Here is a 57,671-nt window from a genome sequence, read left to right on the forward strand (position 1 = left end):
CATGCCTTCAGGTCGAGGCGGCCGTCGCCCCGCGGGTTGCCGAGCTTGCTGACATCGTCCGCGTCCACCACCAGGACGATCTTGTGCATCCGCCGGTACAGGGCCTCCAGCAGGGTCTGGTACTCGCTGAAGTTGGAGCGGTCGCCGAGGACGACGATGATGCTGTAGGCCGGGCGCCGGATCGATTCGTCCAGTTCCCCGGGGGTCAGGCGCGATCGGACCGACGCAAGGCGGGACCGGATGTGCGCGTCGTACGGCGCCGCCTTCTGCCCGGCCTTCAGGATGCCGAGCGCCTCCCTGTCCTGCCCCATCAGGCAGAGCAGACGCCCCAGGTGACCGAGATGGAAGGCGTTCGTGGGAGCCCGATCGACCGCCTTGCGATGGGTCGCGATCGCCTCCTTGTAGCGATGCAGCCGTTCGTAGGAGACCGCCAGGTAGCGCAGGCCGCCGACCTTGTCCTGGTCGGCCGCGAGCTCCTCAAGAACCTCGATGGCCTTCTCGTCCTCGCCACGGAAATGGTAGGCGGTGCCGAGCGCGAGCAGCGCATCGTGCGCCTCGTTGCGGATCATGCCGGTGTAGTTCGGCGCCGTGCCCCGCATCTTCCGATAGATGTCGACCTGGACCTCGAGAAACCTGAGGCCGGCAGCGTCCGGCAGATCCTTCGGTCGAGCGAGCTTGTAGCGCATTGGAAGCCCCTTCCGTGCCGGCCTAGGCCGGAGCCCGGACGCGGATCTCTTCGTCCACGAACCGTTCCGCCATCAGGTGCTGCAACTGCTTGAGGCGAACGAAGAAGCGCGACTGGAAGTCGTGCTCCCGCAGATGGCCGGCCCGCAGCCACTCGATGATCTCGTCGCAGCCGCGGTCGAGCGTCCACTCCGCCTGGAATCCGGGCAGCGCGCTGGCCGCCTTGGCGAAGGACACCCGGTAGGAGCGCGGATCGGCACCGGCCTCGCCGGTGATCTCGAGGCGCACCGACGGCAGCTTGCCGACGACGGTCTCGGCGATCTCCCGGATCCGGAAGTTGTTGTCGTCCCGGCCGACGTTGAACGCCTGGCCCGCCACCGTCGCCGCCGGCGCCGTCACCGCCGCGACGCAGGCCCGCGCCATGTCGGCGATGTGGACGATCGGCCGCCACGGCGTGCCGTCGGACAGCACGCGGATCACCCCGGTCGTGAAGCCCCAGCCGATCAGGTTCTGGACCACCAGATCGAACCGCATCCTGGGGCTCACGCCGAACGCCGTGGCGTTGCGCATGAACACCGGCTCGAAGTCCCGGTCGGCCAGCGCCGCCAGCCCGGCCTCGGTATCGACCTTCGAGCGGGCGTAGGCCGACAGCGGGTCCATCGTCGCCTGTTCGTCGGCCGGGGCTCCCTTGTCCCCGACGCCGCCGTAGATCGAGCACGAGGACGCGAAGACGAACCGGCGAATGCCTGCGGATTTCGCCAGGCCCGCCAGCCGGAGCGACGCCTCGGTGTTGATCGCGTGCGTCAACGCCGGGTCGATGTGGCCGAGGGGGTCGTTGGACAGCGCCGCGAGATGCACGATCGCCTCGACATCCTCCAGGTCGGCCGCCGAGACGTCGCGGACGTCCCGCACCCGTTCGCGGTCCGGCGGCGTGAAGCCGTCCAGTTCCTCGACGCATTCCCTGAAATAGCCGACATCCAGGCCGGTGACGTGATGTCCGGCCTCCTTGAACGCCCGGATCATCCACGGACCGACATATCCAAGATGGCCGGTAATCAGGACTCGCATGCTGGGGTCTCTCCGCGGTTCCGTCCGCGCGCGCTCGGCGCACGAAGCTCAATTCAGGCCGAGGATGGTATCCATCGCCGCGTAGGCCTTCAGCCGCAGCGCCTCGTTCGGGTCGCCCTCGGGGAACGGTTCGAGACTCCGCTCCAGCGCCGCCTTGAACGACGCCGGTGACGACAGGTCGACCGGCAGGCAGTACGGATGGACCTCCACCGGGTGCCGGTCCAGAAGCGACTGCGGCATCAGCGTGTAGCAACCCGCCGATATCGCATCCAGGATCTTGGTCTTGAAACCGTACCCGAAGGTCGACAGCAGGGCCATCGACGTCGCCTCGCTCATCAACGCGATCGGGTTCTCCACCCGTCCGACGAAACGGCACCGGGTCGACCGCGTGGCATAGCGCTCGTCCAGATCGCCGGTCACCGGGAAATCCCAGTCGCCCGGATCGTCCAGCCCTTCGACCAGCCTGACGAAGTTGCGCAGCGCGTCGTAGATGACCGGTCCGGGGCTGGCCGAGGTCAGACACACGCAGGAATGCGCCTTCGAGGCCGAGAGCGGCCCGTCGTAGACCAGGTCCCGGGGCATGAAGTACGGGACGGTCGACACCTTCTGCCTCGGACCGAGCTTCGGCCAGTAGCGCTCGGTCTCCCACTGCGAAATGCTGAGGATGTGGTCGGCCAGCTTGATCGCGCCGACGTCGTATCGCCAGTGGTTGATGACGTTGCGTCCGCGCGTGTAGGCCTCGCGCGGATCCAGCCACGCCAGGCGGCTGCCCTTTTCCATCAGCAGCGCGGCCGTATGGGTGTCGATCCGGTGCGGGACCTCCGCGTTGTGCGACCGCACCAGGATCTTCGCGTTCGGGAACCGCTCCCGGAGGTAGCGCATCAGCGGGTGATGGAGCATCGCCTCCAGGATGATCACGTGCGGATCCGCGTGGCGCTCCGAGTCGAGGCGCTCGATCAGGTCGCCGAACCGCCAGTCGTAGACCGCCTCGGTGACGACCCTGAAGCCGCGATCCCGCAGGTACTGCTGCCGGGCGGCCTGATCCTTGTTGCTGCCGTGGTACTTCAGGTCCGACTGCAGGAACTGGTGGCGCGTCAGGTGCAGCGCCAGCGGCGCCACGGCCCGCAGGACGCTCGGCATGCCGGGAACCGAGAGCCGAAGCGCCGGCTTCGCCGCCAGGGCCGGCCCGACGGCCGCCTCCAGCTCGTTCACGGCCCACGCGGTCGCCTCGGCGGCGGCGTTGATCGAGCTGACCACGAGATCGGTGTCCTGCAGGGCATCGTTGGCCGCCGTCGGCGCGCCGGCGCCGGTGGACGAGCGCAGGAGATTGATGCCGGACGACAGGACGGTCGCGGCCCGAAGCTCCAGCCCCGGCCAGTTGGGCTGGACCTTGACGGAGTTGCCGTCCGACCGGCGCGCGGTCACGCTCACCCGTCCGGAGATACGGGTCGGCGGCAACGAGAGCGCCAGACGCTCGGAGCGTCCGCGCGCGATCCGCTCGCGGGTCTCCGGCTGTCCGACCAGGGACGCCACGATCTCGACCGACGGCTCCGGGAACGCCGTCGGCACGGCGATCTCCAGCACCAGCGAGCGCGCCGCCGCGCTCGGCGGCAGGGCGAACCAGAACGACCCGTGGATCCGGTTGCCCTCGCGCACTCCGAGCAGCACCTCCCGGGGCGGTCCCGGCGCTCGCCCGGTTCCCTCGATCCGATCGAAGTACGCCTGCAGCGGGCTGTCGATGTCCCCGGACGAAAGGCCCGCAAAGGTCTTGTCGACGAACGCGGCCGTCCGTTCGGCTGCGGTCGCCGGGTCGTCGAACGCGGCGCGGCACGCCAGACCGACGGACTCGATCCTGTGGACGTCGAAGCCGAACTCGAACTCGCCCGCCCCGCGCAGGCCCTTGGTCCGCTGCGAGCACACCAGCGGGCGTCGGAACGCGACGGCGTCCTCGAGCAGACCGGGGGCGATGCTGCTCCGCCCGGTCTCGAGCAGGGCAGTGCAGTTGTCGACCAGCCAGCGCCAGACCGCGGGCGCCGGATCCTCCACCAGGATCAGGTTGTCGGCCCCGCCCGCCGCGGCGGCCCGCGACCGCAGGTCGGCGACGGCGCCGGGCGCCACGACGGCGATCAGGCAGGGTTCGCCCGGCATGGTCGCGAGCTCCGCCGCCGCAGCCAGGGCGACCTCGCCGGTCGTATCGGTACCGGTCATGTCGGTGACCATGAACCGCCGACCCGCGATCGAGCGGAGCGCCATCGGCAGCTGCTGTTCGCCGGCGATCCGCGTCGACGGCGGAAGATGCAGCAGCTGGATCCTGTCCCGCTCCGCGTACCAGTTGTTGATGAGGTTCGCCCGGTCCGACAGGGTCAGGCACAGGACGACCTCGCTGATGCCGAGGGCGCGCTCCAGTTCGGCGGTGCGCTGGCTGTTCTCGCCGGCGCCCAGGGGCGGGACCGCCGGCAGGATCGTCACCGTCCGGTATGCCGGGCCGTAGAAGTCGGACGGGCCGAGCGGCGCCACGAACGCCTCGATCGGCAGCCCCTTCCAACGCTCCATCACGTCTCCGACGATCCGGTCGAGGCAGATCCGGGAGACGTTCACGCTGTCCAGCCGTGACAGCGCATCATGGTTCGTCTCGCTGGTCAGCAGCCAGAAGTCCCAGGTGCCGAGACTGCCGAAGAGCGAGACCAGCCCCGCCAGGATGCGCTCCTGAAGGGCGCTGGAGCCGTGGTAGCGGGTCAGGTCGACGAGAGCCCCGCGGGTCGCCGGGCGGAACCGCCGTCCCTCGGTCCGCCCGTGCTTGAGATAGTGCTCGAAGCCGCAGTTGAAGACGTTCTCGTCGATCGCCTTGGCAATGTCCGGATAGACGGTGCGGTAGTAGTCCTCCTGGAACTCCGGGTTCGGGCTCTTGCCTTCCCGGCAGCCGGCCATGAGGTAGTGGTGGAGCGGATCCAGGAACCAGCCGCGTTCTATCAGCGCCGGGACGTCGCCGTGCTCCTCGACGTACCATCCGGCATCGAAGCGGACCTCGCTCGCCGCCTCCGTCACGCCGTCCGAGATCGCCCGGGCATGCCAATTCATCATCGCCGAACCACCATGTGGCCGAGTTGTGCGAACGCGCCGACCGGCTCGGGATCCCCGCCGGCCTCCTTCAGTCCGGCCAGCCAGGCCGGCCAGTCCACCAAGTGCTCGTACTCGGCGGTCTCCAGATCGAACGTGTCCGCCAGCCGCTTCGCGGCGGTTCGCCGGTTCAGCACGGCGCACAGCCGGTCGCACCCGCTGGCCCCGAGCCGCTCCAGCACCCTGATCGGTTCGGCCAGATCGCGCGTTCCGACCACCGCGTCGAGCATCGCCACGTCGATCGGCGCCGCATCGAGGCCGTCGGCCAGGTAGAACGGCACCAGCAGCACGTCGAGCTCGGCAAGCCGGGGCAGGATCGACTTGAGCGACGACCGCGTCGCCGACGCCAGCTTCAGGCGCGGCGCCACGGACCGCAGGTAGGTCGCGGTACGAAGCAGTCCCTCGGGCTCGTCGAGAACGACGACCGTCGCGTTCGGAAAGCGCGACGCGAACGCCAGCGCGGTCCCTCCCCAACCGGCGCCGACGATCGCCAGGGTCCGCTTCTTGTCCTTCAGGAAGTCGCCCAGGAACCCGGCCCGAAGAAGCGTCAGCAGGGAGTAGCGGATCATCGCCCCGGACAGGTTCAGCAGGCCGGTATCGGCGGCATAGCCGTACTGGCCGAGGCCGGCCGGCTCGCCGACCCACAGCTCCCGCTCGTCCAGGTCCGCCAGCGTCGCATGCAGCCTGCGGATCGCGCTCTCGTGTCCCGGATCGCCGTCGGCGTAGTCCTCCGGGCGATCCCCCAGGGCGCCGCCGAGCACCGCCCGCAGCCGCGTTACCGTCAGAGCGCCGGCATCCATCCACGGCGACACCGCCGCAGGTGCGCTCCCGGCCTCGTCGAACATGACGCAGGCGACGTCGCGCGCATCCAGGTAATTGCGGAACGCCTCGTCGGCCCGCGCCTCCCAGATCCGGTCCGCCACCCATTGGGCGGACCCGCCGGCCGACGCGGGCAGCTCGCGCGCCGCCACCTTAGGCTTCACCATCCCGAAGATCCTTTCGGCCATGACATCCCCGGCGCTTCGATCGGTACCGCGCGGTCGCGCAAACCAGGCCTTGAAGCCACGGCGGCGATGGCGGGTCGCATCGATCCCGTCCAGGAGCTCGGTCAGGTTGCGCTCGATGTCGCGCCAGTCCTGGCAAACCGCCATGACGTCGCGATCGGCGAGCACCTTGAAATGATTTGCCAGGCGCTGGGTGCGATCGTACTCGCGCAGCAACGGCGTGAGGCACGGGCAGTCGGCCAGCAGCGAGTCCGACATCGCCGTGGTGTTGATCCCGATGGTCGCCGTCGCATGGGCGAGCATGCTGCGGAACTCGTGGTGCAGGTCGGCCGTCTGCGGCAACGCGCCGCCGCGCGGCCAGATCACCACGCCATCCAGCTTCAACCGCAGAAACACGTCGAAATTCGCCGGGTGCGGCCGGATGACGATGCTCATCCTTCGCAGGCGGGGATCGTTGGAGGCGCGCAACCGGGCGTGGATCCGCTCCACCACCCAGGCCTCGTCCTTCGCGATGTTCTTGCTGGACCCGAGATAGATCACATAGGGGTGCTGCTCGGCGATGCCCATGCGCCGGCACAGCTGCGCCCGGTCCTCGGGCTCGCCGTCGTCGAACCAGCGCTCCAGGAACGGCGATCCGGCGATGCAGCAGATCTCCTCCGGAAACCCGTGGAACTCGCGGATATCGTCGAAGTGGATCTCGTTCCACAGGAAGACCACGTCGGGAACCACATGGTGGACACCCTTGGTGCTGAGGTTGTCCCAGGTCATCGTGTGAAGGGCGACCGGGATCCCCAGACGCTTGGCCGCCTTCACGTACTCGACCTCCTCCGAGAACCGCATGTTCGAAGGAGACACGACGATCACGTCCGGCTTCTCCTCCCGGAGATGCCGCATCACCTCGGGCGCCGCCGGCGTGATCCGCTCGAACAGGCGCAGCGCCGCGTCGGTCGCCGACCAGGTCAGCAAGCGCTGGAAGCGCGGGTTCTTCCGCCGGCTGCGGACCCACTCCGGAACGTAGCCGAGCCAACGGTTGACGTAGAACTCCGTGGTCCGCGCGCCGCGGCGCACGTAGTTCGCGTAGGACCGGATCTCGCGCGCCGGAAAGATCCATTCCCGCCACCGGTCGGCACGCCGGACCGACCAGCCGATCTCGACCTGCGGGTATCGCATCCGAAAGGCGTTCAGCGCCTCGTCCTGGAACTGGATCGTCTTCTTCGAGGACCAGCCCTCGTCGAACAGGACCTTGACCCGGGCCCCGCGCCGCAGCAACGCGACGATGACCGTCTCGTGGTAGATGAAGTGCGCAATCGCCCGGCACACGTACAGCACGCGCGGACGCGACCGCGGGTCCGCCTGAACCGGCACCGCCGCCGGACGGGGACTGACGTCAGATATCCGGAGAACGGTCACGTCGACCCTCCTGCCAGCCGGCGTCGCGGAACCCGATGACCCGGTCGAGCGACCGGAATGCCTCGGCCCGCACGGCTTCCATGTCCATGGCTCCCGGGTCGCCGTCCAGTCGGTCCAGGGCCCCTAGCCCGGCGGCCGAGGCCGGCAGCGTCCCGAGCCAGCCGGCGTCGGCGCGCTGAACCGGAGCGTCGGTCAGCAGCCGCACGCCGATGATCCGCGTCGCGCTGACCAGCCCGCCGATCTGCCACGGCACGACCCCCGGCGCCATGACGAAGCGGGTCGAGTGCAGGATGTCGGGCAGATCGAGCGCCGGGTCGCACCACTCCGGTTCCGGGTGCAGGCCGCCCAGTCCGAGGTCCGCCTCGATACGGTTGCGCAGACGCGGCGACACGCTGATCACCACGCGCCAGCCGGCTTGCGTGAGGGCCTGGACGGCGCTCCTGGCGAACCGGTGCCGCCGGATGCGGTCCTCCAGGACAGCGAGGGTGTCGAGGTGCAGGACCGCCTGTCGGGGCCGGCCGTCGTACGGGCGGGCCAGCCGCCTGAAGATCGACGGCAGGAATTCCGGGGCATAGTCGATCCGGCCGGGGGGAACGCCGGCCGCACGGTAGTGCGCCGCGTCGGCCGGCCCCGCCACGACCACCCGGTCGGCCAGACGGGCGCACGCCAGATCGTCGGACCGCCGCCGGGGATCCACGGCCCGCCCTCCCGACACCGCGCCCCGGTACAGCCGAACCACGTGGCGCGCACGCTCCAGCCCGCCGTCGAGCAGATCCGACGCCCGCGGCCCGGTCAGGACGACGAACCGGTGATCGGCCAGATCCTGCTTGAGCAGACGACCGACGTCGCTCGCGGTTTCCGGCGGCAGCTCCAGCATGTCGATCGCAAAGCCGCGTGCCTCGAGGTATTCCCGCCAGGCCGCCACATCGAGGGTATCGCGCCCGGCCCACGACCGTTCGGCGTCGAATGTCGACACGATCAGACAACGCGGGATCGTGATCGAGGCAAGCGTCGGAACCGACGGCACGCCGAACTCGAACGCCGGGCGTTCACCGATCAGGGTGTCCGCCTTGGACAGGAAGCGGCCGAGCTCCCGCTTGACCCGCGCGAGGTCGGTGTTCAGGTCGATCTCCAGCAGCGCGTCGGACGCCGCCGCGGTCTCGATCGGCGGCGGCACCAGATCGACCGGCGCCCCCTCGATCCGCGCCAGCACCAGCCGGCTCACCGCCCGATACCCGGCCTTGCGGGGACGCAGCACGATTCGGGCCGGCTCCGCCCCGATCCGGACCGCGGAATGCGCCGGCCGGCCGACCGATGCTTCCAGGGCGACCGGGTCGCCGCCGCCCTCGAGCACCAGCAGCTCGGTGGTCCGGCCCGACGCCGACGGCAGGTCGACCACCACGGTCAGCACGCGCGGGCCGTCACCGGCCGGCACCGCGACCGTCAGGCCGCCGCCGATCGCGGCATCCGGGTCGCCGCCGACCACGCGGGTCCGGTCCCTGCCCGACTTGACCTGCGCCGCCGTCTCCACCGCCATGGCCAGCCGTTCGGCCGCCGCTGCCGGATCGGACCCGTCGCCGAAACCCGCCGGCACGACCGCGTCGGCGAGGTCCCAGCCGGCGTCCGCCTCCACCGTCTGCCGGTCGCCGAGCGCCACCACGGCGGCAGTCTCGGGCGGGGCGATCGTCGGCGCGCCAAGGCAGACGATATAGGCCGGCGCCTCGCCGGCCACCCGGGCATTCGCGTCGTCCGAGGACGACGACGCCTTGATCCACTGTACCCACGGATGGAGCGGCGAACCGGTGGGCAGCTTCCAGCCGGCCAGGACGACGACACGCCATCCCGGCCGACTGCGCTGGATGCCCGACGCGATTCCGGCGACCGTCAGCGCGTCCGACCGCGGCACGTTGCCGGCGTCGATCAGGCAGCACGGTCCGGGCGGCGCCCCTCGACGGCCCTCGGCCGCCCCGTTCTTCAGAAAGTGGTGATAGCCGCAGACGAACTCGGCCGCCCGGGTCGCGGCCGCGACATCGGGGTTGTTGGCGAGGTAGTACGCCTCGTCGAACGCTGCGGTGGGGCTGTAGCGCTCGCGTGAGCCGACCCACAGGTAGTCGAGCAGCGCGCTTCCCGCAAAGCGCTCGTCGACCCGCTCACGAACCGCTTCGCTTTGCCCCAGATAGTACGCTTCGTCAAAGTTGCTCAACGTCCCCGACCGGCCCCGTCCGCGTCCGACACCAACTTCCCTGCCGGCGAGATTCTCGCCTGCATGTCTCCCCCGCTCACTATCCGAAGCCCGGGCCACCGCATCAACCCGGAATATTCGCGGCGGCGAATATGGCAGCCCGCGCACCGGCGACGCATCCCCTATTCAGGGGAGGCGTCCCCGGCCTTCTCGGCCACCACGACGTCCTGGTAGGTCACACCGCCGGCGGCGCCCGACCAGCTGCCCCGCAGGAACGATCCGCAGGGCCGCAGGCCGTTGCCGGACAACAGGCGCTCGACGAACTCGCTGCGGAAGGCGGTTGCCGACCGGACCGGAAGCCCGTTCGCCTCGAACATGCTCCAGCCCTCCCGGATCTGGAAGGTGAGCCGCGAGCCGCCCCGGCCCATCGCCGCGACGGCTTCGTCGTCCAGCAGGAAGAAGGTTGCGAACAGCCGTCCGCCGGGACGCAGAACCTCGGCCAGTTGCCGGAAGTAGGACTTGACGTCCTGGCGCGAGAGATGGGTGAACACCGACGTGGCGATCACGAAATCGAAGCTCGCCGGTTCGAACGGCAAGGGGTGTTCCCACGGAAGCTTCTTGCCGGCCGGATTGTACAGCGGGTTCTGGTAGTCGAGGTGCCGGAAGACGAAGTTCGGATAGACCCGCGTGATCCGGCGCCGGCACCACGTGATCCCGGCCCGGTTGACGTCGACCCCGACATACCGCGCGGAAGCATCGAGGTACTGTGTGAGCGGGATGGCCATCCGGCCGATCCCGCAGCCGAGATCGAGCACGTCCCACTCCGGACGCAGACCGCCGTACCGGATGAACAGCTCGAGGAACTCCGCACCGATCGCCCGGAAGTCCCCGTCCCCGACGAAACTCTGCTCGGCCCTCGGGATCGGCAGGAACCGGTTTGCCTCGACCATCCGCCGGTAGAGAGCTGCCAGGTCGGGTGACGTCTCGTTCCGGTTGGCGGCCGCCGTTGCCATGGCGCAATTCGCTCTCGGGTTAGTCGACAAGGCCACGCGTCCCCATCAGCGGCGCCGCAATGCTATGAACATGAACGTATACTCCCGGTCGACCCGTTCCCAGTGAATCGCTTTCTCGTCGGTATCCAGTTCCAGCGGGGTGGTCAGCTTGAAGCCGCGTTCCTCGGCCAGCTTGGCGAACTCCCGTATACCCTCGGGATCGAACACCTTCATCTCGCCTCCCTCCGGTCCGTACGGGAAGATCCCGCTGCAATCCACGGGCTCGGACCAGTAGTCGGTCGATGTCAGCAGTAGCCCGCCGGGCCTCAGAAGCCGGGCCATCTCGTCGAGATAGGCGGCCAGGTCGATGTTGTGCTCGATCACCGAGATCGACGTGATGGTGTTGAAGAACTGGGAGTCGTAGCTGGTCTTGGTCAGGTCCTGGACCGAAAACTGGATACCGTAGGGCTCGAAGTACGAAGGATCCTTGGCGAGCAGGTCGCAGGCATACAGCTTGCTGAAGCCCATCATGGACATCCAGCGATTGATCACGCTCCGACTGGAGCCGACGTCGAGGATCGGCAGATCGAGCTTCTTGTGCGACAGCGCGTAGTGCAGGCATTTCAGGGTGTCCCAGTTCTTCTGCGGATCGTGGTGGGACGGCAGGCCGAGCCACTCGACCAGTTCGCATGCCGCAGCCACCTCGGCACGGCTCTGGAGCGCCCGGTTCCGGAAAACGTCCCGAAGGAAATCGAGCCTCGCCCGAGTCGGACCCTGCTCGCGCCCCTGCCCTTCGCTCACTGACACCCCCTCCAATTCGCCGCTCCGCGGCAATGCCGGCGCTGTCCACCAAGTGCCGCACCGCCACGAAGGCCCCACCCTCGGGTGGTGCACTGCACACTCGATTTTTGACTCATACTCCAGTGAAGGACATAGAGTATGTCAGACTTATTGCCCACCCCAAGGTCCGGGAGCCGCAATGCCTTCGACGCCGATGCAGTCATTGAGCGCAGTTGCACAAGCTGTCAGCGAGGACCGGGACCCGGCGGACAACCGTGACCCGCTTCAGCCGCCGGCGACCAACGACGTCCCGATGGCGGTGCGTCTCGACTTTGCGGTCCTGCTCACGGAGGAAGAGCGTCTGGCGCTGCGGGCACCCGACAGCCCGTTCGGAAGGCTGCCGGAACTTCCCGCCGCCCTGTACGCCGCCTGGCGTATCCGGATCGACCTGAACAGGGCCTTCGACCTGAATACCGCGGCCGGCTATGCCGGCCTCTGGGTCTGGGCGATCCGCGACGGGCGACGCGAGATCGACGTGCTGCGCGGCCCGGTCGCCGAAGCCAAGGACCGACTCGCCGAAACCGTTGCGCAGCCGATCGCCACCGGGCTGCCCGTCGGCCTCCCGTGGCTCGCGGCACTCCTGTGGTGCGTGCGCCCCGATCTGCAGGAGACCTTCAAGCCCACGCCGGAAGCCATAGCGGGCTACCTCGGCTGGTTCATCAGACAGGGCGTGTTCGATCTACGGTGCGGCGACCTGCTCCCGGCCGACCACGTGGAACTGCTGTCGGGCCCCGGTGAGGCGTCGACGCCCCCGCCGTTCACCCGGTATCTCGAGTTCACGCACGCCGCCCGCCCGGATCTCCAGGCCACGTTCGACACCGGCACGTTCGAGGGGCGGCGGGCTTTCCTCAAGTGGTTCTTCGACCACGGCACGCAGGAGTTCCCGACGCATCCGGGCATTCTGGAGCGTCAATCCCAGATCGTGCTCGAGTGGGGGGAGACGCTCAAGCGAGCCTCCGCCGAAGGAGCGGCGAGCGGCGGCGCTCCGGCCGCCCCCGACGGCCCGGGCAAGCCTTAGGCCTTTCCCCGGTCGCCGGCGGCTTTTCGCAGGTGCCAGATCGCCGGGCCAAGCCAACCCGCCGCCGCGAGGTCCGCACCGGCGCGGTGGCGTTCGCGTCTGCGCTCGGCCGAGTGGTCGCCCGGCTCCCGGTCCTGGCCGTCCAGGTCCTCGATCGCCGCCGCCCGCAACTGCGCGCGCGCATAGGCAACCAGCGAGTCGCGCGCCGTCACGGCCTCGTCCGACTCGGTCCAGGCTTCGCCGTCGGCCAGCAACGCCATCGCCTCGTCCCGGCGGTCCAGGGCCATCAGCTGGACCAGCAGACGCCCCCGAAGACGCGGATCGCCGCTCCGTTGCAGCGCGGACTGTAGAAGATCGGCGGCGACCTCGGGCCCGCATCCTCCGGGATCGCTCGTCGCCACCCGGAAATACGCCTTGGCGACCGGAATCCCGCTGCAGGTCGCCCAGCGGTACACCCCCCGGGCTTCCGTATGCGCGCGCCGCTCCCACAACTGGTCGCCGTAGCGCGTCAGCGCCTCCAGGTGCGCGGGGTCGACCGCCACGGCCTGCTTGAGGCCCAGCGCGTCGCCCTCGGCCAGCGCCATGTCCCGCCAGATCACGGTCAGCTTCTCGGCCCAGCCGTTATCGACCTTGCCGGGCCCTTCGATCAGCGGCCGCAACAGCTTGCGGGCCAGGGAGAACAGCCCGTCTCGCCACGCCGCGCGCACGGCCATCACCCGCATCTCGGGCTGGTCGGACCGGTTGTTCAGCGCCCAGATCGCGAGATCCAGAGCCAGAACCGGCGAGCCGTAGCGGAGCTCCAGCCGCACCAGCCGCCGGATCGTTCCTTCGTCCGGAACGTCCCGCTCCCAGAGATCCGCCAGATCGTCGGTCGAGGAAGGTGCGCATCGGGCGGCTTCCAGCCGCCCGACGAAGCCGCCCCAGTCGACCGATTGCTGAAGGTCCATGGGGCGCTCTAAACGTTGACCGAGAGGCGTCGTATCCACTCGCTTATCGTTCCTTCGTCAGACGGCAGCATCATGTTGTCGTACGACTCGGCGTCTCGCTGAACGCTGGCGGGGAAGAACGGTCCCGGCGGCACCGCGGCCCAGCCCTCCTCGTGGTCTCCGGCCCGCAGCCGGTCGAGCCGTGCCCGAACGCGCTCGATCTGCACGAGGTCCGGCTTGTTGTGGTGCTCGCGATGGGCGTAGGAGCTGAATTTGTACTGGATGAAGTGCTCGTCGCCGAGCGCATGGAAGTGCCAGCCCGCGTCGTCCAGCCAGATGCCGAGATCCTTGCGGCGCTGTCGTGCCAGATTGAAGCGCACCGCACTCGCCCCGTGCTCGCGGACCAGCCGGAAGCGGGCGATCGCCGCGGTGTCGCGGTTGGCCCGCCCGCTTCCGACCGACTGATAGTTCAGGAAGTTCTTGGCCATCCGCATCCGCATCGTCGCGACGTCGCCCTCGAACCGCCGCACGACGTCCCACCGCCACAGTTCGTCGGCGTCGGCGATGACCACGAAGTCGTTGTCGGCGGCCAGCCCGTCCAGCCCCCGCACCATCGCGTCGCGCTGATAGAAGTCCTTGGCCCAGGGATACTCGCAGCACGCCGGGAACGAATCCACGACGACGTGGATGATCTTGTCCCGAAACTCCTGGAACCTCTCGATGTTCTCCTCGAACATCAGCGGCTTCTTGTTGCCGGTAAACGTCTCGGCCGCCTCCACGACGACGAACTTGTCGACGTGATCCCACAGTTCCGCGAAGCGCATGCGGGCGAGGTCGACCTCGCCGTTGAACATGAAGCAGTCGAAATAGCGCGGCGGACCGTCGCGGCGCTCCCAGGGTTCCGCGACCAGGCGGCTCCGCCAGATCCGGCCGGTCGCCCGCGCCAGCTTCCGACGGACCCGGATGTCGTGGGTATTGCGGAAGCTGCAGTAGCCGAAGCACCTGACGGCGACGTGCGGATTGCCGTCCGCCAGATGGGCGTCCCCCAGCCGCTCGACCCACCGGATACCGGTCTCCCACCCGTCGGACGACAGCACGCGCCGATACGCCTGCGCCGCCATCCCGTGCTCGCCCATGGCCTGGTAGGCCTCGCCGACCAGGCCCCAGACCCGCCGGTCGCCCGCCGGTTCGTCCGCCAGCGCCCGACACGCGTCGAGAGCCTGTGCCGGTCGCCCGGCCCGGAGCAAGGCTTCGCCAAGATCGGCGCGGGGGTCCGACGCCGGTCCGGACGCCGCGGCATCTTCCGGTTCGCCCTGTGCGGCGACGCGCAGGAACACCGCCCGAGCCTCCCGAAAACGCGCGGCGGCGACCGCCGTCGCCGGGTGATCCGCGAAGTCCCGGTTCAGTTTGCGCAGATAGACCGCGGCAAGATCGAGCCGGGCACAGGCCAGGCTGAGCTGCACCGCCTCGCCATAGACCTGCGGCAGCCCGACCGGCCAATCCGTCAGCCGCTCGAGCGCCAGTTCCGCCATTCGACGGAAACCCGCCTGCAACGCGCTGTTCGCCAGCCTGGTCATCATCTTCCAGGATGGTTCCTCGGGGTCCTCGCAGTAGCGACCGAACGCACGGAGGACCTGGTCGACATCGGCCGGCGACATCCGACGGGCCTTGGCCAGCGCGGCGTCCGCCTCGGCGAAGTCGCCTTTCTCCAGCGCCCACATGAACTCGCCGACGCACTCCGATGCGTCAATCACGGGCGCGTTTCCTGTCGGGACGATCATCTGCTCCATAGTGGATTGTCGCAAGGAAACGCCCGGGTTTCCAGGCCGGCTCTCGATCGACAGTCGACGGCGCCGAACCCTCGCTCCCGAAATCGGATACCGTCTTCCCGGCGATGGCGCTAGCATACAACAATTCGGTAGGTTAGCACCCTAAGCCGTTCTCACTTAAACAGAGATCAACGGTCTTCATGACAACGGTCTCACCCGGCAACCGCCCGGCCCTGGCAGCCGCCGATCTCCGGGAGTTCGTCGTCCGGCTGCGGTCGCTGGCGTCGGTATCGGCCGACCGCGCCGAACGCGACCGGATCGCCGCCCAGTTCCTCGGCGCCTTCTCCCGGCGCTCGGCGTCGTTCGTGCTGACCGGCGAGGCGAAGGATGAACCGGACGTGTTCGACGCCGTCCTGTTCAACGGCGAATGGGACCTCTTGGCCTACCGGATCGACGCCCTGTCCGGCGTGACCTCCAGGACCCTGGTGGTCGAGGCGAACCGGACCTTCTCGGGAAAGCCGCGGGAGTACGCGCTGACCGAGGCGGAAATCGCGCGGCGGGGCTGGAGCGGCCGGGTGGCGGCGCTCCAGGTGGAACTACCGGGCTGGCTGGACGACGCCGGCATCGCGACAATGCTGCAGAGGGACCGCCTCGCCGACCTGGTGGCCCGTTTCGCCAGCGACGGCGACTTCGTCCTGCTGTGCGACATCGACGAAATCCCCTACGCGGACGCCGTCGGCGGCGGCCTTTCCGGCCTGCAGGTGCTGGGCATGCGTCAGACCCTGTTCTTCTCGAATCACGAGCGTCTCGCCGGCCCCTCCCGGCTGCATTTCGGACCCGCCCTGGTTCCGGCAACGGAGTTGTCGCGCCGTACGCCGTCGGAGATCCGGATCGACGCCTGCCGGCCCCCGGTCCACGGCTGGGAGGTGAAGCCGAACGCCGGCATCCACCTTCAGTACGTGGCGCCCGGCAGCACCCTCGACACCCACCTGCGGTCGCTTGGACACTCGTCGTCCGCGATCGAGGCGCTGTTGCGCGACCGCGACAGGGTCGGAGCGGGGAACCCGTTGTCCGGCTACGTCTGCCTGACCCCGGAACGCCCGTATCCCGGAGAGCTCGCTCCGATCGACGGAACCCGGCTGGCGGAAGCCCTCGAGTACGTCGTTGCCGCCAGCGACCGGAAGTCCGGCCGGCGCACGGCGCAGGTGCCGGAATACGTCGGGTCGGCCTCGTCCCGGTAGAGCGCCCCCTTCCTACACAGGCCGGAGCGACCGGTGTCGCGGGCTACCGGCCCAACACGCTTGCGCGGGTTGCCGGTCGCCGGTAACCACTGAGACGGGGCAAGCAGGAGACGGGTGGCGAATGACCAAGGTAGTCATCTTGGCAGGGGGGCGCGGCAGCCGGCTGTCGGAGGAGACCGACGTCCGGCCGAAGCCGATGGTCCGGGTCGGCGACGAGCCGATCCTCTGGCACATCATGAAGATCTACGCGTCGCACGGGTATACCGACTTCGTGATCTGCCTCGGCTATCTCGGCTACGTCATCAAGGAGCACTTCGCCAACTACCTGCTCCACCGAAGCGACGTCACCATCGACCTGTCGTCGGGCAGCCTGGACTTTCACACTCACCATAACGACCGCTGGCGCGTGACCCTGGTCAACACCGGCGACGTCACCAACACCGGTGGCCGGCTGAAACGGGTTCGCCACCACCTGCCAGCCGACGAGCCGTTCCTGATGACCTACGGCGACGGCGTCGCCGACGTCGACATCCGCGCGCTCGTCGCGTTTCACCGGCAGCACGGACGCAAGGCGACGGTCACCGCCGTCCGGCCACCGGGGCGGTTCGGCAACCTGGCGATCAAGAACAACGTCGTCGAGGCGTTCGCCGAAAAGCCGGACGGCGACGGCCAACTCATCAACGGCGGGTTCTTCGTGCTCGACCCGTCGGTCCTCGACTACATCGAGGGCGACGAGACGATCTGGGAGCGCGAGCCGATGGAAAGGCTGGCGCGCGAAGGCGACCTGCACGCCTATCGCCACCCCGGATTCTGGCAGTGCATGGACACGCTGCGCGACAAGCTCTGGCTCACGGAACTCTGGGAGAGCGGCCACGCCCCCTGGAAGACATGGTCGTGACCGTGACGCCCCCGTCCTTCGCCTGCCGCTTCTGCGGCTCGACCCGCCACTCGCTGGTCGCCGACCTCGGCGAGCAGGTTCCCGCCAACGCCTATGTCGCGCCGGAACGGGCCGACCAGCCGGAACAGCGCTACCCGCTGCGCGCAGTCGTCTGCCACGACTGCTGGCTGGTCGAGCTCGATCACGTCGTCCCGCCGGAATCGATCTTCAGCGACTATGCCTATCTGTCGTCGTTCTCGTCGTCCTGGGTCGCCCATGCCGGTCGGTTCGTCGAGGCGGCGGCCGACCGGTTCGCACTGGGAGCCGGCAACCTGGTTCTGGAGATCGCCAGCAACGACGGCTACCTGCTGAAGCACGTCGTCGCCCGCGGCATCCAGGCGCTGGGCGTCGAGCCGGCCGGCAACGTGGCCGAGCTGGCGAGGGCCGCGGGGGTGCCGACCGAGACGGCGTTCTTCAACCGCGAAACCGCCGAGGCCCTGCGGGCGCGCGGCGTATCGGCCGACCTGATCGTCGCGAACAACGTCCTGGCGCACGTTCCGTCCCCGACGTCGCTGGTCGCCGGCATGCCCGTCGTGCTGTCGCCGGAAGGCGTGATCTCGGTCGAGGTGCCGCACCTCCAGCGCCTGCTGGAGGGCGGCGAGTTCGACACCATCTACCACGAGCACTACTCGTATTTCTCGCTCGGCTTCCTGCGCCGGCTGTTCGCGGCCAGCGGCCTGCGGGTGTTCGACGTCGAGCATCTTCCGACCCATGGCGGCAGCCTGCGGGTGTTCGCCTGCCACGAGGGTGCCGGCCACCCGACCACCGGTGCCGTGCGGGAGACCGTCGAGGCCGAGCTCGCCGCCGGCCTGGAGAACGTCGACACCTACGACCGGTTCTATGCCCGGGTCCTGCGCATCCGCCAGGACCTGCTGGAGTTCCTGACCACCGCCCGGCGCGACGGCAAGTCGGTGGTCGGGTACGGTGCCGCCGCCAAGGGCAACACCCTGCTCAACTTCTGCGGCGTCGGGCCGGCCGAGCTCGCCTATGTCGTCGACATGAACCCGCTCAAGCAGAATCACCTGCTGCCACAGAGCCGGATTCCGGTGCTGGCGCCGGACCGGCTGTCGGTCACGAAACCCGACTACGTGCTCATTCTGCCCTGGAACCTGCGCGACGAGATCGTCCGCTCGATGGCGCAGGTGAGGGACTGGGGCGGCCGTTTCGTGGTCGCGGTTCCCCGGCTGGAGCTGCTCTGATGGAGTTCCGATCGACCCGGGTGGCCGGCGTCACGCTGGTCGAGGGCCACGCCCACCGGGACGATCGGGGCAGCTTCGAGCGCGCGTTCTGCCTGACGACCTTCGCCGCGGCCGGGATCGACCTGGCGGTCCGCCAGACCAGCATCTCGACCAATCTGGCCGCCGGCACCCTGCGCGGCATGCACTACCAGAAGGCCCCGCATCCGGAAGCCAAGCTGGTTCGCTGCATCGCCGGACGGGTGTTCGACGTGGTCGTCGACCTGCGCCCGGACTCCCCGACCTTCAAGGCCTGGTACGGGGTCGAGCTGTCGCCGGAGAACCACCGGTCGCTGCATATCCCCGCCGGTGTCGCGCACGGCTTCCTCAGCCTCGTCGACGGCAGCGTCCTCCACTACATGATGGATGCCGACCACGAGCCGTCGGCCGGCGCCGGCGTCCGCTGGAACGACCCGGCGTTCGCGATCGAGTGGCCGGCGGCCCCGGCCGTGATCTCGCCGCGCGACGCCGGCTATCCGGATTTCGGGTCATGAGCCGGGTCCTGCTGACCGGGGCCAGCGGTTTCGTCGGACGGGCCACGGCGGTCGGGCTGCTGGCCGCCGGCGAGACGGTGGCGGGTGTCGGCCGGAATCCCGCGGCCATGCCGGCCGGCGTGACCCCGGTGATCGCCGACATGCTCGGCGAGCCCGATGCCGTAGTCGGCTTTCTGCGGGAGGCCCGGCCCGAGACCCTGATCCACGCAGCGTGGTCGACCGAGCACGGGCGGTACTGGAGCGACCCGGCCAATCTGGACTGGACGGCGCGCACCCTCGGCCTCGTGAGAGCCTTCGTCGAAGCCGGCGGACGCCGGATCGTCACGATCGGCACCTGTGCCGAATACGACTGGACCGTGCTGGGCGGCGAGCCGTGCCGCGAGGCGACGACGCCGCTTCGGCCGCATACGCTCTACGGCGCCGCCAAGCATGCCATGGCGCTGCTGGTCGGGGCGTACTGCGGGACCACCGGGGTCGCGCACGCGCACGCCCGCCTGTTCCTGCTGTACGGCGACGGCGAGCAGCCGGCGCGCCTGGTCCCCTCGCTGGCCCGGTCGCTGCTGGCCGGGCAACCGGCCCGGACCACCTCCGGCCGCCAGGTCAGGGACTTCATGGACGTACGCGACGCCGGCGCCGCCATCGCCGCCATCGCCCGCAGCGACCGCACCGGTGCGGTCAACGTGGCGACCGGCACCCCCGTCCCGGTCCGCGCGGTCGCGGAGACCATCGGCGAGCTCACCGGCCGTTCGGACCTGCTGGAGTTCGGCGCCCTGCCCGACCGGCCCGACGACCCTGCCTATCTGGTCGCCGATGTCGGTATCCTGACCGGCGAGGTCGGCTTCCGGCCGACGATCTCCCTGCGGGACGGGCTTCGTCACGCGGTCGCGGCGTGGCGGTCCGGCCCCGGGGCGGCGGACCACGGACACTGAGGAAGGCGATGGAAGACCATCAGGAACTGGCGTTGCGCCTGGAGGAAGCGGCCCGACGGCTGCGCGAGATGGAAGCCCAGCCGAATCCCGCTTTCGAGCTGTCGAAGGCGCTGCCGGCCGAACTCGGGGCGCTGTGGAGCCGGTCGCCGCAGAGTCGGAACAAGGCGTTTCGCTCGGTTCTGATCGATCACTGGGTCAAGGGGCTGCAGTCGGTCCTGGACGGGCTGGACTGGCACGGCCGCGTCGTGGTCGCGCGGGACAGCGTGCTCGCCGAGCTAGACGGCGTCCGCATGCACGCCGACCGCGACATGCGCTTCTTCCGGAAGTCCGGCCGGGCCGCCGGCGCGTCGCTGCTCGGACGGCTGCAGCTGGTCACCGACAAGCCGGAACGGGTGATCGACATCGGCGCCAACATCGGCGAGATCTCGCTGTTCTTCTCCAGGAGCCTGCCGGACGCCCGCATCGTCGCGGTCGAGGCATCGAGCGAGAACATCGTCGAGTTCGAGCGCAACCGGACCCTGCAGACCTTTCCGACCGACAACCTTCAGCTGATCCACGCCGCCGTAGCCGACCGCGAGGGCACGATCGACATCACGGTCGGGGCCGGCGACATGAACACCGTTCTGGTCGAGGACGGCCTGGATCGCCTGCGCGACCGCGGCACGACCGGAACCGAGCAGGTTCGCGCGATCACCCTGGACACCGTCATCGAGGCCGCCGGCGGGGGCCCGGTCGACCTGATCAAGATCGACATCGAAGGGGCCGAGCCGCTGCTCGGCGAGGCGCTCGCGCGCCACGCCGGCAAGATCAAGATGATCTTCGTCGAGTTCTCGGTGTTCAACACGCTGGAGGCGTATGTCGGCCTGAACGACCGGCTGCTGGCGGCCGGCTACCGGGTCTTCGACGCCAAGATGCGGCCGATCGCCGAGATGGCCGACTGGCTGGCCGCCGCCCGCGCCAACGCCCCGAGCGTCAACATCTGGTACGTCCGATCGGACCTCGTTCCCGACGACCTCCAGCCGTGAGCCGCGACGAGGACGTTCGTCCGAACCGACCGGTCGGCGCCGCCTCTGCGGGCGCCGGCCGTTCCCGGGGCGAGCAGCCCCGGCGGCCTACAGCAGGTCGCCGAACGCCACCATGAAGCCGACGACGACTGCGGCCAGCAGCAGCAGGAACACGGCATCCATGCCGCGGAACCGGCCCGTCGGTTCCGGCGCCGCCGAACGCTGCGCCGAGTTGGTGTCCGCGATCTCGCGGAGGCTCTGACCGAAGGTGGCGACGTAGGTCTCGATCGACTTCAGGGTCGACGACTGGCGGTCCAGCGCCTCGGCCAGTTCGCCGTCCAGCACCGGACCGTTGCCGTTGCCGCTCGGGACCGGCAGGTTCTTGAACCGGTCGACCATGCCCCTGAGCAGGTTGCTCATGTCGTTGATGACCTGCTCCTGCATGGCGATACGCTCCTGCAGGGCGACAATGACCTCGGCCTCCAGCCTGGGAGGGCCGTCGGGGCGGGTCCGGCGCTGCGGACGCACCTGCATCCGGGGCAGCGGGACCTCGCTGCCGGCGAACCGGACTTCGATCTCGGAACTGTCGACCTGGCCGACCAGGTCGTCCGGCAGCACGTACTCGAACGCGTGCTGGCCGTCCCCGATCTCCAGGTCGACCAGGTCGTCGCGGAATCGGTCGGCGGTCACGGTTGCCAGCTGCGTGGCCCCGAGAAGGATCTCGACCTCGATCTTCTCCTCGGGCCGCTGCGGGTTCCAGGCCCAGCCGTAGACGATGCCGCGCTCGATCGCGTCGATGAACCCCTGCAGATTGACCGCAGCCAACCCGATCGATCGCACGGTTCCCCCGGATGCGGTGCTCATACCGTCAACCTCTCATGCTTGGACGCCAGCGGAACGACACGGTCGCGGACACCGGAATATCCGGCCGTATCGCTGGATTTTCAAAGGAAAACGGCTTAGAGATTCGAGGGGCGTGATCCCGATGGGGCAATTCCCCGACCGCTCCCGGGCGTGGACACGGACAGAGGCGGAGAGGCCTTGGTGGCGAACGGTGCGACATCTCATGACCCTCTGAAGGGGATAATTCGCCGCTGCATCCCTGCCCTCGCGATCGTCGGCGTGGTGACGCTGATCACCACTGTGTCATTCCTGGTCGTGCCGATCTACATGATGCAGGTGTACGACCGCGTCGTCGCAAGCGGCAGCTTCAGCACCCTATTCGCTCTCGGGGCGATCACCCTGTTCGCCCTGCTGGTGTCGACCGCCCTCGACTACGCCCGCTCCCGGCTGCTGCGCCGCATGGCGATCTGGTTCTCCCAGCGCACCGGCATCGACGCGATCGAGGCCGGCATCCGGCAGTCCGTCGCCTCGCGGAACCAGACCGCCCAGTCGCTGCGCGACATCGGCGAGATCCGCAACTTCATCCAGGGCAGCAGCATCGTCACCGGCTTCGAGCTGCTGTGGACGCCGGTGTTCTTCATCGTGCTGTTCGCCATCCATTTCTATCTCGGGGTACTCGGCCTGGTCTCGGCCGGCTGCATGATCATGCTCAGCTACCTGAGCGAGATCGTCAGCCGGCGTTCGCTGTTCGAGGCGGAGAAGCGCAGCCTGGTGGCCACCGCGACGATCGGCAACTCGCTGCGGAACGCCGAAGCGGTCGAGGCGATGGGCATGTCCGACCGGATCATCGGCCGCTGGCAGAAGGAAAACGACATCGCCCTCGATCTCGCCGAGCACGCCAACAGCCGCCTGGCGGTGATCGGCGCGTTCTCGCGGACCTTCCTGCTGTACGTGAAGGTCGTGGTGGTGACCGTCGCGGTCATCCTGGTCCTGAACAACGAGATGTCGGCCGGCGCGATCTTCGCCGCGTTCATCGTGACGGCCCTCATGCTGACGCCGTTCTCCAAGCTGATCGACACCTATCGCCAGGTGATCGGCGCCCGGGCCGCCTGGGGCCGGCTCCGGACCGACCTGACGATCGACAGCCGCGACGCGCGCCTGCCCTCGCCGATGCCGCGGCCCACCGGTGCGGTGACCGTCGACAGCCTGGTCTATGCCCCGCCGGGCTTCTCGCACGCGGTCATCCGGGGCATCTCGTTCGCCATGTCGCCGGGCGAGGTGGTCGGGATCGCAGGTCCGTCGGCCGCCGGAAAGTCCACGCTCGCCCGGTTGCTGATGGGCATCGTCAAGCCGACCTCGGGCTCGGTACGGATCGACGGCACCAGCGTGTTCCAGTGGGAACGCCGCAGCTTCGGATCCTTCACCGGCTACATTCCGCAGTCGGTCTCGCTGTTCGACGGCACGGTGCGCGAGAACATCTCCCGCTTCACGGACGTGCCGATCGAGGATGTGATCGCCGCCGCCAAGCGGGCCGGTGCCCACGAGATGATCGGCCACCTGCCGTTCGGCTACGACACCCGGATCGGCGACACCGGCTACACCCTGACCGGCGGGCAGCGCCAGCGCATCGCGCTGGCCCGGGCGTTGTTCGGCGAACCGCGCTACATCGTGCTCGACGAGCCGGATGCGAGCCTCGACCAGGAAGGCGAGCGCGCCCTGCTCAGCGCGATGCGGGCGGCCGCCGACAACGGGGCGACCGTCGTCGTGATCTCGCATCGCGCGTCGGTGCTGCAGGTGACCGACAAGATCCTGATCCTGAAGGAGGGTCGGATTCAGTTCTACGGCTGGCGCGACAAGGCGCTCGAAGAACTCGGACTGCTGCCGGCTCCGGGCCCGGAACGGCGTCTCGTCAAAGCGGTGGACAGCCATGCCGGCCGATAGGGCGCTCTCACTCGACACGGTGCCGCGCGGCTACACGGAAGTCGAGCGCGACCCGAACATCCTGGACATCCGTACCTTCATTCTGCTGACGGCGATCACGGCCGTCATCGGCGTCGCCGTCTGGATGTCTTTCGCCAAGCTTGACAGCGCCACCGCCGCGCCAGGCGAGCTTCGGGTGGAGAGCCACCGCAAGACGCTCAAGGTCCTGGAGTCGGGCATCGTCCACCGGCTGCTGGTATCGGAGGGCGACCGCGTCGTCGAAGGCCAGCCCTTGATCGAACTGGACCCGACGCGCGCCAACGCCAACGTCGAGATCTTCCAGCGGCGCTACTACGCGACCCAGGCGCAGTTGGCCCGCTTCCAGGCCGAGGCGGCCGGGCGCACCGCGGTCCGCTTCCCCGACAGCTTGCTGGAGCGGGCCGACGATCCGGACATCCGGGCCGCCATGATCACCGAAGCCGACCTGTTCGATGCGCGGACCAGCGCCTTGAAGGCCCGGACCGACGTGACCAAGGCCCGGATCGACCAGCTCCAGTCGCAGATCGGGTCGACCGACAACCAGATCTCGGCGACCCGCGAGCAGATCGCCATCAGCGTCGACGAACTGCAGTCCGTCGAATACCTGTACAACAAGAACCTGATCCAGAAGAGCCGCTTCCTCGCCGCCAAGCGCACCTATGTCGACCTGAAGGCCAAGCTGAGCGACCTGCAGAGCCGGCGCGCCCAGCTCGAGAGCGAGGTCGGCGCGACCCGGCTGGAGCTGCTGGACATCGAGGAGCAGGCGCGCAACGAGGCGCTGACGCAGGTCAGCACCCTGCAGGCCCAGATCCTCGAACTCGAGCAGCAGATCGGCATCTCGTCGAGCACCGCCGGCCTGCTCACCCTGAAGTCGCCGCTGACGGGGACCGTCGTCAAGCTCGAGGTGTTCAGCGAAGGGACCGTGGTCCTGGCGGGCGAGCCGCTCATGGATATCGTCCCGGCGAACGACCAGCTGATCGTCGAGACCCATGTCGGGCCGGACGACATCGACAACGTCGCGGTCGGCATGGTGGCGAAGGTCAGGCTCTCCGGTCTCAGCGCCCGGACGACGCCGCTCCTCGAAGGCAAGGTGACGATGGTGTCGGCCGACCTGGCCTCGCCGAAGGACGCCGAGATCAAGTACTACCTGGCCAACGTCGTCCTCCCGCCCGCCGAGTTGGAGAAGCTGAAGGACGTCGAGCTGGCCCCCGGCATGCAGGCCACCGTGATGATCGTGAAGGGCGAGCGCACCGTGCTCGACTACCTGCTGTCGCCGATCGTGCTCGCCGCGGAAACCGCCATGCGCGAGCCCTGAGCGGTTCCCGAGGAGCGATGCCGACACCATCCCGCATCCTGGTGGTTGCCCACAACCACCCGAGCTTCCATCCCGGCGGCACCGAGTTCGTTGCCCATGGCCTGTTCCGCCATTGGCGCGACACCGCCGGACGGGACGTCCACTTCGTCGCCGCCGCCTCGCCCGAGCAGCGCCACTCCAACCCGGGCACCGTCCTGCAGTCTCTGCCGGGCGCCCGGTCGGAGTACCTCGTCCGGGTCGGGCAGTACGACTGGTTCCACCATCTCCAGCGCGACAAGATCGCAGTGTTCACCGAGTTCGGCGAGCTGCTCCGCACCCTGCGGCCGGACGTCGTGCACTTCCACCACTTCCTGGGGTTCGGGACCGAGGTCCTGCCGTTCGTGCGCCGCTGCCTCCCGGACGCGGTGGTGGTGCTGACGGTGCACGACTACTACTTCGCCTGCCACCATGACGGCATCATGGTGAAGTACGGCAGCAACCGCCTGTGCTACCGCTCCGGCATCGATGCCTGCCACGCCTGCTTCCCGCAGATCCCGGGCGGCTCCTTCAAGCTTCGGGAGATCAACCTCAAGCACCATTTCGCGGCGGTCGATCACCTGGTCGCTCCGAGCGCCCTGATGCGCGACCGGCTGGTCGACTGGGGCATGGAACCCGACCGGGTCTCGGTGATCCGCAACGGCCGCGACCTCGGCGACCCGGTGCCCGCCCGGCCGCTTCGCGAGGGCGACCGCCGCAACCGTTTCGCCATCCTCGGCAACGTCAGCCCGGCGAAGGGCCAGAAGGTCGCGCTCCGGGCCGTTCAGCTCCTGCTCGCCGACGGGGTCCGGGACATCGAGCTGGCGATCCACGGCGCTCCGCATTTCCAGACCGACGACTTCAAGGGCGAGATCGACTCGCTGCTCGCCGACTGCAAGGGGCACGCCCGGCTGCTCGGCGGCTACGAGGAGCGGGAACTGCCGGAACGGCTGGCCGAGGCCGACTGGATCGTGGTGCCGTCGCTGTGGTGGGAGAACGCCCCGCTGGTCCTGGACGAGGCGTTCCACCACGGCCGCCCGCCGATCTGCGGCGCCATCGGCGGCATGGCGGAGCGCGTGCGCGACGGCGTCGACGGCCTGCACTTCGCCGTCGGCGACCCGCGGGCCCTCGCCGACCGGCTCCGCGCGGCCATCGAGAATCCGGCACTCTGGGAGACGTTGCGCGACCGGGCCCCGGCGACCCGGGACGCCGCCGCCTGTGCCGCCGAGTATCAGGCGCTGTTCGATGCCCTGGCCGCACGTCGGCCGGTCAAGACGGCGGTTCCCGCTTCTTCCGCTTCTCCGCGCGGCGCGCGCGCCACCGCTTCCAACGCTCGGCCATCTCGCGGAGGGTCCCGTACACGTCGAGCGTCGACTGCACCAGCTCCATGACCAGATCGATCAGCGCACCCATTGCGCAGTCTCCCGAGGCTCGTCGCGCTGCCCGGCAAGACGGAGCCACGACGACAGGTCGGCCGGACCACGGCCGTCCCCGCACGGCTCCCTGAGCCGTATCGCCACCGGATCGCGCAAGGCCTCCGCCAGTTCCCCGACATCGTCGTCGAACCACGACCCACCGTCCACCCATGCCCGGTGCGCCGGGTGGCGCCGCAGCGCCGCGGGTCGCCCCAGCATGGCCGCCTGACGCAGCCGGACGGCGTGCGCCGGATGCCGGTCCACCGCCACCACGGCGCCGGCGCGGGCGATCGCCGCAGCCTCCGTCCCGGGATCGAGATCGCGCAGCAGCAGCACGCGTCCGCGCGAACCGGCCTCGGCGACCACCTCGGCCAAGCCGGGCCGCCACGCTTCGTCCTCGACGCCCAGCACGACCAGGGGCGGCGCGGCGGCGCCGAGCAGCCCATGGGCCCGGACGACGGCTCCGACGTCGCCGTCTGCGCCGAGTGGCGTCAGGCAGAGGACGTAGTCGGCCGGCAGCCCCTGCGGCAGCAGCGCCTCCCGCAGCCGTGCGCGAGGCGGCAGCGAGACCTGCACCGGCAGGTGCTGAATCCGGCGGCCGGGAATACCGAACCGCTCGGCCAGCAGGTCGACCTGCCAGCCGGCCGCGACCCGCCACGTCACCCGCGCCGAGCCGGCCAGCGCCTGCAGCCGCCGCTCGACCGCCGCATCGAGCCCGACCGGCCCCTCCTGCGCGTCCAGCAACCGGCCGAGGCCACCCGCCTCGACCAGCACCGAGCGCCCCTCCGGCGGCGCCGGGCAGGCCTCGCCGAAGGCTCGCCAGACCACCGACGGCTGCGGGCCCGCCGGGCGTGCGGCCACCGGCGTCGCCGGATCGACCAGCAGCCGAGCCGCAAACGCCGCCTCGCCCGACGCGACGACCTCCAGCCTCTCGGCGGCGACCGCCGCGGCCAGCGACGCCAGCTCCGCCAGCGCGCGCGACCGGCGCCGGGCCGAGACCGCCTCGAACCCTCCGAGCTCGACACGGACCGTCACACCGCCTCCAACCGCGCGTCGGCGGCGCCGTGGCGCATGGCGTCGTACTCGAACGGCGCGCCTTCCAGGATGCCGTCGCAGACCACGTCCAGCCCCGGATCGCGGCCTGGCCGCAGGGCGTCGAGCCCGTCGACCGCGACGCGCAGCGGCGGGTCCTCGCCGGTCGGCACGAACGCCCGCAGCGGAATCATCCGCCGCAGGAACACGTGATAGGCGTAGCGGCGTGCCCGCTCGACGCGCGCCGCGCCGGGAGGCTGCGGCGTCCAGTCCCGGAGCAGCCTGCGATAGGCCGCCCGACCGGCCGGGTCCCGCGACACGCCCTTGCCGCGGGTCCAGGCGTCGCCGGCGGCGACCACGTCGAGCCCGGCCGCCGCGAACTCGATCGCGGCCTTGGTCCCGAACACCAGGACGGTGTCGCACAGGGCGGCGAGCGCATAGCTGCTGACCGGGTCGTCGGCCGGAACCAGCAGCAGGTTCCGCGGGAACCGGCCGACCCGGTCGCGCAGCGCGTCGATCACGCGCTGGCGGGACCGCAGCGTGCCGCGGATCTCCGCCGGATGCACACGAACGACCAGTTGAAGGTCGGGCCGCGCCGCCGCCCACTCGACCGTGTCCGCCAGCCACTCCACCTGATCCGCATAGGTACTGCCTCGGAAGTGCAGGCGGGCGTCCCACAGCACGTTCGTGAACGCCCCGACCACCGGCCGCGACGGGTCCAGGCCGGTTCGCCGGACGAAGGCGTCCAGGTCGCCCTCGGGTGCGTCGTGGAACCAGATCCAGTCGCGGCCGCCGTCCAGCCGGCTCGTCAGGTAGCTGGCGAGCACCGCCCGATCGTGCTCGCCGAGTTCGAGTCCGCTCCACCGGTCCGACGGCTCGTCGATCATCGTGTGGTGGTAGGTGTCGCCGTGGCTGAAGAAGAAGCAGCCGCGACGGTAGCCGGGGTTCCAGGTGGCGACCGGAACGCCGGCCCGCGACAGCACCGCGCGGACGACGCCCTGCGGCACGTAGATGCCGTGGTGGAACACCGCACGGTCCACCCGGGCGCCGGCCAGCAGCCGCGTCGTCGCCCGTTCGACCAGCCGGCTCGCCGCGAGATACCGCCGCAGAACCGCCTCGCCGAGCGGTTCGCCTTCCAGGCTGCCCACGGCGAAGAAGCGCAGGGCTCCCGCCATCGCGTGCTCGCCGAGCGGCAGACCGTCCGGGGCGTAGCCGGCGATCCTGTCGCCGGCCAGGCCGTCGGCCTCGGCTGCGGCGGCCCGGCGGTCCGCGGCCGTGGTCAGGGCCGACAGCCGGCGGACCGGCAGGTCGAGACCGTCGACGATCCGCGAGCCGACCCGGTGGCAGGCGCCGCAGAGCGTCCGGCCGAGTTCGCCGGCGGCCAGCCGTGCCGCCGACACGGTGCCGTCGTGGACCGCGAGCTGGCAGGCCCCAAGGACACCGTCGCAGAGCACGAACTCGACCGCGGCGCCACGCAGTGTCAGGGCCACCGCCAACAGGCTCTCGACCACGCCGGCATGGGCCAGGCCACCCACCATCGTCGGGATCAGGACCCGCGGTCCGCCGGCTGCCGCCGCCCGGGCGGAACGCCAGCCGTGACGGTCTCCGGCCAGTATGGCCGGCCAGTCCGGCAACAGGTCGCGGCGTTCCGGGGCGAACGGGCCTACCTCATCCAGGTGAAGCGCCGTGGTCCGATCCGGGCTGAGATCATGCATGCTGCGACCATGTGGGAACTTCGTAACTGCGCTCGGCTTAAGTACAATTCACGGTACCGGTTCGGTCTCGAACTTGATAGACGTATGGAAGGGGATCTGACGTGGGACGCACCTCTGTGGGGAGAGGGAAATGACTCGCACCTTCAAGATCGGCGACTACGTCATCGATGACGACAGCGACTGCTTCGTCATCGCCGAGATCGGGCACAACCACCAGGGCCGCCTGGATCAGGCGCTCGAACTGGTGGACGCCGCGGCGGCCTGCGGCGCCTCGGCGGTCAAACTGCAGAAGCGCGACAACCGGGCGCTGTTCACCGAGGAGATGTACAACTCGGTCTACAACAGCGAGAACGCCTTCGCCGAGACCTACGGGGCGCACCGCGACTTCCTCGAGTTCGGCCGCGACGAGTACGTCGCCCTGCGCGAGCGCGCCGAGAAGCACGGCCTGCTGTTCTTCTCGACCGCCTTCGACCGGCCGAGCGCGGACTTCCTGCGCGACCTGGACATGCCGGCGTACAAGATCGCATCCGGCGACCTGACGAACATCCCGCTGCTCGAGTACATCGCCAGCTTCGGCAAGCCGATGGTGGTGTCGACCGGTGGCGGCACCATGGACGACGTCCGGCGGGCCTACGCGACGATCAAGCCGATCAACCCGAACTTCACGATCCTGCAGTGCACCTCGGGTTACCCGCCGTCCTTCGAGGAGCTCAATCTCAACGTCATCAAGACCTTCCGCGAGGAGTTCCCGGACATCCAGATCGGCCTGTCCTCGCACGACAGCGGCATCGCCATGGCGCTGGTCGGCTACGTGCTGGGCGCCCGGATCATCGAGAAGCACTTCACGCTGAACCGGGCCATGAAGGGCACCGACCACGCCTTCTCGCTGGAGCGCCAGGGCTTTTCCAAGCTGGTGCGGGATCTCAAGCGCGCCCGGGTCTCCATGGGCGACGGCGTCAAGCGCACCTACGACAGCGAGAAGGCGCCGCTGACCAAGATGGCGAAGAGCCTGGTGGCCGCCCGCGACCTGCCGACCGGCCACGTGCTGCAGATCGACGACATCACGTTCAAGAGCCCCGGCGGCGGCCTGCCGCCGTACCGCGTCGACGAACTGGTCGGGCTGCGGCTGAGCTCGGCCATGCGGCGCGACGAGCAGTTCCGCGAAGACCAGATCCCCGCCAACGACCGGATCGCGGCGGGCGGGGGCGGCGCCGAATGACCGAGCCGGACGGGCGCGACGGAGCCGGGCTCCGCGCGCCCTTCGATCTGTTCGACCTGAGCGGCCGCGTGGCGATCGTCACCGGCGGGCTCGGGCAACTGGGACGGCAGTACTGCCGGACCCTGGCCGGGGCCGGTGCCCGCGTCGCGGCCCTCGACCTGCGGGCCGACGACGACGCCGTCGCGCGGGCGTTCCCCGACCTGGCCGGCTCCGAGGCCTGCCCGCTCGGCGTCTCCGCCGACGTGACCGACCGGGGCTCGCTGGAAACCGCGCTGGCGCGGATCCGGGCGCAGGCCGGCACGCCGGACATCCTGATCAACAACGCCGCCCTCGACTCGCCGCCGAACGCCCCGCTGGAGGAGAACGGGCCGTTCGAGTCCTATCCGGTCGAGTCATGGCGGCGGGTGTTCGAGGTCAACGCCGAGGGCGTGTTCCTGTGCTGCCAGGTGTTCGGCGGCGCCATGGCCGAGGCCGGGCGCGGATCGATCGTCAACGTCGCGTCGATCTACGGGCAGGTGTCGCCGGACCAGTCGCTGTACCAGTACCGGCGCGACCGCGGCGAACAGTTCTACAAGCCGGTCGCCTACTCGGCCTCGAAGTCGGCGCTGTACAACCTGACCCGCTACCTGGCGACCTATTGGGGCCGGTCCGGTGTGCGGGTGAACACCGTCACGCTCGCCGGGGTGTTCAACAACCAGGACCCGGAGTTCCTTGCCGGTTACGAGCCGCGCGTCCCGCTCGGGCGGATGGCCGACGAGAGCGACTACAACGGGGTGATCCTGTTCCTCGCCTCCGACGCCTCGCGCTACGTCACCGGCTCGAACCTGACCGCCGACGGGGGCTGGACGGCCTGGTGAACCGCAGGCCGCGATTTACCCCGGGTGCGGGCGCCTCTATCGTGACCGTCCGATGACACAATCCCGACCCCGCCCATGACAGACGGTCCCTCCTGCGTCGCCTTCATCCCGGCCCGCTCCGGCTCGAAGCGGGTGGTCGACAAGAACGTCCGCCTGCTCGGCGGCCACCCCCTGCTCGCCTACTCGATCCGCTCGGCGGTCGACAGCGGGGTGTTCGGCGCCGTGGTGGTCGCCACCGATTCCGAGCACTACGCCGCGATCGCCCGGCACTACGGCGCCGAGGTCCCGTTCCTGCGCCCGGCCGAGATCTCCGGCGACACCTCGCCCGACATCGCCTGGGTACGGTACGCGCTGGAGACCCTTGGTGCCGCCGGCCGGAACTTCGACGCGTTCAGCATCCTCCGCCCGACCAGCCCGTTCCGGAAGGCCGGGACGATCCGCCGGGCCTGGGCCGAGTTCCTGGCCGAGCAGGGGGTCGACTCCCTGCGCGCCGTCGAGAAATGCGGCCAGCACCCGGCCAAGATGTGGATCGTGCGCGGCAAGCGCATGCACCCGCTGCTGCCGATGGGACCGGCCGAGCAGCCCTGGCACTCCAGCCAGTACGCCGCCCTGCCGGTGGTGCACGTCCAGAACGCCAGCCTGGAGATCGCCTGGAGCCGGGTTGCGACCGAGGGCGGCACCATCGCCGGCGAAGTGCTGATGCCGTTCCTGACCGAGGCCGACGAGGGCCTCGACGTCAACACCGAGGAAGACTGGTGGTACGTGAACCACCTGCTGGAACGCGGCCAGGCCACCCTGCCGCCGATCGACATGCCGCCATTCGAGGCCGGCTGACCGCCAATTCGAGGGAGACTCTGACGTGGGGGACCTGATCACCCAGGCGGTCGAAGGCCGCCTCTTCCGTGCCGACACGGCCCTGTTCGAGCGGGTCCGGCGCAGCAACGGCAGCCCGGAGGCGAAGGCCGCCGCGTTCGCCGACCTGGCGCGCTTCAACGCGCTGTACATGATCGCGCGCGCCGGCTCCGGCCACATCGGGTCGAGCTTCTCCAGCCTCGACATCGTCACCTGGCTGCACCTGGAGGCGATGGCCGGCGACGGGCTGCCGGACGGCGACCTGTACTTCTCTTCGAAAGGCCACGACTCCCCCGGCCTGTACGCCGTGATGATCGGCCTCGGCCGGCTGCCGGAGGAATCGCTCGACGGGCTGCGCCGGCTGGGTGCCCTGCCCGGCCATCCCGACATCGACACGCCGGGCATCGTCACCAACACCGGCTCGCTCGGCATGGGGATATCCAAGGCCAAGGGCATCGCCATCGCCGACCGCCTGGCCGGTCGCGACCGCCGGGTCTACGTGCTGACCGGCGACGGCGAGCTGCAGGAAGGCCAGATCTGGGAATCCCTGCCGTCGGCGGTGAACCAGAAGCTCGACCGGGTGACGGTGTTCGTCGACCACAACAAGCTGCAGTCCGACACCTACGTCGAAGGCACCAGCGACCTCGGCGACCTGGAGGCCAAGTTCCGGGCGTTCGGCTGGCACGTGCAGCGGATCGACGGCCACGACATGGCGGCGATCCGGACCGCGCTGGACAACGCCGCCGCCGACACCGACCGGCCGTCGATCGTCCTGGCGGACACCGTGAAGGGCAAGGGCGTGTCGTTCATGGAGCACACCGCCATGGCGGCCGACCAGCTGTACTACCGCTACCACAGCGGCGCGCCGTCGGCCGACGACTACCGGCGCGGCGCCGACGAGATCTGGGACCGCGTGCAGCTCAGGCTCGGCGAGCTCGGCATCACCGACGCCGCCCCGGTCGCCGTCGACACCGGCGGCACCGCCGCCGCCCCGGCCGGTCCGCGCGAGCGCATGGTCGACAGCTACTCGAAGACCCTGCTGGCCTGCGCCGAGCGCAACCCGAAGATCGTCGCGCTGGACGCCGACCTGATCCTCGACACCGGCCTGATCCCGTTCCGCGAGCGCTTCCCGGAGCGGTTCGTGGAGTGCGGCATCGCCGAGCAGGACATGGTCTCGCAGGCCTGCGGGCTGGCCATCGGCGGCATGCTGCCGGTCGCCAACTCGTTCGCCTGCTTCCTGACGCCGCGCGCCAACGAGCAGATCTACAACGCCGCCACCGAGCGCCGGAAGATCGTCTACATGGGGTCGCTCGCCGGGCTGATCCCGGCCGGCCCCGGCCACAGCCACCAGGGCACGCGCGACATCGCGGTCATGGGCTCGATGCCGCACATGACCGTGGTCGAGCCCGGTTTCGCCGCCGAATGCGAGGCCCTGACCCGCTGGTGCCTGGAGGACAACACGGCCGGCGCCTACATCCGGCTTTGTCCGCTGCCGATCGAGCGCGACTTCGAGATCCCCGCAGACTACGCCCTGCGGCCGGGCCAGGGCACGGTGCTGCGCGACGGCACCGATGTCGTGCTGTTCGCCTACGGACCGATCTTCCTGGCCGAGGCGATGAAGGCCGCGGCGCTGTGCGCCGAAGCCGGCGGACCGTCGGTGCGGGTGATCGACCTGCCGTGGCTCAACCGGGTCGATGCCGGCTGGCTCGCCGGCACGGTCGCCGGCGTCGGTGACGTGTGCGTACTCGACAACCACTACACGCTCGGCGGCCTCGGCAGCCATCTCGGGGTCCTGCTCGGCGGGCTGCCGACTCCGCCGCGGCTGCACCACTTCGCGGTCGACGAAGTGCCGGCGTGCGGGCGCAACGACGAGGTACTGGCGCACCACCGGCTCGACGCGCGCAGCCTGGCCGAGCGCATCAGGTCCGCCACCGGCTGAGCGGCGGCGGGCGACACGCGATGACCGGACGCCCGCCGCTCGACTTCCGCCGCAGCGCCGATCGCTTCGACGCCGACTGGTACCGGTCCGCCTATCCGGACCTGCCGGCCGGCGACGCCGACGCCGCCTTGGCGCATTTCGTCGACATCGGCAGCCGCGAAGGCCGGCAGCCGAACCCGGACTTCGCCGCCGACTGGTACCTGCAGCGCTATCCGCGAGCGGCCGCGGCGGTGGCCGAAGGCCGGCTGACCGGCGCGTTCCACGACTACCTCCTGCGCCGGCGCCAGGGACTGCCCCGGCTCGCCGGACCACCGGCGGTCGCGGTCGGGGTGTCGCTGGCGGATGCCGGCCCGCACGATGCCGCGACCGTCCTGCGACTGGCCGCGCGGGCGCCGGGCTGGGGCTTCTGGCTGCTGGCCCCGCCCGGTACCCTGCCGGACGGCGCGGCCGGGCCGAACGTCGCGATCGTGTCGTCCCCGGAAGAGCTGCCGCCGCTCGACCTCTGGCTGCGGTTCGGCGACGGCCCCCTGCCTGCGCCCCCGGATGCCCCACCGGACCCTGCCGCTCTGTCGCTGCCGCTCGGCTCGCCGGTTCCCACACCGGACGGCCTGGACCGGACGCTCGAGACCCTGCGCCGCCGGCTGCTCGCCGTCCGACCGGTGGTCCCGGCCTGCCGGACCGACAGTGGCCCGATGCACATCGACGGCCGCCGGGTCGCGGCGCTGCGGCTGACCGTCCGACGCCACGGCGGCGACCCGCCCGGTGGCGGCCCGCTTGGTGGCGGAGTCGTGCTGCGGGACTCCGGCGGAATCGTCGCCGAGCTGCCGCCGGCCACGGACGAGCCGCTCGCCGCGACCGTCGGCGTCCGCGGCCTTTGCGATCTCCGGATGACGGTCTCCCGCGGCCTGCGCGTCGATCTCGCGCCCGCCGACCCGCCGCCGGCTCGGCCGCTCGACCTGATCGTGACGGGCCACGGCGGCCAGGGCCGCCCGGCCTGGCAGCGGACCCTGGAATCGGTCGCCGAGGTCGCTCCCGCCGAAAGCCTATTGGTCGTCACCCCGCCCCGGCTGGCGCTGCCCGACGGGACGCGAACGTGCGGCTCGCTCGCCGACGCGCTGGCTGTCGCGCGCCGACCCGCCCTGGTGGTACCGGTCGGCGTCCGGCTGTTCCCGCAGGCCGTCGACGACGCCCTGGCCGGTCTCGCCCGGGGCGGACGATCGATCCTGTCGTTTCCGGCCATCCGCCATCCCGACGGCCACCTGGCGCCCTGGCCCCAGGGCGACCGGCCGGTCGACCCGGCACTGTTCGCCTCCTGGGAGCGCGGCTGCGTGATCCTGTTCTCGACGGGCGGCCGCCGCCGGGCGGCCGGGCTGGCGGCGCACGGCCGGGCCTGGCGCCCCGAACCGGCCCGCGGTGTCGCCTTCGCCGCCCTCCTGCCCGAGGCGTGGCCGTCCCGGCTCAAGGTCCGGCGCGACCGGGCTCCCGACTGGCTGCGGCTCGATGCCCGGCCCGACGGCGCGGTGCTGGGCCGGCTGCGCCTCAAAGGCCGTCGGCTGGCCGAGGGGGGGACACTGATCCTGACCGGTCGGACCGACGGTGCGCTGGCCGCCCCCTGCCGCGTGGTCGTGCGGCGGCCCGAGCGGCCTGGCGCCGGACCGCCCGACGTGATCGCGCGCCTCACCCTGCCGGCGTCCGGATCGTTCGCCTGGGCGATCGAATTGCCGGGCGGGCCGAAGGCGTCGGACACGATCGAGATCGTTCCGCAAGGCGGCTGGCAGACCGTTCAGGACAGCCCGGATCCCCGCCCGCGACTGTTCCAGCTGGGGTCCGTCGCCTACCGCCCGCCGCCGATCAGGCCGAGCGCCAGCAGCCGGTCGCGATAGCGGGCGCCGGCGGCGGCCGGCGAGAAGGTGCGCTCGGCGTGCCGGCGGCCGGCCTCGGCGATCCGGCGCGTGCCCTCGGCATCCTCGTAGACCCGGCGCATCCGGGCGGCGGCATGGTCGACGCTCGGCTCGGCCCAGCGCTGGCCCTCGCCGCCCGGATACTGGCCGGGCCGGACGGCGGTCAGCCGGTAGTCCACCGGGAAACCGGTCTCCCCGGTCACGAAGTCGGCGCTGCCGGACCAGCCGGTGGCGATCACCGGCCGCCCCAGCAGCATGGCCTCCGCCAGCCCGCGCCCGAAGCCCTCGCTGCGATGCAGCGACACGAAGGCGTCGGTGCATCCCATCAGCCCGATGATCTCGCCCCGCGCCATGGTGCGGTCGATCAGCATGATCCGCGGATCGTCCTCACTCGCCCCGGCCAACTTGCGCCAGGCCGCCGAGCGGCGGTCGGCCCGCATGGTCTTGACCACCAGCCCGACCGGCTCGTCGCGCGAAGGGAACGCCCGCCGGAACGCCTCGATGCAGGCCCAGGGGTTCTTGCGATGCGGATAGGACAGGAAATCGAAGCTGAAATGGAACAGGAACGCGTTCTCCGGCAGCCCGAAATCGGCCCGCCGCCAGCGCCGGTGGTCGGGCGGCAGCTCGACCGCCGGCGGCATCACCACGACCGGCACCGGCGCGTGCCCGGCATAGGCGTCGTGGGTGTACCGGCTGATCGTCCAGATCTCGTCGACGAGGTCGTAGGCGCCTTCCCAGCGCCGCGGCCAGACCGGCAGCTCCCACGGCCAGTGACCGATCAGGTAACGACCACGCAGTTCCTCGACCCCGCGGGTGGCGGCGACACGGACGGTCTCGACCCCGGTCATGGCGAACACCACCGCCCGGTGACGCGGCCGGTCCGCCAGCAGGTCGTCGAGGCGCCGGTCCTCCTGACGGACCGACGGGTCGGGCCGGACGTCGATCGCCGCCCGCGCGACGCCGACCTCGGCGAGCGCCCGGGCCAGCATCCGCACGTCCTCGCCGATCCCGAGCTCGCCCCGGGCGTAGCCGACCAGGTCGACGCCCTCCTGCGGCTCCGCCGGCGCGGAGACCGGCGCGCAACGGCCGCCACCGGCGAACCGGGCCTCGCCACGGGCCCGCCACCACTCGACATACCCGGCCACGCCGTCCGGGCGGGACAGGTCGAAGCGGTCGCGCAGCTCCGGGTCGGCCCCCCAGCTCTCCGCCATCAGGTTCGACAGCCCGGTCTCCGGCGCCTCGTGCCACGGGGCGTGCAGCCAGTCGCTCTGCTCCGGCGACAGCAGCCACGCCAGATCCTGTTCGTGCATGCCGACGGTCAGGTACCAGCGTGCGAACCGGCACCGGGCATCGGCCTGCCGCAGATCGAAGCTGGCCTGCAGGTCCGGACGCACCCGCCAGAGATGCGCCATCAGCCGGGTGATGGCCGGCGTGCCCGGACGGTCGGCGGGCAGCATCGGCCGGTTCAGGTCGTCGCGTGTGGCCGGCCCGACCATCTCGTCCAGCTTCAGCTCGCGCGCACCGTGCAGCGCGAACCACCACACGAAGTCCTCGGCAGCGTCGGGCAAGGGGAACGCTTCCCGGACGTCCTCGCGCGCCCGCCAGGCCAGCCGCATCAGCCCGGTGACCGGCGTCGGCTCGTCGATCGGGCACTCCGGGTCCGGCTGGTTCAGCCCCGGGAAGTGGCCGACCCTGGCGAGCTCGGAGACCGCCCGGTAGTCGCCCCGCCCCTCCGTCAGGCACCAGGTCACGAAGCCGGCGCGCCCCTCCGGGTCGTCGAGGTCGAAGCGTCTCGCCAGGTCCGGACGCTGCTCGTAGATCGCCAGCAGCAGCCTCGGCACCGCGATCGGAAAACCGGCGGAGCCCGGCAGGGCCGGCGCGCCGGCGAGCCTCAGCTTGTCGGCGATCCGGGCCCGACTCATGCCAGCCGTTCGATCTCGGGAATCAGGCTGGCCGGCACGCCCCAGCGGGCCTCGGCATCGGCCATCAGCGTCTCGATCGCGGCCCCCCAGAGCCGCTGCTGGCGCCAGCGGTTGACCATGGTCGCCACGCTCTTGCCATGGGCGTCGTGGCGCTCGATCGACTGCCGCTCGACGTGATAGAGGGCGGCCGCCGGCTCGTACCAGCATCCGAGACCGGCCTCGCGCAGCCGCAGCGAGAAGTCGGAATCCTCGAAGTCTCCGATCACGAAGTTCTCGTCGAAGCCGCCGAGCCGGTCGTACACCGACCGCCGGACCGCCAGGCAGGCCCCGGTCAGCGCCGGTACTTCGCGCGCCCGGTTGGCGTCCGGGTGGCTGCGCGGAAAGCCCTTGGCGATGTGGCGGTTGAACCAGCAGCCGTCGGACGACCGGTCGAAGTACAGGCCGGCAAACTGCAGCGAGTCGTCGAAATACAGCAGCTGCGCCCCGGACGCCCCGATGCCCGGCCGCTCGAGGGCCGCCAGCAGCGGGTCGAGCCAGCCCGGCGCGTCCGGGACCACGTCGGAGTTCAGCAGCACCAGGTCGCGGCCGCGCGCCACCCGCGCGCCGGTGTTGACGGCGGCCGCGAAGCCGAGATTGGCGACATGCACGACCATCGTGGTCGGCCGGCCGTAGATCAGCTGCTCGCCACGCAGGCGCCCCTCCAGGAACTCGGCCTGCTCGGGCGAATCCAGGACGTAGATCACCTCGACGTCGGCCAGTTGCGGGTCGCGCGCGAAGGCCGCCTGCTGGAAACCGATGAAGTTGAGGTTGCGGTACAGCGGCACGATCACCGAGGCGCGCGGCTCCGCCACCGGTCGGCCGACCCGGACCTGCGCCCGGACCCGTGCGGCGGTCGGGTAGCGCGCCATGTGGGCCGCATGCAACCGCTCCACCGCCGGAGCCACCGCCTGGGTTATCGCCCCGTCGATCTCGGCCGAAGCCGGCAGGCTGACCAGGATCCAATCGCGGGCGCGCCGCGGATCCGGATCGGCCGCCGGTGCCGTGGCCTCCAGGCGGGCACCGCTCTTCAGGACGACATCGACGCTCCACGGACCGTCGGCCCCGCCCTCGGCATAGGCGACGAAACCGGCGCGCTCGGGCACCGGCAGGCCGGCGTCCCGCCAGCGCCCGGACGCCTCGGCGTTCACCACCGGCCAGAGGGTCGGCAACGCGATCCGCCTGCCGGTCGCGTCGACCGCCTCGATCCGGTCCACCCGGCCGGTCGGATCGACCAGCCAGCCGCGCACCAGGACGCCGCCGCCGGGCACCGGCACGACTCCGTCGATCCCGTAGCGGAACATCTTGACCGGCTGCCCGTCCGGCCCTCGGCTTCCGCCACCGAAAAGCACCCGGCAGTCTTCGATCAGCGCGCTTGCGGAAGCCGATGCCCCGGCCGACGCCGTCGCCCAACGCTCGAGCGCCTGGACGAACCGCGACCCGGCTTCCGGCTTCATCCCTTCGAGGTAGCGGAACAGCACGTCGCTCGGGCGCGGTCGCTGCTCGTCGAGCCGCAGTTGCCAGATCGCGGCGCCGGCGAACCCGACGAGCCGGTCCGCTCCCTCGGGCCCGGTCCCCACGGCCTGGAGGATCCAGTACTGCCCGCTCTCCGCCCCGTCGATCGGACCCGGTTCGCGCCGCACCCCGTCGGGACCGACCCGGTGCGCGGCGCCGAGCGCCGGAAGGTCCCGGGCGGTCAGGCGCAGCAGGGTATGGCCGTCGCCGAGCGCGATCGCCGCCCGGGTCCCGACCCGGACCGCCTCGACGGCGTCCAGAACGTTCCGGCAGGCCGCCGAGAGCGCCGGCCCGTTGCGGCGCAGATGCGCCGGAACCGTCTCCAGCAGATGGCGAAGCAACGCCGCCCGGGCGCCCGGCACCAGCCGCGGCACCAGTTCGTCGATCGGCCGCTCGTCGCCGAGGGCCGCGCGATGCGGCGTGCCGGCGGCGTCCGCGACGGTCAGTTCCTGGCCGCCGGCCGGCCGTCGCATCAGCAAGGCGACGCCACTGCCGGGCGCCTCGATCCGACCGGCGCCGAACAGGACGTAGGGGGCTGGCAGGGGTCGGTCGTCGACACGCAGCGCGACCTGCGAGACCCGGGTGGCCGCCGGAAGATCCGCGAACCAGGCTAGGACCACGTCGTCCGCGACGGCGAAGATCATGCGGGACACCAATACTGTCTAAAGGCTCGCCCGGGCACGGCCGGGACCGCGGCATGCTCGCGGCACAGGATAGCAACTGCCCCGAAACGCGCGAACCCCGGCCGTTGCCGGCCGGGGTCCGTCGAATTCGGCAGTCCCGGGTGGATCAGACGATCTGCACCCAGCTGCTGATGTTGGCCTTCAGGTTGGCCTCGGTCACGCCGGTCAGCGTGATGGTCTGGCTACCGAGCGTGATCACCGCGTTGCCGCTGCTGTCGCTGGAGATCAGGCTCACCAGGTCGCTCGGCGAGGTGATGCTGAGGCCGTTGATGTTCTGGGCGATCTGCAGCACGTCGGAGCCGCCCGAGAAGTCGGCCACGACGTCGTTGCCGCCGTTGCTGCCGAACACGAAGGTGTCGCTGCCGCTGTTGCCGAACAGCGTGTCGTCGCCGCGGTTGCCGTGCAGGACGTCCTCGTTCTGGCCGCCGTACAGCACGTCGTTGCCCTGGCCGCCGTACAGCGTGTCGTTCTGCTGGTTGCCGTAGACCACATCGTTGCCGGTGTTGCCGTACGCTACGTCGGAGTCGCGACCGCCGTAGTTCACGTCGTTGTCGGCGCCGCCGGTGATGGTGTCGTTGCCGATGCCGCCATAGAAGGTGTCGTTGCCGGCGTCGGAGCCGATCGCGTCGTCGCCCTGGTTACCGTACAGCACGTCGACGCCCTCGCCGCCGTACACGATATCGTTGCCGGCGCCGCCCCGGATCTGGTCGTCGCCCAGGCCGCCGGTCACGCTGTCGCTGCCGTCGCCGCCCAGCACGCTGTCGTTGCCGCCGCCGCCGACCAGCGACGCGTTACCCGAACCGGAGACGATGACTGTCTTGCCGACCGTGCCGGACAGCTGGACCGTCGTGGTCTGGCCGGAGGTCAGCTGGATGTTCGAGATCGGCGTCGTGTCGCTCACCGTCGTGGTGCCGCCGATGGTCGGCGTCACCGTCGTGATCGACGTCTCGGTGATCCCGAGAGTGTCGAGGAACGAAGAGATCTGCGCCCCCTGGGACGCCGAGACAACTGTGTTGCTGCCGGAGTCGAAAAGTCCACCCGCTACCGTCGCCACGACCCGCCCTCCTAAGGTAACCGAAAGTAATATGCCCCACTGGCCGTCGTGCTAACGCACTCGTCGTTCTGACGGCACCCTCTTAGTTCCTGCGACAATATATCTCCGATCTCGTAAGCGCCGCCAACCAAAAAATTCGGCTGGAACAAGGCAGTTGGGGGAACCACCACGGCGCCGAGGCCGGCATTTTCGGGCCACGTCCCGCAGGAATCCGCGGGACGTGGCCCCGTTTCAGGGCACCGGCAGATCCCGTTCGGTGTTTTCTGAAAATTTGATTCTCTTTCGGCACACCCCTTCTTGAAGCGCGCGGATGCGGTCACTCGCGGAACTCCGGACCGGCCCGGACCGTGCGCCAGAATCCGTCCGACGTCTCCAGCAACGCCCGGAATCCGGTGCGGTCGAGCATCAGCTCGGTCTCGCGCTGGGCGGCGTCCAGCACCGAATCCGTGTCGACCCTGATCGGCCGGCGAGCTTCCAGCACCACCTCGCCGTCGACGATGACGGTGTGCACGTCGTTGCCGTTGGCGAAATAGACCACCCGGAACACCGGCATGTTGGCCGGATACAGGTGCGGGCGGCGCAGGTCGAGCAGCACGACGTCGGCCTTCTTGCCGGGTTCGAGCGAGCCGATCTCGGCCTCCAGCCCGAGTGCCCGGGCGGCGTCGATCGTGACCATCTCCAGCGCCTTGCCGGGTGGCAGCCAGCTCGGGTCGCGGTGGAAGGTCCGGTGATAGTGCATCCCCTGCTGCACGTGCCGGAACAGATCCCCCGACCGGTCGGGGGCGGTGGCGTCGGAGCCGAAGCACACCGTCACCCCGGCCTCCAGCAGCTCGGTCACCGGGCAGCGCGCCATGATGGCGGCGACCGCGCTCGGGTTGCTGACGATCCGGGTATCGGTCTCGGCGCAGATCGCGATCTCCTCGTCGGTCAGCCCGGTGGCGTGCGACAGCAGCGCATCGGGACCCAGCAGGCCGAGTTCGTGGGCGATCTTCACGCTGCCGGTGGTGTGGCCGTCCTGGGTGAATAGCAGCCCGCGATCGCGCGACAACGCCCGCACCTCCCGGGCCTGTGCGCGGGCGGCATCGAGGTCGGCGGCGCCGAGCCCGCTCACATGTTCGTCGCGCAGGGTCGGGGTGATCAGGGCAATGCGGATCCGGTTCCCGTGGCTGCCGTGCCAGCGGTCGATCAGCCGGCGGCAGGTCGTCATCTGGTCCTCGAAGCCGACCAGCCGCTCGGTACCGCGTTCCGGATCGGCGTAGCGGCGCGGATGCGGCGGCCGGGTCGGGCCGACCGCGACCACCGAGCGGGTGCCGACCGCCACGACGCCGGCGCAATGGGCGTCGCCGTAGGCCGGGTCGTCGGTCCGCAGGATGGTGTCGCCGCCGCCCAGCAGCGAGACCCCGGTGGTGACCCCGAAGGTCAGGCGCTCGAGCGCCGCCAGCTCGGCCTCGGCCCGCCAGAACGCCTCGGTCGAGGCGACCGTGTAGGCGGTCTCGCAGGCCTGATACCACAGGTCGCCGCGGCCGCCGCCCAGGGTCTTGATCAGGCCGTGGCCGGCATGGGCATGGCCGTCGATCAGCCCGGGCAGCACGGCCTTGCCGCGGGCGTCGATCACCCGCGGCGCCGGGTGCGCCGCCGCCACTTCGGCGGTCGGGCCGACGGCGGCGATCCGGTCGCCGGCGATCGCCACCGCGCCGTCCTCGATCACGCGACGCTCCGGGTCGACGGTCACGACGACGCCGTTGACGATCAGGATGTCGGCCATTGGTCACGCTCCATCGGTCGGTCGATACGGGGTGGCGATACGTGGTGATACTGCGGTGCGACAGCGTCCTTCCCAGGCCGCCGAAGCTCGAACATTATGCCATCGGCCCGCCGGTTTCGCCCGGTGTCGACGGGTCCCGTCCTCCCCCCTTCCCGACCGGACGACTCCCGAGCCCAGAGGGTACCTTGTCAGTCTCCGCCTCCGAATCGCCCGTCCCGGCCCGCCCGCTTCCCGCCGCCGCCGACGTGGTGGTGATCGGTGGTGGCGTCGCCGGCGTCAGCACCGCCTACTACCTGGCCCGCGCCGGCGTCTCGGTCGTGCTGTGCGAGAAGGGCCGGGTCGCCGGCGAGCAGTCGTCGCGCAACTGGGGCTGGGTCCGCCAGCAGGGCCGCGACGTCCGCGAGCTGCCGCTGATGATCGAGAGCCTGCGCTGCTGGCACGACCTGGCCCGGCAGGTCGACGAGGACATCGGCTTCACGGTCGGCGGCGTCACCTACCTCTCGGAGACCGAAGCCGACCTGGCGCGGCACGAGGCTTGGCTCGCCAGCGTCAAGGAGTTCCAGCTCGACAGCCGGATGCTGAGCCCGGCCGAGGTCGACGCCATGCTGGGGCGCACCGACCGCCGGTTCCTGGGCGCCCTGCACACCCCGAGCGACGCCCGCGCCGAGCCGGCCAAGGCGGTGCCGGCGATCGCCCGGGCGGCCGAGCGCCTGGGTGCCGTGGTCCTGGAACGCACCGCGGTGCGCACGGTCGACCGCGAGGGCGGCCGGATCGCCGGCGTGGTCACCGAGCACGGCCGCATCGCCTGCCGGTCGGTGGTGCTGGCCGGCGGCGTGTGGTCCCGCCCGTTCCTGGAGAACATCGGCCTGTCGCTGCCGCAGCTCGCGGTCAAGTCGTCGGTGCTGCGCACCTCCCCGGCGCCGAAACTGTGCGAGAGCACGTTCGGCGGCGTCTCGGCCTCGATCCGGCCGCGCCAGGACGGCGGCTACACGGTGGCGCGCAGCGGCGCCTCGCGGTTCGACATCATCCCCGCCGCCTTCACGCATTTCCGGGCGTTCACGCCGGTGCTGCGCCGCGAGTGGCGGAAGATCAAGCTGCGCTTCGGCCGGCCGTTCTTCGACGCGCTCGGCCAGCGCTCGTGGCGCGAGGACCAGATGAGCCCGTTCGAGGCGATCCGGGTGTGGGACCCGGAACCCGACCACGCCGTGCTCGACGACGTCATGCGGGCGGCCCGGTCGCTGTACCCGCAGCTCGCCGACGCGCAGCCGGTGGAGCGCTGGGCCGGCATGATCGACGTCACGCCCGACGAGATCCCCGCCCTCGGCCCGATCGACGCGATCCCGGGGCTGTTCATTGCCACCGGGCTGTCCGGACACGGTTTCGGGATCGGTCCTGGGCTCGGCTACGCGATGGCCCAGATGGTGCGCGGCGAGCCGACCTTCATCGACCTGTCGATGCTACGCTACGCCCGCTTTCAGGAGCCGGGCGGCATCAGGTCGGCGGCGGAGGCCTGAGGCGGGACCGGTCGCCGGAGCGGACGAGAGACGGAGGCACCGCACCCATGACCACACCGGACATCGTGATCGTCGGCGGCGGCATCAACGGCTGCGCCACCGCCTACCAGCTGGCGCGGGACGGCCATCGGGTGGTCGTGGTGGAACGCTACGCCCCCGCCGCCATGGCGTCCGGCTGGACCCTCGCCGGGGTCCGGCAGTCCGGCCGCGACCCGGCGGAGCTGCCGCTGGCCCGGGCCGCCGTCGAGCTCTGGCCCTCCCTGTCGGACGAGCTCGGCGCCGAGACCGGCTACACCCGCGACGGCAACCTGCGGCTGGCCCGGACCGAGGACGAGGTCGACGTCATCCGCCGTCTGGTGGACGACCAGCGCGACGCCGGCCTCGAGCTGACCTTCCTGGAGACCAACGACGACATCCGCGCGGTCGCACCGGCGATCGCGCCGACCGTGCTGTCCGCCTCGTTCTGCCCGACCGACGGCCATGCCGACCCGCTGGCGACCGTCGAGGCCTACAAGGCCGCCGCCGAACGCCTCGGTGCGGTGTTCCGGCTCGGCGAGAGCGTGCGGTCGATCGACGTCAAGAACGACCGGGTCGCCGGTGTGGTGACCGACCGGGTGCGGATCGACTGCGGGGTCTGCGTGGTCGCCGGCGGCGTGCACGCCAACGACCTGCTGACCCCGCTGGCGCTGACCGTGCCGCTCAGGATCCCGATGGTGACGGTGCTGCAGACCGACCGGGTGCCGCCGCTGCTGAAGCCGGTGCTGGGCGCCGCCAACGCCGACTTCGCCGCCCGCCAGCAGCTCGACGGCCGGCTGCGGGTCACCAGCGGCGCCACCGACTGGCACGGCGCCATGGAGGACGGGCCGCTGCCGGTGGTCAATCCGTCGGTCGACAGCGTGGCCGCCACCATCGAGACCGTCGCGGCGGCCCTGCCGGTGTTCCGCGAGGCCAGGGTCGCGCGGATCTGGGCCGGGCTGCTGGACCTGACGCCGGACGCCCTGCCGGTGATAGAGCGGGCACCGGAGATCGACGGGCTGGTGATCGCCACCGGCTTCTCCGGCCACGGCTTCGGGATCGCCCCGATGACCTCCCTGCTGCTGCGCGACCTGGTGGTCGGCGACACGCCGCGGCTGGCGGTCGACGCGTTCCGCCGCAGCCGGTTCGCCGAGGCCGAGCCCGGCGGTCCCGCCGCCTCGCTGACTCTGCACGGATAAGGGAGAACACCGATGAGCGGGTTCCGGCGCAGCCGCGAGGCGCTGGTCGACGCGACCATCACGGTCGACGGCGAGCCGGTGGCTGCGGTCGAGGGCGAGAGCGTGGCGAGCGCGCTGATCGCCGCCGGCCGCGCCGGCTTCGCGGTCAGCGGCAAGACCGGGCACCGGCTCGCCCCGTACTGCCTGATCGGCGCCTGCTTCGGCTGCCTGTGCGAGATCGACGGCCGGCCGCAGGTCCAGGCCTGCCTGGAGCCGGTCCGCAGCGGGATGGTGGTGCGGACCCGCAACCCGGAGCCGCCCCATGACCGCTGAGCGGGCCGACCTCGCGATCGTCGGCGCCGGACCGGCCGGGCTGGCGGCGGCGGCGACCGCCGCCGGCATCGGCTTGCGCGTCACCGTCCTGGACGAGCAGCCGGGGCCTGGCGGCCAGGTCTGGCGCGGCCTGGAGCGCCGCGGCGGCGACCGCGCCGGCATCGACCTGCTGCGCCGGGTGCGGGCGTCCGATGCCGTGCTCCGGTCGCGCACCACGGTGGTCGACGTCGGGTTCGGGGGCGACGAGCCGGTCGTGACCTGGCTGGACGGCGACCGGGTCGGCCGCACCATGGCCCGAGCGCTGATCCTGGCGGCCGGGGCGATTGAGCGGACGGTGCCGTTCCCGGGCTGGACCCTGCCCGGGGTGATGGGGGTCGGCGCCCTGCAGACCGCGCTGAAGTCGGGCGGGCTGGTGCCGGACCCGAGGGACGGCGGGCTGGTGATCGCCGGGCGCGGGCCGCTGGTGCTGCTGTATCTCTCCCAGGTGCTCGCCGCCGGCGGCACGGTTTCGGCGATCCTCGACACCGCAGCCCCCGGCCGCTCGCTCGCCACCCTCGCCCGCCGGCTGCCGGCGGCTCTCCTCGGCGACGCTGCCGGCTTCGTGCGCGGCGCCATGCTGCTGGCCCGCCGGGCGCTATCCCGGGTGCCGGTGCATCGCGGCGTCCGCCGGCTGGTCGCCGAGGGGGCCGAGCGGGTCGAGGCGGTCCGCTTCACCGACGCCGCCGGCGACCACGTCCTGCCGTGCTCGGTCCTCGGCGTGCACGACGGCGTCGTCCCGAACACCCAGATCGGCCGGCTGCTGCGGCTCGACCACGACTGGCGGGCCGGCCAGCGCTGCTTCGCGCCGGTCACCGACGACTACGGCCGGGCTTCGCGTCGCGGCGTCTGGGTCGCCGGCGACGGCGCCGGGATCGAGGGCGCCGAGGCGGCGCAGCTGGCCGGCCGGCTGGCCGCGCTCGACGCCGCCCGGGTCATCGGGGTGCTCTCCGAGCCAGCCTTCGCCAACCAGGCGCCGTCGCTGCTGCGCCGCCGCGCCGGCCTGCAGATGGCCCGCCGGTTCCTGGACGCTCTGGACCCGCCGCGCGACCCGGCCGTCGAGCTCGCCGACGGCACCATCGTGTGCCGCTGCGAGGAGGTGACCGCCGGCGAGATCCGGTCGGCGATCGCCGCCGGCGCCGGCGGCCCGAACCGGGCGAAGACCGCCACCCGCTGCGGCATGGGCGCCTGCCAGGGCCGGATGTGCGGGCCGGTACTTTCGCAGATCGTGGCCCGCGAGACCGGCCGGCCGGTCGGCGAGGTCGGGGCGCTGCGGATCCGGCCGCCGCTGAAGCCGGTGCCGATGGGGGCGATCGCCGCGCTCGCGACCGGCGATCCGTTCGACCCGGAAGAGCTGTGATGGCCGGAAGAGCTGTGATGGCCGGAGGAGCTGTGATGGCCGGAGGCGCTGCAAAGACGGCCCGGCCCGACATGATCGTGATCGGCGGCGGCCTGATCGGCCTGTCGACCGCCGTGGCCGCGGCCCGCGCCGGAATGGCGGTCACCCTGCTGGAGGCCCGGACCTGCGGGCGGCACGCCTCCAGCGCCAGCGCCGGCGGGGTGCGGTCGCTGAACCGGCATCCGTCCGAGATCGCCATGGCCCGGGCCGCGCTGGAGCTGTGGCGCAGGGCGCCGGAGCTGTTCGGCGACCATTGCGGCTATGCCGAGTCCTCGCAGGTCCGGGTGGCCGAGGACGAGGCCGCGCTGGACGGGCTGAAGGCCCGGCTGGCGCTGTCCACCGGCCTCGGCTGGAACCACGAGAAGCTGATCGAGCGGGACGAGCTGTACCGGCGGGTGCCGGCGCTGGCCGGGCACTGCCTCGGCGCCCTGGTGGTCGAGGACGACGGCTTCGCCGACCCGCTGCGCGCCGTCCACGCGTTCCGCCGGACCGCCCGGTCGCTCGGCGTGACCATCCTGGAGAACACGCCGGTCGCGACGATCGAGCGCGACGGCGCCGCGGTGGCGATCGGTACCGCCGACGGGACGGCGTACCGGGCGGCGACCGCCGTCAACTGCGCCGGCGCCTGGGGAGCAGGGCTGGCGGCGGCGGTCGGCGAGCCGGTCGACGTCCGCCCGGTCGCCCTGCAGATGACCGTGACCGAGCCGGTGCCGGCGTTCGTGAAGCCGGTGATCGGCACCCAGGGCCGCAAGCTGTCGCTCAAGCAGTCGGAGATCGGCACCGTGGTGATCGGCGGCGGCTTCGAGGGCCGGGCCGACCTGGCGACCGGCGACAGCGACCTCGATTTCGAAGGCGTGACCCTGAACCTGGCCAACGCGGTGCGGCTGTTCCCGGTGCTGGCGACAGCCCGGGTGGTGCGGACCTGGTGCGGCATCGAGGGCATCGCCCGCGACGACCTGCCGGTGCTCGGCCCCAGCGCCACGATGCCCGGCCTGATCCACGCCTTCGGCTTCAGCGGCCACGGCTTCGCGCTGTGCCCGCTGATCGGCGAGGTGGTCCGCGACCTGGCCGGCGGCCGCAACCACGCCTTCGACCTCGGCCCGTTCGCGCCGGACCGCTTCGCGTCGACCTGACCGAGGATACCTCGGCGGCGGGTGGTTTCCGGCTCGACCGCGCCGGGGCGGCGCATCCGTCCGGAATGACGACAGAGGGGGAACGACACGCGATTGTCCCCCTCCCCCTGTCGTCATTCCGGGCACCCCCGGATCCTGTCCGGGGGCGACCCGGAACCCACCCGCCGCCGCTTGCACCGCTCGCGAGCGATACGGGCTTCCCCTTATCCCGGTCCGCTGGCGTTGCTATCACCGCCTTTGCCGGTGTGTAATGCCGTTAACCAAGCAATCCCAACAATCTTCCACGACAGGGGGCAACACGATGCTACGAACGGTATTGACGGCCGCCGTGATGGTCGCCGGGATCGGCACGGCGCACGCCGCGGGGACGACGCTGAACGTCGGGATGGCGTCGGCCGACGCCGGCAAGCTGGACCCGCACCTCGCCACCACCACCCCGGACAAGGGGCTGCTGCACTGGATGTTCAACGGCCTCGTCCGGATCAAGCCGGGCCGCGCCAACCCGGGCGCGATCGAGCCCGACCTGGCCGAGAGCTGGAGCGCGTCCGAGGACGGCCTGACCTGGACCTTCAAGCTGCGCCAGGGCGTGCAGTGCCACGGCAAGTACGGCGAGTTCGACGCCGAGGACGCGGTGTTCTCGATCAACCGCTCGGCCAGCAAGGAGACCTCGAGCTTCGCCAAGGACTATGCGGCGCTGCAGTCGGTCGAGGCGACCGGCAAGTACGAGGTGAAGATCACGCTCGCCAACCCGGTTCCGAGCCTGCTCGGCCTGCTGGTGCCGTATCACGGCGGCAACATGGTCTGTAAGGACGCGGTCGAGGACCTCGGCGACAAGTTCGAGCGCACCCCGATCGGCACCGGGCCGTTCATGTTCGCCGAGTACCAGCCGCAGCAGTACGTGAAGCTGGTCGCCAACGAGGCGTATTTCCGCGGCGCGCCGAAGATCAAGGAGATCTACTACCGCTACATCCCGTCGGACGCGAGCCGCGACCTCGCCTTCCAGTCCGGCGAGATCGACATGATCTACGGCAAGCAGGACCAGACCTGGGTGGAGCGGATCAGCAAGATCCCGAACACCACGGTGACGGTGATGGAGCCCGGCGAAATGTCGGTGCTCAGCCTCAACATGACCATGCCGCCGCTGGACAACCTGAAGGTCCGCCAGGCCGTCGCCCACGCGATCGACCGCGACGCGATGGTCAAGTTCAAGGGCGAGGCGGTCACCCGGCCGTCGGTCTCGGTCGTGCCCGAGGGCTATCTCGGCTACACCGACGACGTTCCGCAGTACCCGTACGACGTCGCCAAGGCCAAGGCGCTGCTGGCCGAGGCCGGCTTCCCGGACGGCGTCACCATCAAGGCGATCCACACCACCCTGCCGGGCATGCTGTCGACCATCGAGGCGGTGCAGGCGCTCCTCAAGGAGGCCAACATCAACCTCGAGATCACCACCGTCGAGCACGCCACCTTCCACGCCCAGATCCGCAAGGATCTGAGCCAGGTGGTGCACTACTCGGCGGCGCGGTTCCCGATCGCCGACGTCTACCTGACCCAGTTCTTCGACTCCGCCTCGATCGTCGGCACGCCGACCGCGGTGACCAACTTCTCGCACTGCGACGTAGCCGACGCCGAGATCCGGGCCGCCCGGGTCGAGCCGGACGCCCAGAAGCAGCTCGAGCTGTGGAAGACCGCGCAGCAGAAGATCATGGCGGCGGTCTGCGCGGTGCCGGTCTACCAGAACCTGCAGCTGTGGGCCTGGAAGTCGAGCCTCGACCTCGGCGTCGACGTCAAGGGTTCGCTGAACCTGAGCCCGCCGGTCACCGAGCTGGCGCACTTCAAGTAAGCGCACAGGCGGAGGGCCCATCGCGGCCCTCCGCTGCGCTTCGGTATCGGAGCGGCGGGTGGGTTCCGGATCGTCCGCGCCGGGGCGGCGCTGCCGTCCGGAATGACGAAAGGGGGGAAATGCACGCGACTGCATCCTTCCCTCCGCCGTCATTCCGGACCGGACCGCCGCAGGCGGGACGGAGCCGGAACCCACGGCGCGGCGGGCATCCCCGCAACGGAGGGGCCCGCAACGGAGAGGGAAGTGCACACGACTGCCGCCCCTCCCATTCGTCATTCCGGACCGGACCGCCGCAGGCGGGACGGAGCCGGAACCCACGGCGCGACGGGCATCCCCGCAACGGAGGGGCCCGCAACGGAGGGGGAAGTGCACACGACTGCCGCCCCTCCCATTCGTCATTCCGGACCGGACCGCCGCAGGCGGGACGGAGCCGGAACCCACGGCGCGGCGGGCATCCCCGCAACAGCGAACGGAAGGCGTAGAGTGAGCGGATGAGCGGCTTCGTCCTCAGGCGTCTCGGGTTCGCGGTGGTCACGCTGTTCGCGGTGCTGACCATCGTGTTCTTCATCGTCCGTATCCTGCCGGGCGACCCGGCCATGGTGATCCTGGGCGACCAGGCCAGCATGGAGGCGATCGAGCAGCTGCGCGCCCGGCTCGGCCTCGACCGGCCCCTGCCGGTGCAGTACCTGGAGTTCATGGCCGGCGTGCTGACCGGCGACTGGGGCACCTCGATGGTGTCCGGCCGGCCGGTGATCCAGGAGATCCTGAAGGTGCTGCCGGCCACCCTGGAGCTGACCTTCGTGTCGCTGATCCTGGGCGCCGTCATCGGCGTGCCGCTCGGAGTGTGGTCGGCGGTCAGGCGCAACAGGCTGCCGGACTACGTCACCCGCCTGGCCTCGCTGCTCGGCCTGTCGTTCCCGGCCTTCGTGTCGGCGGTCCTGCTGCTGCTGGTGTTCGCCATCCAGCTCAACTGGTTTCCGGTGATCAGCTCCGGCCAGGGCACGACCTTCGGCGAGCGGATGCGCGACCTCGCCCTGCCGGCGATCAATCTCGGCCTGATCATGGCGGCCTACATCACCCGGGTGTCGCGCTCGTCGATGCTGGAGGTGCTGGGCCAGGACTACGTACGCACCGCCCGCGCCAAGGGCATCGAGTTCGCCACCATCATCTGGCGGCACTGCCTCAGGAACTCGATGATCCCGGTGGTCACCGTGGTCGGCCTGTACCTCGGCATCCTGATCGGCAACTCGGTGCTGACCGAGATCGTGTTCAACCGGCCCGGCCTCGGCAAGCTGATCGTCGGCGCCCTGAACCAGCGCGACTACACCATGCTGCAGGGCATGATGGTCATATACACCTTCATCGTGGTGGCGGTGAACCTGCTCACCGACCTGACCTACGGCCTGATCGACCCGCGGGTGAAATACAAATGACGGCACCTGCGGAAGACCTCCGGCACGCCTACTGGCGCACCACCGTCGCCGCCGCCTGGTCCGGGCTGATCGCGGCGTTCAACGCCAACAAGACCTCGTGGGTCGGCCTCGTGCTGTTCCTGGCGGTCTGCACGATCGCCGTCCTGGCGCCGTGGATCGCGCCCTACGACCCGGTCGACCAGAGCATCCTGTACCGGCTCAAGCCGCCGACCGCCGAGCACTGGATGGGCACCGACTACTACGGCCGCGACATCCTCTCGCGGCTGATCTGGGGGGCGCGGATCTCGCTGGTCATCGGCCTGCTGGCGATCGGCGCCGCCATGATCATCGGCTCGCTGATCGGGCTGATCGCCGGCTACTACGGCGGCCGCGCCGACATCCTGATCATGCAGACCATGGACGTGCTGCTGGCGTTCCCGTCGCTGATCCTGGGCCTGATCGTGGTCGCCATGCTGGGCCCGAGCATCACCAACCTGGTGATCGCCATCGCGCTGACCGCGATCCCGCCGTTCGCCCGGATCGCCCGCGCCCCGACCATGACCGTGAAGGAGCGCGAGTTCGTCGAGGCCGGCCGCTCGCTCGGCTATTCCGACATCCGGCTGATGCTCGGCCACATCCTGCCGAACATCCTGCCGGAGATCCTGGTCATGGGCTCGCTGTGGCTGGCGACCGCGATCCGGGTCGAGGCCTCGCTGGCGTTCATCGGCCTCGGCGTGGCCCCGCCGACCGCCACCTGGGGCGGCATGATCCGCGAGGGCTTCGAGAACATCCTCGACAGCTTCTGGCTGGCGCTGTTCCCGAGCCTGGCCATCCTGATCGTGGTGTTCGCGCTCAACCTGCTCGGCGACGGGCTGCGCGACGCCATCGACCCCAAGCTGCGGGGCGAGCAATGAGTACCGCCATTCCCGAAACGGCCGCCTCCCCGGTCCTCCGCGTCGCCGGCCTCAGGACCTCGTTCCGGGTCGGCGGCGCGTGGAAGACCGTGGTCGACGACGTGTCGTTCGACATCGGCGCCCGCGAGACCGTGGCGGTGGTCGGCGAGTCCGGCTCCGGCAAGAGCGTCACGGCGCTGTCGATCATGCGGCTGGTGCCGGAGGCCAACGGCCGCATCGAGGGCCGCATCGAGCTCGAGGGCACCGACCTGCTGGCGCTGCCCGAGGAGCGCATGCGCGACGTGCGCGGCGGCGACATCGGCATGATCTTCCAGGAGCCGATGACCAGCCTGAACCCGGTGCTGACCGTCGGCTTCCAGGTCTCCGAGGCGCTGCGCCGGCACCGCGGCATGTCGGTCGCCGACGCCGACCGCGAGGCACTCAGGCTGTTCGACCTGGTGCGCATCCCCGACGCCGCTCGGCGGTTCGCCGAGTTCCCGCACACCTTCTCCGGCGGCATGCGCCAGCGGGTGATGATCGCCATCGCGCTGGCCTGCCGGCCGAAGCTGCTGATCGCCGACGAGCCGACCACCGCGCTCGACGTCACCATCCAGGCGCAGATCCTGGAGCTGATCCGCGAGCTGCAGCGCGAGATCGGCATGTCTGTGATGTTCATCACCCACGACATGGGCGTGGTCGCCGAGATCGCCGACCGGGTCGTCGTGATGTTCCGTGGCGAGAAGGTCGAGGAGGCGCCGGCGGCCCGGCTGTTCGCGTCGCCCGAGCACCCCTACACCCGCCAGCTGCTGACCGCGGTGCCGAAGCTCGGCTCCCTGCGCGGCCACGACATGCCGCGGCGGTTCCCGAACGTCGACCTGCGCCGGGCCGAGGGCGAGCTCGGGGTGATCGACGCCTCGGCGCCGGAGCCGGCGGACGAGCCCGACCGCCGCGGCGCGCCGATCCTGGAGGTCGCCGGCCTCACCACCCGGTTCCCGGTCGCCGGCGGCCTGTTCGGGCGCACCGTCGGCCACGTCCACGCGGTCGAGGACGTGTCGTTCACGCTCCGCGCCGGCGAGACCCTGGCGCTGGTCGGCGAGAGCGGCTGCGGCAAGTCCACGACGGGCCGCTCGATCCTGCGGCTGGTCGAGCCGGCGGCCGGCACCGTCCGGTTCGAGGGCCAGGACCTGATGACCCACTCCAAGGCCGAGCTGCGCGCCGTGCGCCGCCGGCTGCAGATGATCTTCCAGGATCCCTACGGCTCCCTGAACCCGCGCAAGACCGTGGGTGCGGCCCTGCGCGAGCCGATCGTGGTGCACGGCATCGCCGAGGGCGCCGCGGCCGACCGCCGGGTCGCCGAGCTGCTGCAGCGGGTCGGGCTGGAGCCGGATCACGCCCTCCGGTTCCCGCACGAGTTCTCCGGCGGCCAGCGCCAGCGCATCTGCATCGCCCGCTCGCTGGCCCTGCAGCCGAGCGTGCTGGTGGCCGACGAGTCGGTGTCGGCGCTCGACGTCTCGATCAAGGCCCAGGTCATCAACCTGATGATGGAGCTGCAGGCCGAGATGGGCCTCGCCTACCTGTTCATCAGCCACGACATCGCCGTGGTCGAGCGGATCAGCCATCGGGTCGCGGTGATGTATCTCGGCGAGATCGTCGAGATCGGCCCGAGGGCGGCGGTGCTCGACAACCCGCAGCACCCGTATACCCAGCGGCTGATCAGCGCGGTGCCGGTCCCCGACCCGTCCCTGCGGCGCCAGCGCGGCGGCCTGATGACCGACGAGATCAAGAGCCCGGTGCGTCCCCTCGGCTGGGCGCCGGAGCCGTCACGGTTGGTCGAGGTCGGGCCGGAGCATTTCGTGCGAAGGGTGGGGTGAGAGAGCGCCGCAGCTGAAACCTGTCAGCTGTCAGACACCAGCAGGCTCAGTTGGGCAGGGAGCGACCATCGGACCCTTCCCCTCCCTTCCGTCATCCCGGTGCGGCCGCGTAGCGGACGACTCCGGGATCCACGGATCAACGAGAGCGTCCGCGAGTCAGTTTGATGGATAGATTCCGGAGTCCGCTCCGCAGCTCCGGAATGACGAGCGAGGGGCGCAGACCGACCTAACTCGGTGACAGTGCACTTAACTCCTCTGCTCTCGACTGCACCGCTGAGTGTGACCATCCGCGTGTGTCACATATTCTGGCGCGTTCAAGCACGCCGTCGGACCGAATTTCATGCATTGTCACCGATCCTCCGTCACCGATCCTCCGAACGATCATGGTCGAGCGCTCAGGCTGCGGACCGGATCGCGACACCCGAATGCCAGATCACATATCGGTCAGCATTGCTATAGATGTATTGCAACGCTATATCCGTATAGCAACCGACGGAGCCGCCCCATGCTCGCCCTTCGTCTGCCCGCCGACATCGAAGCCCGCCTCGACGCGCTCGCCAAGCGGACCGGGCGAAGCAAGAGCTTCTATGCCCGCGAGGCGATCCTGGCGCATCTCGACGACCTCGAGGACATCTACCTCGCCGAGCAGCGGCTCAGCGACCTCGCCGCCGGCCGCAGCGACACGGTCCCGCTGTCCGAGCTGATCGAGCGCCATGGCCTGGAGGATTGAGTTCGAGCGCGCGGCGGCCCGGGAACTGGACAAGCTCGGCCACGAAGCGGCGCGACGCATCCTCCGCTTCCTGCGCGACCGCATCGCACCGCTCGACGACCCGCGCAGCGTCGGCGTGGCCCTCAGGGGCGACCGGTTCGGCGACTTCTGGAAGTACCGCGTCGGCGACTACCGGCTGATCGCGCACATCGACGACAGCACGGTGCGGATCCTCGTGGTGCGGGTCGGGCATCGGCGTGACGTGTATCGGTGAAGCCCGCCGGGGTTCCTCACCCCACCGCCACCCACACCCCATACCCCGCCATCGCCACCCCGCTGACCCGCGCCACCCAGACACCGCCGGGCACCAGCTTCTCGGCGAACACGAACAGGGCGAGCGCCGCCACCCACAGCAGGTTCATCACGCCGACCGCGAACAGCAAGGCCATCAGCAGCCAGCAGCAGCCGAGGCAGAACGCGCCGTGCTCGATGCCCATGGCGAGCGCGCCGCCCGCCCCGTCGCGCCAGCGGTTGAACAGGAAGGCGAAGGGCGAGCGGCAGCGGGCGAGACACGCCTGCTTCAGCGGGGTGAGCTGGTAGATCCCGGCCGCCACGAACAGCCCGCCGCCGAGCAGCGCACTGGACGCGCTCATCGTCGGCGACAGCAGCGCCAGCCCGTCGAGCGTCCACTGCGCTGCGGTCGCCGCCGCCGAGAACCCGGTCCACACCAGCAGATAGCCGGACGCGAGCAGCACGGTCGGCAGGATCCGGTCGCGCGCCGCCGCCTCGCGCTTGTGCAGCGCCGCGAAGGTCAGGATCATCGGCGCCGCGCTCGGCAGCATCATGCCGACCATCATCACCGCCCACATGGCGAACGTCAGCGCGAACAGCGCCGGGGTCCAGGCCATCGCCAGCATCGGCATGGCGGTCTGGGGCATCCCGCTCATCGGCATGGCCGCCATGTCCGGCATGCCGCCGTCGAACAGCACCAGGTACAGCCACGCCACCAGGGTCACCCCGGCGACCGCCGCCCAGATCACTGCGCGCTCGCGCAGCAGCAGGCGCGGCAGGCTCGTGGCGGTGCCGGTGGTGGTCTCGGCCATCTAGGCGGCCCAGGCGAACGGCGCGAAGTGGCCGTTGTTGCCCTTGCCGATCATCTCCAGGTCGAGCCCGAAGCCCTCGACCCGGTAGCTCCTGGCGCGGGCCAGCGCGAGGCGCCGTCCGGCCGGGTGCGAAACGTTGTCGATGCAGATCGGCTCGTCGCCGCCGTGGCGCGGGATCACGCCAGCGACCTCGAAGGACAGCACGCCCGGGATCGTCACCGACCGTTCGGTGCCGGCCATGCGGAAGTCGATCGGCCTGAACTCGACGCCGCGGAAGTCGCTGACCAGCCGGCTGCGGATCATGCCGGGGGTGCCGCCGGCCTCGCCGCTGACGATCGCCGAGAGCGCCGTGCGCTGGGCATCGTCGGCGCGCTCGTCGACCACGCAGCCGAGCACCCAGTCGCCGTCGGCCATCACCCGGCCGCTGCGCACCAGCAGCGCGAAGCCGAGACCGTCGAGGGAAACCCCGTCGCTCTGCCCCTTGTCGATCCGGAACACCAGCGAGGCGGTGCAGTTGTCGAAGGTCGCGGCACCCTGCGGGTTGGTGTAGATGCACGGGCACAGGTAGTCGCAGTTGCAGCTCTCCATGTACTGGCCGCTGATCTGCCACTTCGGATCGGCCATGCTCTCCTCCCCGTCCCGGTTTCGGCGCGGGCCGCCGACCACACCGGCGTGCCCGATGGACGAATACTATGGCCGGGCCCGAACGCCGGGGCCACTCTCTCGTCCATGACGCGCGGTTCCCCCGCCTGCCGGCACGGCACCCGTTCCGGCTTCCCTCTCGCCCACCGCCCCGTCGCCCTGCATCATGCCGCGCTGCAACCCCAGGACCGGATGACGCGATGAACGACCAGGCGCCGATCACTGCCACGACTTCCAAGACAGAAGCCCTCGCCAGGCGCTACGGGGCCGACGCCCTGCCGGCCGCCGGGCCGTGGAACCAGCACCTCGACCTGCTGCTGTCGCACCGCTCGGTGCGCGGCTACAGGCCGGACGCGCTGCCGGCGGGCACGCTGGAGACCCTGGTCGCCGCCGCCCAGTCGGCGGCCACCAGCTCCAACATGCAGACCTGGTCGGTGGTCGCGGTGACCGACCCGGCGACCAAGGCGGTGATGGCCAAGGTCGCCAACAACCAGAAGCACATCGAGCAGTGCCCGCTGTTCCTGGTCTGGCTGGCCGACCTGTCGCGCAACCGGCGCCTTGCAGCGGCCGAGGGCGCCGAACTGGTCACGCCGGACTACCTGGAGGGCTTCCTGGTGGCCGCGATCGACGCCGCGCTGGCGGCCCAGAACGCGGTGGTGGCGGCGGAGTCCCTCGGGCTCTCGACCGTCTATATCGGCGCGCTGCG

Annotated in this window: 45 protein-coding genes (2 of these 45 only partly in view); 27 read left to right on the plus strand and 18 right to left on the minus strand. The window is 70.6% G+C overall.

The features are described from left to right. From IE246_RS11420 to IE246_RS11450, 7 genes are all read right to left on the minus strand, one after another. A protein-coding gene (locus IE246_RS11420; RefSeq protein ID WP_189989482.1) for a glycosyltransferase crosses the window boundary here: on the minus strand, window positions 1-686 show its 5' end (the start). Its footprint begins 2,863 nt before the window's first position; the window shows 686 of its 3,549 coding nt (coding positions 1-686); the start codon lies at window positions 684-686; its stop codon lies off the left edge, out of view. Between the two features lie 22 nt (window positions 687-708). Beyond that, window positions 709-1,752 (minus strand): NAD-dependent epimerase/dehydratase family protein, encoded by a 1,044-nt coding sequence (locus IE246_RS11425; RefSeq protein WP_189989484.1) that lies wholly within the window; start codon window positions 1,750-1,752, stop codon window positions 709-711. 48 nt (window positions 1,753-1,800) lie between these two features. Then, window positions 1,801-4,833, minus strand: a complete 3,033-nt coding sequence (locus IE246_RS11430; protein WP_189989487.1) for a glycosyltransferase family protein — start codon at window positions 4,831-4,833, stop codon at window positions 1,801-1,803. After that, window positions 4,830-7,283: a hypothetical protein gene (locus IE246_RS11435; protein ID WP_189989489.1), complete on the minus strand. Its 2,454-nt coding sequence runs from the start codon at window positions 7,281-7,283 to the stop codon at window positions 4,830-4,832. Before IE246_RS11435 ends, IE246_RS11430 begins: the two co-directional genes overlap by 4 nt. Further along, window positions 7,261-9,486, minus strand: coding sequence for a hypothetical protein (locus tag IE246_RS11440; RefSeq protein ID WP_189989491.1), 2,226 nt, complete (start codon window positions 9,484-9,486; stop codon window positions 7,261-7,263). Before IE246_RS11440 ends, IE246_RS11435 begins: the two co-directional genes overlap by 23 nt. Window positions 9,487-9,647: 161 nt before the next feature. Further along, window positions 9,648-10,478, minus strand: coding sequence for a class I SAM-dependent methyltransferase (locus tag IE246_RS11445; protein WP_189989493.1), 831 nt, complete (start codon window positions 10,476-10,478; stop codon window positions 9,648-9,650). A gap of 45 nt (window positions 10,479-10,523) precedes the next feature. After that, window positions 10,524-11,159 (minus strand): class I SAM-dependent methyltransferase, encoded by a 636-nt coding sequence (locus IE246_RS11450; protein ID WP_189989495.1) that lies wholly within the window; start codon window positions 11,157-11,159, stop codon window positions 10,524-10,526. A gap of 277 nt (window positions 11,160-11,436) precedes the next feature. Between IE246_RS11450 and IE246_RS11455 the strand changes: the two genes are divergently transcribed. Beyond that, a complete protein-coding gene (locus IE246_RS11455) occupies window positions 11,437-12,315 on the plus strand; it encodes a hypothetical protein (RefSeq protein ID WP_189989497.1) in 879 nt (292 codons plus the stop codon). Here IE246_RS11455 and IE246_RS11460 read toward each other — a convergent pair. Continuing rightward, a complete protein-coding gene (locus tag IE246_RS11460; protein ID WP_189989499.1) occupies window positions 12,312-13,262 on the minus strand; it encodes a hypothetical protein in 951 nt (316 codons plus the stop codon). The two genes, IE246_RS11455 and IE246_RS11460, sit on opposite strands and share 4 nt — an antisense overlap. 8 nt (window positions 13,263-13,270) lie before the next feature. Next, window positions 13,271-14,995 carry a hypothetical protein gene (locus IE246_RS11465; RefSeq protein ID WP_189989500.1) on the minus strand — a complete coding sequence of 575 codons (1,725 nt, stop codon included), beginning with the start codon at window positions 14,993-14,995 and terminating at the stop codon, window positions 13,271-13,273. A gap of 215 nt (window positions 14,996-15,210) precedes the next feature. Here IE246_RS11465 and IE246_RS11470 point away from each other — a divergent pair, with 215 nt between their 5' ends. From IE246_RS11470 to IE246_RS11495, 6 genes are all read left to right on the plus strand, one after another. Further along, window positions 15,211-16,251, plus strand: coding sequence for a glycosyltransferase family 17 protein (locus IE246_RS11470; protein WP_189989502.1), 1,041 nt, complete (start codon window positions 15,211-15,213; stop codon window positions 16,249-16,251). Window positions 16,252-16,372: 121 nt separating this feature from the next. Further along, window positions 16,373-17,149, plus strand: coding sequence for a glucose-1-phosphate cytidylyltransferase (rfbF, locus tag IE246_RS11475; RefSeq protein ID WP_189989504.1), 777 nt, complete (start codon window positions 16,373-16,375; stop codon window positions 17,147-17,149). Further along, window positions 17,146-18,387 (plus strand): class I SAM-dependent methyltransferase, encoded by a 1,242-nt coding sequence (locus IE246_RS11480; RefSeq protein WP_229836904.1) that lies wholly within the window; start codon window positions 17,146-17,148, stop codon window positions 18,385-18,387. The genes rfbF and IE246_RS11480 overlap by 4 nt, the downstream gene beginning before the upstream one ends. Next, window positions 18,387-18,917, plus strand: a complete 531-nt coding sequence (locus tag IE246_RS11485; RefSeq protein WP_189989508.1) for a dTDP-4-dehydrorhamnose 3,5-epimerase family protein — start codon at window positions 18,387-18,389, stop codon at window positions 18,915-18,917. Before IE246_RS11480 ends, IE246_RS11485 begins: the two co-directional genes overlap by 1 nt. Next, window positions 18,914-19,846 carry an NAD-dependent epimerase/dehydratase family protein gene (locus IE246_RS11490; protein WP_189989510.1) on the plus strand — a complete coding sequence of 311 codons (933 nt, stop codon included), beginning with the start codon at window positions 18,914-18,916 and terminating at the stop codon, window positions 19,844-19,846. Before IE246_RS11485 ends, IE246_RS11490 begins: the two co-directional genes overlap by 4 nt. Before the next feature lie 8 nt (window positions 19,847-19,854). After that, window positions 19,855-20,871, plus strand: a complete 1,017-nt coding sequence (locus IE246_RS11495) for an FkbM family methyltransferase (RefSeq protein WP_189989513.1) — start codon at window positions 19,855-19,857, stop codon at window positions 20,869-20,871. Window positions 20,872-20,958: 87 nt separating this feature from the next. On the opposite strand, the gene IE246_RS11500 is transcribed toward IE246_RS11495, so the two are convergent. Continuing rightward, entirely contained in the window at window positions 20,959-21,714 is a 756-nt protein-coding gene (locus IE246_RS11500; RefSeq protein WP_189989515.1) for a hypothetical protein, read from the minus strand. A 180-nt stretch (window positions 21,715-21,894) separates the two neighbouring features. Between IE246_RS11500 and IE246_RS11505 the strand changes: the two genes are divergently transcribed. Genes IE246_RS11505 through IE246_RS11515 form a run of 3 tightly spaced genes read left to right on the plus strand, consistent with a single transcriptional unit; the run spans window position 21,895 to window position 26,373 of the window. Then, on the plus strand, window positions 21,895-23,634 hold the full coding sequence (locus IE246_RS11505) for a type I secretion system permease/ATPase (protein WP_268245273.1): 1,740 nt from the start codon (window positions 21,895-21,897) through the stop codon (window positions 23,632-23,634). Further along, complete coding sequence (locus IE246_RS11510; protein ID WP_189989519.1) at window positions 23,621-24,967, plus strand: HlyD family type I secretion periplasmic adaptor subunit; 1,347 nt, start codon at window positions 23,621-23,623, stop codon at window positions 24,965-24,967. The genes IE246_RS11505 and IE246_RS11510 overlap by 14 nt, the downstream gene beginning before the upstream one ends. A gap of 17 nt (window positions 24,968-24,984) precedes the next feature. After that, window positions 24,985-26,373 carry a glycosyltransferase family 4 protein gene (locus tag IE246_RS11515; protein WP_189989521.1) on the plus strand — a complete coding sequence of 463 codons (1,389 nt, stop codon included), beginning with the start codon at window positions 24,985-24,987 and terminating at the stop codon, window positions 26,371-26,373. A 9-nt stretch (window positions 26,374-26,382) separates the two neighbouring features. On the opposite strand, the gene IE246_RS11520 is transcribed toward IE246_RS11515, so the two are convergent. Continuing rightward, entirely contained in the window at window positions 26,383-27,432 is a 1,050-nt protein-coding gene (locus tag IE246_RS11520; RefSeq protein ID WP_189989523.1) for a hypothetical protein, read from the minus strand. After that, window positions 27,429-28,967 carry a capsule biosynthesis protein gene (locus tag IE246_RS11525; protein WP_189989524.1) on the minus strand — a complete coding sequence of 513 codons (1,539 nt, stop codon included), beginning with the start codon at window positions 28,965-28,967 and terminating at the stop codon, window positions 27,429-27,431. Before IE246_RS11525 ends, IE246_RS11520 begins: the two co-directional genes overlap by 4 nt. Window positions 28,968-29,274: 307 nt before the next feature. On the opposite strand from IE246_RS11525, the gene IE246_RS11530 reads away from it, so the two are divergent. From IE246_RS11530 to IE246_RS11550, 5 genes are all read left to right on the plus strand, one after another. Beyond that, window positions 29,275-30,363 carry an N-acetylneuraminate synthase family protein gene (locus tag IE246_RS11530; protein WP_189989527.1) on the plus strand — a complete coding sequence of 363 codons (1,089 nt, stop codon included), beginning with the start codon at window positions 29,275-29,277 and terminating at the stop codon, window positions 30,361-30,363. After that, entirely contained in the window at window positions 30,360-31,220 is an 861-nt protein-coding gene (locus IE246_RS11535) for an SDR family oxidoreductase (protein ID WP_189989529.1), read from the plus strand. The genes IE246_RS11530 and IE246_RS11535 overlap by 4 nt, the downstream gene beginning before the upstream one ends. A gap of 75 nt (window positions 31,221-31,295) precedes the next feature. Next, window positions 31,296-32,054, plus strand: a complete 759-nt coding sequence (locus IE246_RS11540) for an acylneuraminate cytidylyltransferase family protein (protein WP_189989531.1) — start codon at window positions 31,296-31,298, stop codon at window positions 32,052-32,054. Between the two features lie 25 nt (window positions 32,055-32,079). Continuing rightward, complete coding sequence (locus IE246_RS11545; protein ID WP_189989534.1) at window positions 32,080-34,011, plus strand: thiamine pyrophosphate-binding protein; 1,932 nt, start codon at window positions 32,080-32,082, stop codon at window positions 34,009-34,011. Between the two features lie 20 nt (window positions 34,012-34,031). Next, a complete protein-coding gene (locus tag IE246_RS11550) occupies window positions 34,032-35,894 on the plus strand; it encodes a hypothetical protein (RefSeq protein ID WP_189989536.1) in 1,863 nt (620 codons plus the stop codon). On the opposite strand, the gene IE246_RS11555 is transcribed toward IE246_RS11550, so the two are convergent. The 4 genes from IE246_RS11555 to IE246_RS11570 all read right to left on the minus strand — a co-directional run bounded on the left by IE246_RS11555 (window position 35,846) and on the right by IE246_RS11570 (window position 42,887). After that, on the minus strand, window positions 35,846-37,834 hold the full coding sequence (locus IE246_RS11555) for a glycosyltransferase (RefSeq protein ID WP_189989538.1): 1,989 nt from the start codon (window positions 37,832-37,834) through the stop codon (window positions 35,846-35,848). The two genes, IE246_RS11550 and IE246_RS11555, sit on opposite strands and share 49 nt — an antisense overlap. Then, the gene (locus IE246_RS11560) at window positions 37,831-40,029 is read right to left on the minus strand and encodes a glycosyltransferase family 2 protein (protein WP_189989540.1); all 2,199 of its coding nucleotides are present in this window, start codon (window positions 40,027-40,029) and stop codon (window positions 37,831-37,833) included. The genes IE246_RS11555 and IE246_RS11560 overlap by 4 nt, the downstream gene beginning before the upstream one ends. 145 nt (window positions 40,030-40,174) lie before the next feature. After that, a complete protein-coding gene (locus IE246_RS11565; RefSeq protein WP_189989542.1) occupies window positions 40,175-41,122 on the minus strand; it encodes a calcium-binding protein in 948 nt (315 codons plus the stop codon). Between the two features lie 316 nt (window positions 41,123-41,438). Continuing rightward, window positions 41,439-42,887 carry an amidohydrolase family protein gene (locus IE246_RS11570; RefSeq protein ID WP_189989543.1) on the minus strand — a complete coding sequence of 483 codons (1,449 nt, stop codon included), beginning with the start codon at window positions 42,885-42,887 and terminating at the stop codon, window positions 41,439-41,441. A 185-nt stretch (window positions 42,888-43,072) separates the two neighbouring features. Here IE246_RS11570 and IE246_RS11575 point away from each other — a divergent pair, with 185 nt between their 5' ends. The 11 genes from IE246_RS11575 to IE246_RS11625 all read left to right on the plus strand — a co-directional run bounded on the left by IE246_RS11575 (window position 43,073) and on the right by IE246_RS11625 (window position 55,494). After that, window positions 43,073-44,401 carry an NAD(P)/FAD-dependent oxidoreductase gene (locus IE246_RS11575; RefSeq protein WP_189989545.1) on the plus strand — a complete coding sequence of 443 codons (1,329 nt, stop codon included), beginning with the start codon at window positions 43,073-43,075 and terminating at the stop codon, window positions 44,399-44,401. Between the two features lie 47 nt (window positions 44,402-44,448). Beyond that, the gene (locus IE246_RS11580) at window positions 44,449-45,615 is read left to right on the plus strand and encodes an NAD(P)/FAD-dependent oxidoreductase (RefSeq protein WP_189989547.1); all 1,167 of its coding nucleotides are present in this window, start codon (window positions 44,449-44,451) and stop codon (window positions 45,613-45,615) included. A gap of 12 nt (window positions 45,616-45,627) precedes the next feature. Continuing rightward, on the plus strand, window positions 45,628-45,927 hold the full coding sequence (locus IE246_RS11585) for a (2Fe-2S)-binding protein (protein ID WP_189989549.1): 300 nt from the start codon (window positions 45,628-45,630) through the stop codon (window positions 45,925-45,927). Then, window positions 45,917-47,323: an FAD/NAD(P)-dependent oxidoreductase gene (locus tag IE246_RS11590; RefSeq protein ID WP_189989551.1), complete on the plus strand. Its 1,407-nt coding sequence runs from the start codon at window positions 45,917-45,919 to the stop codon at window positions 47,321-47,323. Before IE246_RS11585 ends, IE246_RS11590 begins: the two co-directional genes overlap by 11 nt. A gap of 35 nt (window positions 47,324-47,358) precedes the next feature. Continuing rightward, entirely contained in the window at window positions 47,359-48,495 is a 1,137-nt protein-coding gene (locus IE246_RS11595; RefSeq protein ID WP_189989553.1) for an NAD(P)/FAD-dependent oxidoreductase, read from the plus strand. A 301-nt stretch (window positions 48,496-48,796) separates the two neighbouring features. Beyond that, window positions 48,797-50,335: an ABC transporter substrate-binding protein gene (locus IE246_RS11600; protein ID WP_189989555.1), complete on the plus strand. Its 1,539-nt coding sequence runs from the start codon at window positions 48,797-48,799 to the stop codon at window positions 50,333-50,335. A gap of 491 nt (window positions 50,336-50,826) precedes the next feature. Next, a complete protein-coding gene (locus IE246_RS11605) occupies window positions 50,827-51,768 on the plus strand; it encodes an ABC transporter permease (RefSeq protein ID WP_189989557.1) in 942 nt (313 codons plus the stop codon). Continuing rightward, window positions 51,765-52,661: an ABC transporter permease gene (locus IE246_RS11610; protein ID WP_229836907.1), complete on the plus strand. Its 897-nt coding sequence runs from the start codon at window positions 51,765-51,767 to the stop codon at window positions 52,659-52,661. The genes IE246_RS11605 and IE246_RS11610 overlap by 4 nt, the downstream gene beginning before the upstream one ends. Next, window positions 52,658-54,511, plus strand: a complete 1,854-nt coding sequence (locus tag IE246_RS11615) for an ABC transporter ATP-binding protein (protein ID WP_189989559.1) — start codon at window positions 52,658-52,660, stop codon at window positions 54,509-54,511. Before IE246_RS11610 ends, IE246_RS11615 begins: the two co-directional genes overlap by 4 nt. 505 nt (window positions 54,512-55,016) lie before the next feature. Continuing rightward, the gene (gene relB / locus IE246_RS11620) at window positions 55,017-55,241 is read left to right on the plus strand and encodes a type II toxin-antitoxin system RelB family antitoxin (protein ID WP_189989562.1); all 225 of its coding nucleotides are present in this window, start codon (window positions 55,017-55,019) and stop codon (window positions 55,239-55,241) included. Further along, a complete protein-coding gene (locus tag IE246_RS11625) occupies window positions 55,225-55,494 on the plus strand; it encodes a type II toxin-antitoxin system RelE family toxin (protein ID WP_189989564.1) in 270 nt (89 codons plus the stop codon). The genes relB and IE246_RS11625 overlap by 17 nt, the downstream gene beginning before the upstream one ends. Before the next feature lie 16 nt (window positions 55,495-55,510). Here the strand turns inward: IE246_RS11625 and IE246_RS11630 are convergent, their stop codons facing one another. Both IE246_RS11630 and IE246_RS11635 read right to left on the minus strand, forming a co-directional pair. Then, window positions 55,511-56,323 (minus strand): DUF2182 domain-containing protein, encoded by an 813-nt coding sequence (locus IE246_RS11630; protein ID WP_189989567.1) that lies wholly within the window; start codon window positions 56,321-56,323, stop codon window positions 55,511-55,513. Beyond that, on the minus strand, window positions 56,324-56,947 hold the full coding sequence (locus IE246_RS11635) for a DUF1326 domain-containing protein (RefSeq protein WP_189989569.1): 624 nt from the start codon (window positions 56,945-56,947) through the stop codon (window positions 56,324-56,326). A 218-nt stretch (window positions 56,948-57,165) separates the two neighbouring features. Between IE246_RS11635 and IE246_RS11640 the strand changes: the two genes are divergently transcribed. Further along, window positions 57,166-57,671: the 5' portion of a nitroreductase family protein gene (locus IE246_RS11640; protein WP_189989571.1), read on the plus strand. The gene runs 340 nt beyond the window's last position; the window shows 506 of its 846 coding nt (coding positions 1-506); its start codon is at window positions 57,166-57,168; its stop codon lies off the right edge, out of view.

Origin of the sequence: Thalassobaculum fulvum (genome assembly GCF_014652915.1) — a bacterium.
Classification (GTDB): domain Bacteria; phylum Pseudomonadota; class Alphaproteobacteria; order Thalassobaculales; family Thalassobaculaceae; genus Thalassobaculum_A; species Thalassobaculum_A fulvum.

Excerpts from the sequence above, each read along its gene's own strand:
- IE246_RS11425 (WP_189989484.1), bottom strand. The coding sequence starts at position 1,752 with ATGCGAGTCCTGATTACCGGCCATCTTGGATATGTCGGTCCGTGGATG.
- IE246_RS11430 (WP_189989487.1), bottom strand. The coding sequence starts at position 4,833 with ATGATGAATTGGCATGCCCGGGCGATCTCGGACGGCGTGACGGAGGCG.
- IE246_RS11445 (WP_189989493.1), bottom strand. The coding sequence starts at position 10,478 with ATGGCAACGGCGGCCGCCAACCGGAACGAGACGTCACCCGACCTGGCA.
- IE246_RS11455 (WP_189989497.1), top strand. The coding sequence starts at position 11,437 with ATGCCTTCGACGCCGATGCAGTCATTGAGCGCAGTTGCACAAGCTGTC.
- IE246_RS11460 (WP_189989499.1), bottom strand. The coding sequence starts at position 13,262 with ATGGACCTTCAGCAATCGGTCGACTGGGGCGGCTTCGTCGGGCGGCTG.
- IE246_RS11470 (WP_189989502.1), top strand. The coding sequence starts at position 15,211 with ATGACAACGGTCTCACCCGGCAACCGCCCGGCCCTGGCAGCCGCCGAT.
- rfbF (WP_189989504.1), top strand. The coding sequence starts at position 16,373 with ATGACCAAGGTAGTCATCTTGGCAGGGGGGCGCGGCAGCCGGCTGTCG.
- IE246_RS11485 (WP_189989508.1), top strand. The coding sequence starts at position 18,387 with ATGGAGTTCCGATCGACCCGGGTGGCCGGCGTCACGCTGGTCGAGGGC.
- IE246_RS11490 (WP_189989510.1), top strand. The coding sequence starts at position 18,914 with ATGAGCCGGGTCCTGCTGACCGGGGCCAGCGGTTTCGTCGGACGGGCC.
- IE246_RS11495 (WP_189989513.1), top strand. The coding sequence starts at position 19,855 with ATGGAAGACCATCAGGAACTGGCGTTGCGCCTGGAGGAAGCGGCCCGA.
- IE246_RS11500 (WP_189989515.1), bottom strand. The coding sequence starts at position 21,714 with ATGAGCACCGCATCCGGGGGAACCGTGCGATCGATCGGGTTGGCTGCG.
- IE246_RS11510 (WP_189989519.1), top strand. The coding sequence starts at position 23,621 with ATGCCGGCCGATAGGGCGCTCTCACTCGACACGGTGCCGCGCGGCTAC.
- IE246_RS11515 (WP_189989521.1), top strand. The coding sequence starts at position 24,985 with ATGCCGACACCATCCCGCATCCTGGTGGTTGCCCACAACCACCCGAGC.
- IE246_RS11525 (WP_189989524.1), bottom strand. The coding sequence starts at position 28,967 with ATGGTGGGTGGCCTGGCCCATGCCGGCGTGGTCGAGAGCCTGTTGGCG.
- IE246_RS11530 (WP_189989527.1), top strand. The coding sequence starts at position 29,275 with ATGACTCGCACCTTCAAGATCGGCGACTACGTCATCGATGACGACAGC.
- IE246_RS11535 (WP_189989529.1), top strand. The coding sequence starts at position 30,360 with ATGACCGAGCCGGACGGGCGCGACGGAGCCGGGCTCCGCGCGCCCTTC.
- IE246_RS11540 (WP_189989531.1), top strand. The coding sequence starts at position 31,296 with ATGACAGACGGTCCCTCCTGCGTCGCCTTCATCCCGGCCCGCTCCGGC.
- IE246_RS11550 (WP_189989536.1), top strand. The coding sequence starts at position 34,032 with ATGACCGGACGCCCGCCGCTCGACTTCCGCCGCAGCGCCGATCGCTTC.
- IE246_RS11555 (WP_189989538.1), bottom strand. The coding sequence starts at position 37,834 with ATGAGTCGGGCCCGGATCGCCGACAAGCTGAGGCTCGCCGGCGCGCCG.
- IE246_RS11560 (WP_189989540.1), bottom strand. The coding sequence starts at position 40,029 with ATGATCTTCGCCGTCGCGGACGACGTGGTCCTAGCCTGGTTCGCGGAT.
- IE246_RS11570 (WP_189989543.1), bottom strand. The coding sequence starts at position 42,887 with ATGGCCGACATCCTGATCGTCAACGGCGTCGTCGTGACCGTCGACCCG.
- IE246_RS11580 (WP_189989547.1), top strand. The coding sequence starts at position 44,449 with ATGACCACACCGGACATCGTGATCGTCGGCGGCGGCATCAACGGCTGC.
- IE246_RS11585 (WP_189989549.1), top strand. The coding sequence starts at position 45,628 with ATGAGCGGGTTCCGGCGCAGCCGCGAGGCGCTGGTCGACGCGACCATC.
- IE246_RS11590 (WP_189989551.1), top strand. The coding sequence starts at position 45,917 with ATGACCGCTGAGCGGGCCGACCTCGCGATCGTCGGCGCCGGACCGGCC.
- IE246_RS11595 (WP_189989553.1), top strand. The coding sequence starts at position 47,359 with ATGGCCGGAGGCGCTGCAAAGACGGCCCGGCCCGACATGATCGTGATC.
- IE246_RS11600 (WP_189989555.1), top strand. The coding sequence starts at position 48,797 with ATGCTACGAACGGTATTGACGGCCGCCGTGATGGTCGCCGGGATCGGC.
- IE246_RS11605 (WP_189989557.1), top strand. The coding sequence starts at position 50,827 with ATGAGCGGCTTCGTCCTCAGGCGTCTCGGGTTCGCGGTGGTCACGCTG.
- IE246_RS11610 (WP_229836907.1), top strand. The coding sequence starts at position 51,765 with ATGACGGCACCTGCGGAAGACCTCCGGCACGCCTACTGGCGCACCACC.
- IE246_RS11615 (WP_189989559.1), top strand. The coding sequence starts at position 52,658 with ATGAGTACCGCCATTCCCGAAACGGCCGCCTCCCCGGTCCTCCGCGTC.
- relB (WP_189989562.1), top strand. The coding sequence starts at position 55,017 with ATGCTCGCCCTTCGTCTGCCCGCCGACATCGAAGCCCGCCTCGACGCG.
- IE246_RS11625 (WP_189989564.1), top strand. The coding sequence starts at position 55,225 with ATGGCCTGGAGGATTGAGTTCGAGCGCGCGGCGGCCCGGGAACTGGAC.
- IE246_RS11630 (WP_189989567.1), bottom strand. The coding sequence starts at position 56,323 with ATGGCCGAGACCACCACCGGCACCGCCACGAGCCTGCCGCGCCTGCTG.
- IE246_RS11635 (WP_189989569.1), bottom strand. The coding sequence starts at position 56,947 with ATGGCCGATCCGAAGTGGCAGATCAGCGGCCAGTACATGGAGAGCTGC.